We start from the raw sequence: 57,671 nt of genomic DNA, 5'->3' as shown, positions 1-57,671 counted from the left end.
TCTGCATGACGGCTACCGGCTGCTTCTCCTGCAGCTACTCGACGCAACATCCTGCGAGCGCGCCCGCCCCGGTCGTCGTGCAACCGGCGCCGGCGCCAGTGATAGTGCAACCTCAGTAAGCGATTTGTTCGTCGCAATTCCGATGCGCTGAGATTTGCGGCTGACCAAATCGACGGCCTCGGTCTTTGCATCCTTGACTCGGTATTTGTAGCGTAGCGCTGCCATGAGCGCCGCTGCCAAACCGATTCCGGCCGCCGCCGCGCATGACGCCCACGACTTTTCCTCGACGCGCAAATGGATCATTGCGTTCTCGGTCATGCTGGGCACCGTGCTCGAGGTGCTCGATAGCTCGATCGTCAACGTATCGCTGCCGCACATGCAGGGCAGCTTCTCGGCGAGCGTCGATGAAATCGCGTGGGTCGTAACCTCGTACCTCGTCGCCGCCGGTATCATGATCCCGCTCACCGGATGGATCGCCGAGCGCTTCGGGCGCAAGCGCTATTTCATCTTCTCGATTGCGATGTTCGTAATCTCGTCCGCGCTATGCGGCGTCGCGCAGTCGCTCAATCAGATCGTTTTTTTTCGCCTGATGCAGGGGGCGGCGGGCGCTGCGATGATGCCGCTGTCGCAGGCGATCCTGATGGAGACCTTCCCGCCACGCGAGCAGGCGATGGCGATGGCGGTGTGGGGCATCGGCATGATGGTCGCGCCGATCATGGGCCCTACCATTGGCGGATGGATCACTGACGCATGGAGCTGGCGCTGGAACTTTTACATCAACGTGCCGATCGGCTCGCTCGCGATGTTCATGGTGTTCCGGTTCGTCGACGATCCCTCGTACATGCGCGAGCGCCGCAAGGGTAAGATCGATTTCATCGGTATCGCGTGCCTGTTCATCACGCTCGGCGTCGGCGAGATCGTGCTCGATCGCGGCGAGCGCGCGGACTGGTTCCACAGCTCCTGGGTCGTGTATTGCACGGCGATCGCGATCATCTCGCTGGTGGTGCTGATCTGGCATGAGTTGCGAATCGAGGATCCGGTCATCGACCTCAGCATCCTCGAAAAAGCCAGTTTTACCTTGCCGGTGACGCTCGTCATCTTTTTAACGTTCACGCTTTATGGCACCGCGATCCTGAACCCGATCTTCCTGCAGGAGGTGCTTGGCTACACGGCCTCGAAAGCTGGATTGGTCATGGCGCCACGCGGCTTCGGCACGATGTTCGCCATGATCATCTTGGGCATTCTCGCGCGCCATGGCCTCGACACGCGGCCCCTGGTCGGAATCGGTTTCATCCTCGTCGGATTCGCGATGTGGGAGATGGCGGGGCTCAACCTCGCCTCGGATTCGTTCAGGATTATCTGGCCGATGGTCATCCAGGGCGTGGGCACCGGCCTCGTGTTCCCGAGCCTCTCGGCCGCCGCGCTCGGCTCGATGGAAAAATACAAGATGCAGCGCGCGGCGTCGCTCTATTCCGTCACGCGCAACTTGGGCGCCGCGATCGGAACGTCATACCTGACGACGCTGCTGATCCATCGCCAGCAGGTGCAGCAGAGCTATCTAGTCGAGCACGTGTCGGTCTTTTCGCTGCCGCACATGAGGATGCCGGGCGCGGCGATGAGCCTGGCCCAGCAGTTCGCGATGGGCGAGCGGCACGGGATGGCGATGCTCTACGGCCTCGTCCAGCGCCAGGCGATGATGCTGTCATTCAACGACATCTACCGGATGCTGGCCGTCCTGATGGCGCTGATGGTGCCGACCTTTCTCTTCCTGAAGCGCGACATCCGCAACCTCCCCGTCGACGCGCACTGATGTTCCAGGGCGGTCCACAAGAACATCACCAAGCTCTCGGGATGACGGAACTCTTGCGCTCGGGATGACGGTCTTGTCTTTTTGACTGACTGAAAAAAACAGTGGGGTGGGCGTCCCTGCCCGCCACTGATTGCGCGGCTTCCGCGCCACCTTTCGTCAGTATCGACGCCGCCCCATCTCACGCACCGTCGGGCGGAAACATCATCTTGCCGGCGTGGAACTCGCGCGCGACGAAATCGATGAAGCCGTGACGCACGGGCCATTCGAGGCGGCTGTCGCGCCAGTGGATTTTGCCGTCCGGGCCTTCGAGCTCCGACGCAATGCTCGTCATGTGCGACATCTGCTCGCGCATCCGCTTGAGGTCGGCTTCGACCGCCGGGACCGCGCGCATCCGCTTCATCCACTTGAGCAGGCCGGGGAACTGCGCAAGATCGATCGCCATTGCACGCACGGTCGGCACGTGGCAGACCGCCGCGATATCCGCGATGCTGAGCGCGCCGCAGAAAAACTCGCGAGTGCCGAGCTCGTGCTCGAGCTGGCCCAGCAGGCTCTCGTATTCTTCCTTCGCGAGCGTGCGCATCTTCCATGATTCGGGAGCGTCGGCCCGCAGCGTCCCGATGAAGTAGCCGTAAGCGACCGCATCGAACGCGCGATCGCACAAGTCCTCGATCGAGCGCATCCGCGCCCGCTCGTAAGGATCGGAAGGATGAAGCGGCGGCTTCGGATGCGTCTCCTCGATGTACTCGCAGATGATCGTCGAATCGACGATGGTGCGGCCGTCGTCGAGGACCAGCACCGGGACCTCGGCGCGGATGCTCGCATCGCGCAGGTCCTCCTTGCGATCGAGCGAGTAGCATCGCTCGACTGGCTCATACGCGACGCCCTTGTAGTCGAGTGCGATCCGAACCTTGCGCGCGTAGGGACTGGTGGTGAAGGTGAACAGCTTCATCGGCATGCCCTCCGCCGCAGATAGTCGCGCAATCGCGCCGGTCTTACAAATCACGCGCAAATGTCGATAACCGTCGCGCTCCCCCGATGCAGTTCGACGCCGCGATGTCATAAGATAAGGACGAGGGCGCGGTCGCGCGCGATTCCGGGGAGGTCACGACGCGGTGAACAATCAGGCCACGATGCAGGTGAAACTAATCGACTTTGCGAGCGCGCCGCTCGAAAAGCTCTACGCCGCGTTCCGCACCTGCTATTCATCCGACACGCCAATCGAGATCTGGCAGAAGATCGAGAGCGAAAAAATCAGCCGCGAAAAAATCCGCGAATTCATCGGCGAGCGGCTCAAAACCGGCCACGCCTCGCCGCTCGAGCAGATCGTGTTCTGGTTCGCGATCGCCAACGTCTCGCGCTCGCTGTCGCATCAGTTCGTGCGTCATCGCATCGGGATCAGCTTCGAGCAGCAGAGCCAGCGCTACGTGAAATTCAAAGAGGACAAGCTCGCGTTCGTGCTTCCCAATTCGTGGACGCGCGCCGGTCTCGATAACGAATTCGACGAGCTGCTGTCACGCACGTCGGAGCTCTACGCGAAGGCGCTCAAGGCCGGCATCCCAGCGGAGGACGCGCGCTTCGTGCTGCCCAACGCCGCGCCGACGAACTTCCACGTAATGGTGAACTTTGCCGAGATGCTGCACATCTGCGATCTGCGTCTGTGTTTGCGCGCGCAATGGGAAATCCGGCGCATGGTCGCGTTGATGCGCACCGAGATCAGACGCAAGCTGCCCGAGATCGCTATCTTCCTGCAGCCCAAGTGCGGCGAAAATCGCATGGGCTACTGCGACGAGTCGCTCGACGACTGGCAGAAGTGCCCGCTCGGCAAGGCGCGCCCGCACAAGTCGAGCCTGTTCGAGCTCTACGAGCGCTACGGTTCGCGCAAGGCTCAGGCGCTCAGCGAAGCCGACTACCGCGCCGTCGAGGAAAAGGAAATTCTCTGAAAGCCGCGAGACAGAGCTTGGCGAACGAAGTCAAAACGCCCACGCTCGAAGATGCGATCGCGAGTTTCAATCGCGGTGATTATTTCGGCGCGGCTGAGAGGTTCGAGGTTATCGGGCGCGATACCGAGCCTGAGCTGAAGACCATGATCGATGCGTTTAACCGGATCGCCGCGGCGCTCCATCTGCGCTTCGAGCGCGGCGGACGACAGGCCGCGATCAACTTGTTGTCACAAGCGATGCTCACGCTCGACGACCTGCGGCCCGAGCACGCCGGTCTCGATATCGAGCGGCTGTGGAACGAGCTGCAGGCCTACGCCGACGAAGTTCGCGCGACGCCGCGCACGGAGCACACCGGGCTCAAGCATCGCACGCGCCTCTTTCTCGAAAAGCGCCGCGCGCCGAAAATAAATCCGAAGACCAATCGCAAAGACTGACCTGCCGGAGGGGACCATGAACGTCCGGATCCGAAACGCCACAGACAAGGACATCCCCTTCATCGGATGGGCGCAATTTGCCGCGGCGCGCGGCCACGTAAAGCGAGGCGTGTGGGATGTTATGTGCGCGCGCGACGATCGCGACTGCCTCGCATGGTTGACGCGGATGGCCGCGACTGAAGAGCCGCTCTCGTGGACGCGATGGTCTAACTTCATCATCGCCGAAGTCGATGGACACGCGGCTGCGGCGCTTGAGGGCTACGATCCAAAAGTCGCCACCATGAAGTACCTTATCACCGCGATCGATCAGGCTTCGCGCGAAATGGGTTGGGGCGGCGAGATCGACGCGATCAACGCCCGCTTCATGCCGCTCGAGTCGTGCATGCATGATTACGAAGAGGGCGCGTGGATCGTCGAGAACGTCGCCTGCGATCCGAAGTTCCGCCGCAAGGGCCTGGTGAACATGCTGCTCGAAGAGATCTTCAAGCGTGGCCGCGAGCAGAAATTGCGCGTCGCTCAGCTCTCGGTGTTTATCGGCAATACGCCGGCGATCACCGCCTATCAGAAGCAGGGCTTTCGCATCGCGGATGAAAAGCGCAGCCCCGAATTCGAAAAAGCAATCGGCTGCCCCGGCCAATACAAGATGCTCCGCGAGCTCTGAGCGCTCTAAGTCGTGAACCGTCAACTAAATGTTACCGTCCCCTCCCTGACTCTGAAATCCCCTCTCTCTGACCAGGGAGAGGGATTCTTAAGCGCTATGAGTAGCTGATGGATGTAACCAGGGGATTTGTCGCCGAGGGCCTGACGCGCGCGCGCTACGTCACCAACGAGCGGGTCACGATGGCGATCTTTCTCGCGCTGGTGCTCGAAAAGCCGCTGCTCATCGAAGGGCCTGCGGGCGCGGGCAAAACTGAAATCGCCAAGGTGCTCGCCGGGACGCTCTCGACTGATCTCATCCGTCTGCAATGCTACGAAGGCCTCGACGAAGCGCGCGCGCTCTACGAATGGAACTATCAGAAACAGCTTTTGCGCCTGCAAGCCGACGAGGACGAGGGCAAAAAGTGGGAGCAGGTGTCCGAGCACATTTTTTCGCGCGACTACCTCCTCGAGCGGCCGCTGCTCAAGGCGATTACCGCGCCGCGCACCGTCGTTCTGCTCATCGATGAAATCGACAAGGCCGACGAGGAGTTCGAGGCGTTTCTGCTCGAGCTGCTCTCGGACTTCCAGGTGAGCATCCCCGAGCTCGGCACGTTGAAGGCGCGCGAGCGTCCTGTAGTTGTGCTCACCTCGAATCGCGCGCGCGAGCTGTCGGAGGCGCTGCGCCGCCGATGCCTTCATCTGTTCATCGACTTTCCGGGGATTGAGCAGGAGCGCCGCATCATCGAGCTCAAGGTGCCGGATCTCGACGCGCGCCTGGCGGCGGAAGCGGCGCGATTCGTCGGCGCGATCCGCAAGCTTGGTCTGCATAAGCCGCCGTCGATCGCGGAGACACTCGACTGGGCGCGAGCGCTCGCCAAACTCGGCGTCAACGAGCTCGATGCGGAAGCTATTCGCAGCGCGCTGAGCGTCCTGCTCAAGCATGAAGACGATCGCGCCAAGGTCGAATCGAAAGCGTCGTCGCTCGCCACGCGATCGCGATGACAACGCTGCGTGACCGCCTCATCACGTTTATCGACGAACTGCGGCGCGCCGATATCCGGATTTCCGTCGCTGAGTCGATCGATGCCATGAACGCGGTGGTTGCCGCGGGGCTCGAACGTATCGCGATGCGCGAGGCGCTCGCCGCATCGCTTATAAAGGATGAGGCCGACCGCGCGACGTTCGATTCGGCCTTCGACAACTACTTCGGCGCGCCGCCTCGTGAACGCGGGACACATCCCGACCAGAGCGGCCAAACGGTATCCGCGGCAAGTGGCCGCGGCCGCCCCGGCGAGAATCCCGTGTCAGTCGAGCCGCAGGCAAAGCCTCGTCCCGAAGACGGAAAATCGCGCGGGAAACACGAGGCAGAATCCAAACCAGGCAGCGACGAAGCAGCGCGCGAGGAGGGCGCGGGCGAAGGCGAGACGTCGCAGCAGAACGAGCACGCAGAGCAGGGCGTCGAGGCCCGCGAGGATCGTCACGAGGATTCGGGAATCGAGGCGGATCGCGCAGCACAGATGCGCGCACTCGAGCGGATGCCGTTCGAGCGCTACACCGTTGTCGAATACGAGGCCGCGCGCGAAGCGCTCGCGCCGCTGGTGCGCCGTTTCAGGATTCGCCTTGGACGCCGCTTGCGCACCGCGCGCGGCGGACGCATTGATCTGCGCCGCACGATTCGCGCGGCAACCCAGCGCGGCGGCCTTCTCATCGATCTGAAGCATCGCGCGCGCCGCCCGCGCCACGTCGATCTGGTGATCCTCGCCGACGTCTCGGGTTCGGTCCGCTATGCCGCCGAGCTGCTGCTCGAGCTGACAGCTGGAGCGCGTGGATGCTTTCATCGCGTGCGGAGTTTCGTGTTTGTCGATCATCTGTGCGAAGCGACGTTCGAGTCGGGACATCTGCTGATGGAGCCCGCACCCGATCTCTATGCGCGCTCCGATTTCGGCCGCGTGCTGGTCGAGCTCTGGGATCGCCGCGCAGGATTGCTGACGCGTTCGACACTGGTCGTGATCATGGGCGATGCACGCAACAACCGCCGCCCCGCGCGCGCCGACGTGCTCGCCGAAATCGCCCGCAGCTGCCGCGGCGTAGTGTGGCTGAATCCCGAAGACCTCGCCCGCTGGGGCACCGGCGACAGCGCCATCAATCAATACGCGCGCGCAGTGGACAAGCTGATCCCAGTCCGCAACCTCCGCGAACTCCAGAAAGCGCTGCTCCGCGTCGCATAACCAATAGTCACTTACACTCACTCTGAAAGTTACGCGCCTGGTTCCCCTTCCCGTGCGGGAAGGGGTTAGGTCGATTTCTGAATCTCGATCTGAAGTCTCATCAGGATCACGTGCATCCCGATTAGTGGTGCGAGCGGCTGTTGACGAAGAGCATCGGTCGAGCGCGGGGCGAGAGTTATCTCGCCCCGCGGGTTCATCAGACAGGCTGCTTAGAACAAGGTAATGGAAACCGGAAACGTCTCAGACGCTTGCTGGCCGCAAGCATTGACCGTTGCCGTGATGAGAGCATTCTGGTTCAGATGCTGCGGCGTGAAAGTGAAGCCGTCACTCTTATCCGTGTGGTCGAAATCAGGGTACCAGCAGGTCATGACGCCACCCCGATCGAACGGGTTGGTGCAAGTGGCGTCGCCGTCGCCGTTGCTTACGTAGGTAAAGTCATAGGAGCTATAGGTCAGGGTGATCGTTCCAGTGCTGCACGGAGTCGGCTGCAGCGCGGTCACGGTGAGCACCGCATTCTTGCCCAACCTGAGTGACGTCACCGGACGATTTGTCGAGTTGTTCCATCCCCATCCGCCGGAACCGTCAAGTCCGTTAGGACCCTGGGGCGGTGCATCGATGCACAGGCTTCCGCTGCAAGAGCTCCAGCTTTCCAGTGGACCCCCGAGAATTGAAAGAACCTGAGCGGAAGCTCTGCCGGAGCTGAATCCCAGCACGGCGATCACTAATCCGGTGGCCACGATGTTGCGTAATTTGGCGTAGGTCTTCAACTGTCTCCTCCTCAGTCAGTTTTGCGCGTTGATTCGCAGTAATGGTCTTATTGGCACATCATAAATCTCAATCGCAAATATTAACGTAGCGTTGATAGTTCTAGCGGAAGGATAGCCAATGTCAAGTTTCGCCTCGATATCTGGCGATAACTAAAACGTCTCTATAATAAACAAAGCTTATTTAGATTATCTTAAGAGGCAATGTTTAAGGCGGGAGCGAGTGCGACACTTCAGGACGTTTGAAGACCCCAAAGAAGCATTGAAGTTAGCGACGCATGTCTTAAGACCAACAGAAAGATGAACAAAGTGCAGTGGAGAAGAAGGTGAGGCAACGCTGCATCCGCACCGCTTAGCGGTCTCTGCCAGCGTGTGGCTTCCGCTCCGAGGCGTCAGACGCGGCCGAGGCTATTTCAATCGGCGCCGAAGAATAAAAAACTAGAAGTCGAAGATTTCGCGCATCTTGTTCATTAGCCAGCGGCGCGCGCCGCCGCCACCGTTCTCGCCGCTGGCAGCCGCCATCGCTTCGAGGCGCTGCGTCATGCGGGTCGCGATGATTTCGCTCATCTGCTCGGCGGCTTCGGGATGCGCTTTGAACAGGCGCGTGAAGCCTTCGCGATCGATCTCGATCACCTCGACGTCGGTCTTGGCGCGATTGGTCGCGTTGCGCGGCTGGCCGGTCATGAGCGCCGCTTCGCCCACGAACGAGGGCGGACCAAGAGTGTTGACGAGGCGCATCGAGGCGTCATCAGCACGCACCAGCACTTCGACCACGCCGCGGCGAATGATGTAGAACGAATCGCCTTCATCGCCTTGGCGGACGATCGTTTCGCCTGCGCCAAACTCGCGCACCTGCACGGTCGGCAACAGCACCTTGATTTCATCCTCGGTGAGATCGCGCAGGAAATCGACCCGGCGGAGCTCCGCGATCAGGCGCGCATCGTCACGCGTAATCTTGGCCGATTGATGCTCACGCATTTCGATCGTGCGCATCGGAAAGGGAATTTCAATTGAATGGCGGCGCAGAGCGTACCACAGGCTGGACACGACGTGGTCGCGCACAGTCTCCTGCGGCCCATAGTCGTCGAGCCAATACTTGATGCGATAAATGATCGCCGACTCGCCAAACTCCCACGCCAGCACCTCGGGCGGCGGATCCCTCAGGATATGCGGCGAGTTGTGCAGAAGGCGCGCCGTCACTTCGCGTACGCGATTCGGCGCGACATCGTAGCTGATGCCGATCGAGACTTCGTCGCTGATTGCTCCCTCGCCGTAACTGACGAGCACGTCTTTTCCGATGACGGAGTTCGGAACTTCGAGGCGCTGGTTGCCGCGCGTGATAATCGTCGTCGCGCGCCATCCGATTCCGCGCACGCGGCCGAGATAATTGCCGGTGCGAACCCAGTCGCCCGGCTCAAACGGGCGCTGCACTTGCAGCGTGAGGCCGCTGAAAATGTTGCTCATCGTCTCCTGCAGCGCGAGACCGATAACCGCGGCGAAGACCGTTGTGGCGGTGAAAATCTGCGTCGGCTTTACACCGAAGTCGGTGTACGCGACGACCATCAGCACCGTGCCCCACAGCACGAGCATGATCAGGTCGCGGAAGATGGTCGAGAAATGCGCCTTGCGCCGGCGCATCAGGGCGTCGATTCCTTCGAGCCCGAGCCTGATGAGACCGAAGGCGAGCGTGGCAACCGACGCGGTGCCGACTTTCTGCGCGGTGGTCGGATTCACTATCAGGTGCGTGGCGATACTCAGCGAGAAGCTGCCTGCCAGCAGCATGAACGTCATCGTGCTCAGCGAGCGGCGCCGGCTGCGAACCGCAACCGCGCACGCCGTCAGCAGCAAAACAAAAACAATTTCGATTCCGATCGAGACGCGGAGCGGCAAGTCTCCGAAACCGAGAAATTTCTCCAGCGCTGAAGGCACGATGCTTTATCCGATAGTGTCCGCGATTTGGCTAAGCAATTTTTGCGCGTCGAAATATTCAGCGGCGATTTCGCGTGCGGCGCGCGCATGGCGCGCATAGTCCGAGTTGATTTTCTTGATGGCTTCGACCGCCTCGGTGGAATCGTCAAAGCCGAGCAGACCTGCGCCTTCGGGCACGAATTTCTCGAAGCCCGTGCGCTGCGTTACGACGGGGCGTCCCGCCGCGAGATAGCAAACCGTGCGATCGCTGAACCATCCCGTGCGCGGCCGCACATAAATGTCCTTGGCGACCGTGAACTCGCCGCGCGACGAGCTGATGAAGTTGCGATAGGTATCGATATCGAGCGACATCGGCACGACCGGCGAGAAGCTGAAGCCGCCGGCCAGCGCCGTTTCATAGTCGGGACCCGAGTTGAGATCGGTTGCGAGCTCGATCGGCTGGCCGGCGCGTTTGGCAACGTCGAGCATCTTGCAGAAGTTCACGTGCTTGGACCAGTAGTAGGTCTGTCCCGCGATTTCCATATCGCTGCCGTTGTTGCGCCAGGTACCGACGGTGGTGAACTTAGCGGGCTCCGCCGGACCAATGCCCGGATGCCATTCATCGAGCAGCACCGGCGGCCGCGTGCCATGCCAATCGATTCCCGCGGCCGGCAGCACGCAATCGGCCGCGCCGATATTCTGCGCGTACGTGAAGAAGAGCTGGTGCTGGCGCGCGAACTGGATCGCGGTCGGAATTTTGCGCTTGAGCTCGAGCTGGAACACCCCGGGATCGCTCTCGAGATAAACCAGGCAGCGGCTCTTCTCGTGCTCCTCGCGCGGCTCGGTCGCGCCGCACAGGTTGATGACGGCGTCGGCCTCGCGCAGAAGCTCGAAGCACTTCTCGCGCGGCATCCCGACGTACTCTTCACGATATGAATTCAGGAACGACCATCGACCGGCGAAGCCATAGCGGCTTAGCACCGCGTCGAGCCGGCGGAGATTGTTAGTCGGATCGTTGACCAGCGACATCGCGTCGGGATCGTAAACGTGACCGCGATGGTCCTCGACGTAGTAAACGTCGAAGCCGAGCTGACGGAAGCCAATTAAATGATGCAGCAGTTGCCACACGACGCCCGCGAACGGGTAGCGTGCAGCGAGATGGAGAACAACTAATTTTCCCTTTGCCGTTCCTTTCACCGTGGGAGAAATATTACTTGGCCGATTTGCAAAATAATATGCGCCGTCACGGCGTTGTGGCTATCCGTTCGAGGTCGGGGCGCAGGCGCAAAAGCGACTCGCGGCGCTGGCTGATATGCGCCTCGTCGGCCTCACCGAGCTGGCCCAGGAACAGATTGCGATCGGGCAGGAACAGCACGGCGCGGTAGGGGAAGCCGGGCCGAATCACCGGCCAGGCGCGCGCGGCGATCACGCCTTCGATCGCGGCCTCGGCGATCGATTCGCGCACGATTCCATCGAATTCGTACTTGACGACCGCGGCGGCGCGGAGCCGCGCCGTACGCTGCGCGGCGGGAACGCCCTGCATCCGGCGCATCACTTCGGCGACCAGCTCGTCGTCGGTGTTCTCGCGATCGCCGCCGAGCCATCGATGCGACTTCACGCCGGGCTCGCCGCCCAGTGCGTCGATTTCGAGGCCGCCGTCGTCGGCAATCGTCGGCATCTTCGCGCGCTCGAAATAGAATCGCACTTTAATGAGCGCGTTCTCCTCGAAGGTCGCGCCAGTTTCTTCTGGTGATTCGGAGATTCCGCGCGTCCGCAGCGAAATCACGTCGAGGCCGAACTCGCCGAGCAGCAAGCGATATTCCGCGAGCTTCGCGGGATTGGTGGTAGCGACGAGAATCTGCTTCATCACTTGCGCCGATGATAGGTGACGCTGAGCGCGGCGCGTTCGCCGTGCTCTTCGATCGCAAGCTCGATCAGCCGATCGATAAGCTTCGGCAGCGGCAGGCCCGAAACCTCCCACAGCTTGGGATACATGCTGATCGAAGTGAAGCCGGGGATCGTGTTGACCTCGTTGATGTAGATTTTCTTGAGATCGCGAGTGGCGAGAAAGTCGACGCGCGCCATCCCGCGCAGGTCGAGCGCCTTGAACGCGGCGATCGCGATCGTCTGGAACTTCTTAACCGCGGCTTTTGGCAAGTCGGCGGGGATGATCGTCGCCGAGCCGTGCTCGTCGACATACTTCGATTCGTAGCTGTAAAAGTCGTGGCTGCCCTTGATGATGATCTCGCCGGGCAGCGAGGCCTCGGGATGATCGTTGCCGAGAACTGACAGCTCGATCTCGCGTCCTACGCATGATTCTTCGATGAGCGCCTTGCGATCGTATTTGAAAGCATCGTCGAGCGCGGCCTGGAGCTCGCTCTGCTGCTTCACTTTGCTGACGCCAACGCTCGATCCAAGTGAGTTGGGCTTCACGAAAACGGGATAGCCGAGATCGCGCGCATACTTGGCCGCGAGTGACGGCTTGTCGGCGTACTCAGCGCGAGTGATCGCGTGATAGCGAACGACGGGAACGCCGGCGTCGCGCAGCAGTCGCTTCTGCGCGTCCTTGTCGATTCCGATCGCGGAGCCGAGCACGCCCGCGCCGACATAAGCGACGCCCGCGAGCTCGAGCAATCCCTGCACGGTGCCATCTTCACCATACGTGCCGTGCAGAACGGGAAATACGACATCGAGCGCGCGGCCGAGCCCCGGCTGAGGGCGGCCGACCTCGAGCGATTTCTCATTCGTGTGCGCGGGGACGAGCTCTCGGCTGTGCGGCAGCAGCGTGACCTGCGTGCCCTCGGAATCGAGCGCGCCGAGATGCTCGGTCTTCTCGGCCAGCACCTTCAGCGCGTCCCGCTCGAGAAACCATTTGCCCGCGCGATCGATTCCGATCGGAACGAGCTCGTACTTTTCAGGATCCATCGCCGACATCACCGTCAGCGCGGAGCGAAGTGAGATTTCATGCTCGCTGGAGCGCCCGCCGAACAGGACGCCAACGCGAAGCCGCTTCTGATGCGCCATAGTCGAGAGCCGCGCCGCCTCCATCGTCATCCACCATCACGCGGCGCCGACGATTGTCGCATTTCAAGCGCGGATGTTCGAGCACCCGGTGCTACTGGCGATAGTTCGGCGCCTCTTTGGTGATGAACACGTCGTGGACGTGGCTCTCGCGCATCCCGGCGTCGCTCACGCGGACGAATTTCGCGCGGCGGCGCAGCTCGGGCAGACTCGGCGCGCCGATATAGCCCATGCCCGACTGCAGGCCGCCGACGAGCTGCTCGATGTTGCTCGCGATCGACCCGCGATGCGGGACGCGGCCCTCGATTCCCTCGGGCACGTACTTGCCGTCGGTCACTTCCTGCTGGCCGTAGCGATCGCGCGTGCGCTCGCTCATCGCGCCGAGCGAGCCCATCCCGCGGTAAAGCTTGTAGGTGCGGCCCTGGTAAAGAATCGTTTCGCCCGGGCTTTCTTCGGTACCCGCGAACAGCGATCCGATCATTACCGTATTTGCGCCCGCAGCGAGCGCCTTGGTGATATCGCCGGAGAAACGGATTCCGCCGTCGGCGATCACGGGGATGCCGCGCGGCTCAGCGATCGCGACGACATCCATGATCGCGGTGACCTGCGGCACGCCGACGCCGGACACGACGCGCGTCGTGCAGATCGATCCGGGACCCATCCCGACGCGCAGACCGTCCGCGCCCGCATCGGCCAGCGCCTTGGCGCCTTCGGAGGTCGCGATATTGCCGGCGATCACGTCCATGTCGGGGCATTCCTGCTTGGTCGCCTTGATCGCCTCGAGCACATTGCGCGTATGACCGTGCGCGGTATCGACGATGAGCACATCGACACCCGCGCGCCTGAGCGCCGCGACGCGCTCGGCACGATCGGCGCCGACTCCTACCGCGGCGCCCACGCGCAAGCGGCCCATGCTGTCCTTGCTCGCGTAAGGATGACGGATGGCCTTGTCCATGTCCTTGACGGTGATCAGTCCGCGCAGCCGATTTTGATCATCGACCAGCGGCAGCTTCTCGATCCGATGCGCCTGCAACATCTCCTTGGCTTCTTCGAGCGAGATACCCGGCCGGGCCGTGATGAGCTTGGTCGTCATGACCTCGCGCACCTGCTTGTCGAGGCGCTTCTCGAACCGCAGGTCGCGATTAGTGAGAATCCCGACCAGGCGGCCGTTCGATACGACCGGCAATCCCGAAATTCGGTAACGCTCCATGATCGCGAACACGTCGCCGATTCGCTGCTCGGGATCGACGGTGATCGGATCGACGATCATACCGCTTTCGTACTTCTTGACGGTCTCGACTTCGGCGGCCTGCTGCTCGACGGAAAGGTTGCGATGGATAAAGCCCATCCCGCCCATCTGCGCGATCGCAATCGCGGTGCGCGATTCGGTGACGGTGTCCATCGGGCTCGAGACGAGCGGAATATTGAGGCGGACGTTGCGGGTCAGGTTGGTCGAGACATCGCACTGCGAGGGCAGGATGTCGGATGCCTGGGGCAGCAAGAGCACGTCATCGAAGGTAAGTGCTTCACGAAGCTCCTGATGCGGCATGATGGGACCTCCTTGGGTAAAAAAAAGCCCGCGGTCATCCCGCGGGCACAATTCGCCAACTCAGATTTTACGCGCGTTCCAATTTCTCAGGTGCGCCATGCTTGAGAGTATCGGTAGGCAGACAGGGAATCAATATGTCATGGCGAATGTCATCGCGGAGGTTCCAACCATGGATGTCATTGCGGCGGAAAGAAAGGCTTGTTTAGCTCTGCCGCCCTTTCCATAGTTCCAACCACAGGTTCTAGATAATCGATCAACATCCGCACAGCCTTTGCGCGCTCACGCCAAGGCAAATCGATCAGAACGGACAGTGCCTGATACCTCGCCGCGAGGACCAGCTTCTCGGAAGCGCGCTTTGGTTGAGGCCATTTTCTTGCTGACGGCTGGAGTGTTCGCATCGTTTTATCCTAATTCGTGGTTGCAATCTGTTTCGAGGCCTCTTTCACAACATCGTCCAACACACGAGTCGATAACGGGAACGCCGTGAGCAGCAACTCAATTTGGCGGTCTCCCGCAGGAACCGATGCGCGATGGAAGAGTCTGCCGGTTTCTCGCAGCGACTCCCACGTGTCTTCGCGACACGGATAGGCCAGACAGACAACGACTCGCCGTGTACGTGCGATCGTTGAGTAGGCTAGGACTTGGAGCAGATCATCACGATGACGTTCGCGCAGTTCTTCGTCGAGGTTCGTCCAGCGCCGATCCTGCATCTCTTCCCAATGGTCCTTGTACTTCGCGTCCACAATCACGGTGAGGTCCTCGCGCTCAAGTGTTACGTCGGGGATGAGCGATTTCTGGGAGCCGAGATAAGGCGGACTCCAACCGAGTGCGCGACGCGAGCCATGATTGTTTCGACCCAAGCCTCGAAAAAGGACTCCATCGACATTACCCAAGGCAATCCCTGGAGGTCGCTTAGGCCGGCAAGGCCGCGCTCGTCGACGGTCCACTCAATTGCTTCCACGCCGCGCCTGAAAATCTCAGTTCGCAAACTGCCGCGCATCCACGTCGCGACAGTCGCCGCGCGCGGCGGCATCGCTGGCGAATCTCGAACTCGGTTCAGCAACTGCTGGCAAAGCACGATCAGATCGAGCACGAACGCGCCCGCGGTGCGTTGACCCTCAAGACTTCCGAGTTGTCTTTCGAGCGTAAAGCGAATCGCGCCCTTCAGCTCGCGGTCCTCGCGCAGGTCTGGGAAACGACAGGGGACTTCCAGCAGCCGCGCACAAGACATTTTGCGGCGCGCGTATTCTTCCCATGCCACTGAGCCTCGTGGCGCGCGGCGTTCACCCGAGGTCATCTCGAATTTGCGATCAAGGTTCTGCACCAGCGCTCGCATTCGGAAGATCACGATTGCGGCCAATACCCACGGTGGTATTTTGCGTTCTGACCGCGGAAGCGACGGAGTGCCTAATGGGGAAGGCGCGACTCTCCATCCGCTCGCCCCGAGGATCGGCCCGATGCCCGGCCATCCAAATCGTGGTTTGATAACTAATCCATACTCGCTGCGTCCGGTCGTTGGCGAAACGAGCGAGACCGCGCCGATTTCTGAATGCGTGGTTACTTGCAGGTGAACTGAGGTTCCGTCGTAGGTGGTCTGTAGCTCGGCATTGAGCAACCTCAGGCGGGCGCGATTCTGTGTGGCAAATTGCTGCGCCAATCGAGCCAACTGAGAATTGGGATCGCGCGGCTGCTGTCCGGAGGCCAGAAAGCCGCTCGGTATTTGAGCGCTGGTCGAATCGAGTGTCTCGATGATCCCGCTCTGCGCCTTATATGCCCTACGGGGAATAGGCAATCGCAACTGGACTTTTTTGGCAGCGGCCATTTATGCGCACGCGGTTGCGAGCCATTGAAGGTATGATCGAATCTCTTCCGAGAACGGCGCAACATAGCCCTGCGCCAAATAATCTTCGAGCAGCGGAACCAAAGTCGTACGCAGACGGCGCTTTGCGCGCTCTTCGTCCGCTTCGAGAAAATAAGAATGGCCCGGAACAAGAGAAAGCGATTCGTCGGTGGCGTGTTCGACGAAGATTCCGAGCAGCATCCGAAACGCCTGGCGCGTCAGATCGCATCCGAGCTTCTCGACTATCTCCATTTGCGGCCAGAGTTTCGCGAACGCGAATCGACGCCTGATGGCTACATCGATAACCGCAAGACTGCGATCGGCAGTGTTCATTGTACCGATGATATGAAGATTTTCGGGGAGCTTGAATTGTTTTCCGATCCCTTCAAAGTCAAATGGTAAGTTCAACGTCCGCGGTTCCTTCTCGTCCGCTTCAAGTAGATAGATTGCTTCGCCCAAAACCTTTGCCATATCGGCACGATTTATCTCGTCGATATGCAATAGGTATTTAGCGCCTCCACTGAGTTTGGACGCTTTCTCAGCCGCTTCCATTAAATAGCCCGCTTTGGGTTTGAAGCTGAGTCCAAGGTCTCTGTTAGACGACTCCGGCGCGAGACCACCAATGAAGTTCTCGTAAGTAGTATTGGCGTGAAACTGTATTGTGGTGCCCTCGCCTTTGTATCGAGACGAAATCAAATCTCGCGCGAGTTTGGTCTTTCCTGTACCAGGCGGCCCTTCGATTAGCACGTAACGCCGCTCCTTCAGCAGTTGAGTGATACTCACTTCGTTTTCGCGTGGCATGAGGTATCGGAACCACTGCGTCTGAATCTGCTCCGCTTCAGATAAGTGCGGCCCTAGTGGTGTGATGCCTCGCTCATCGAACATCAAATCCAGAAAAGCAGTGAGCCCATCGAGGGTCGAGCGGCGGTCGTCGAATGCCGCGAACATTCCGTAAATGAAAGATCCATATTTCTCCAGAGTCTGATTGTATTTCGGAAAATCGCCACGCACCTCCTTCGGCAATTGTTGTTCAGTCCGCGTTGGATCATATTTCGCCCAAGCGACGCGCTTGCCCTTTCCGAATTCAGCATTTAGCCAGTCGCAGATAGCCCTGACCTTCCGCGAATGCCCTGGGCGACCGAGAATCACCTCGTCTGGCGCGAGCCCGTTAGTGCCAACAACGAACGTAATTAGCGCGGAGCGATCGACACCGGGAAAGATCGCGACGGACATCCCGCCATACGCCCCCGATTTCGGGTTTTGCGGATTTATAAAGGCAACAAAGGGAGCGAAATCCGAATTTTCCGGCGCTCTTGGATTCCTGATTTGAAACTTGCTTTCTTTAGTGTTGGCTGGGTAGCGGCCATTCGGCGAACCAAACAGCGCGTTCCAACCTTGCTCGGCTTTTTCAGGCCAGTCCTTGGAGTAGTTCTGCTCGAAAATAAGATCGAGTAATTTATCCCCCCACATTCTCAATTCTCACTTTCCGGTCCAGGAGGGCTGGCGTTTTTCTAAAAAGGCGCAGATGCCTTCCTGGGCGTCCGAGGCCATCGCGTTCAGGCTCATTACTTCCTTGGTGTAGTCGTAGGCTTTTTGCTGGTCGAGGTCGATTTGGGCGTAGAAGGCTTGTTTGCCGATGCCGATTGTCAGAGCGCTGGCGTCGGCGATTTGTTGGGCGAGTTTCCGCGTTTCGGATCTCAGGTCGGCGTCTTTTACTACTCGATTGACGAGGCCCCACTCCGATGCGGTGTGGGCGTCGATTGGGATGCCGGTCAGCAGCATCTCTATGGCGCGTTTGCGGCCGATTGCGCGGGAGAGCGCGACCATCGGGGTCGAGCAGAAGAGGCCGATTTTCACGCCGGGCGTGGCGAATCTCGCGCTCTCGCTGGCGACGACGAGATCGCAGGTTGCGGCGAGCTGGCATCCCGCCGCGGTGGCGATTGCGTGGACTTGCGCGATGACTGGTTGTGGAATCGCCTGCACCGTCTGCATCAGTTGCGCGCAGAGATCGAATTCGTGGCGATAGAATGCGAGATCGCGGGCGTGCAGCTCCGAGAGATCGTGACCGGCGCACCATGCGGGGCCGTTCGCTGCAATTATCAGGGCGCGCGCGTCTTTGCGCGCACCGATCGCTTTCAGCTCCGCCATCAGCTCGGACATCATCGCGACCGAGAGTGCGTTGCGCTTCTCGGGCCGGTTCATCGTGATCGTGACGATGCCCGATTCTTCGTCGATGATGAGGTTGCGCTCGCTCATGGTGATGGCCTCCGGCTTTGAATTTAGTTTTGTGTTGATGTGAGGAGCAATCGCGATAAGTGATGGATGATGCGCTCTGGTTCTATAAGGATCGCGCTTCGCGCGCTTACGGGAGTGGCGGGGCCGATGGCAGGCATCCCAATTCGAATGAGCTAGCGCTCTTTCCATTCTTCGGGGAAGAGCAGCAGGAGATCCTGGCCGAGGGCGCGGACGAGGAAGCGCTGCATCTCGTTGATTGCGCGCTCCAGCGCGCGGCCCCCGATTAACCAGTGCCCGCGTCCCGGGATCTTTACCAGCTTCGCCCCGAGGTTCTCCGCCATCGCCGTCACGCGATCGAAGGGGGCGAACGGATCCGATTCGCCTGCGATTATCAGCCTTGGTGCGGCGCGCGATGGCTCTGGGAGCTCTACTGCGCCGTGTGCGACGTCGAGCGCGGCGGCGCCAGCGTCGGGGATCATTGCGGAGATCATCACGTCGCGCTGGAATGCTTCGGCGTCGGCTACGAAATCGAAAAGCGTGCGGCCGGACGGCGCCGGGAGTGCGCGCCCGCGCCATAGTGCGAGGCGGTTTGCGATGCCGGTGACGAATGGCGAGCGGAATCCGGGGAGCATCGGCGCTAGTGCGACTCCTGCTTTGATTCGCGGGCGGCCGGCGAGGCACATCGAGAGGAGGCCGCCGATTCCGTGGCCGGCGACGATCACTTCGCGATCGATTGCGTCGATCGCTTCACCGGCGAGCGCTAGCAGATCGTCAAAATGCATCGTGCCGAGCGGTGCGCCAGCGGATCGCAAGTCGGGCGCGTAAACTTCCCATCCGATTGTCGCGAGGTAGCCGAGCATCACCGCGAGATGCCGCGAGGTCGTAAACAGCTCAGGCAGCAGCACGATCGGCGACGCGAACTTGATCGGTTCGGGCCGCTCGATTTGCGCCGCGAAGCGGCCGAGCTGCGTGTCCATGCTTCAGGCGTCGCGCCGCTGCGCCCCCATCACGCGCGCGAAGCGGAAGCTCGGGAAGATCTTGCGCCCCGACGCCATCTGGCCGAAGCGAATCAGCTCGTCGGCCGCCCATTGCGCGGTATTGGCCGCGCGATGCGCATAAAGCGTCGCCTTGTCGAGCGCGAGTTCCCGCGACACGCGCACGCTGGCGTTGTAATACGGCATGAGCGCGGCGTCGCGCTCGCGAGTGAAAGTGGACATCGCGTCGGCACTGATCGCACTGCCACGCGATGCTGAGAACCATTCGGGTGCAAGGGTTTGCATGATATCGGCGCTCATCAGTGCGAGCGAATGCCCTTGGCCGAAGAGTGGATCGACATGGAGACCGGAATCGCCGAGCAGCAGCGCGCCGTTGACGACGGGATCGCGATAGGTGTTGAGAAGAAATCCTGCGGAGAGCACCTTGCTCGCGATCGTCGCGCCTTCGAGCACTTTGCCGACGAGGAGCGACTTGCCGAGATGCGCATTGAAGTTGCCGGTGAGATCGGTGCGGAAGTTCCGCATCTCCTCGGTGTCGAAAGCGACCGCAGCGACGGCGCGGCCATCTTCGCATCGACAGATTAAGCTCGCTTCGCCAGGCGCCGACTCGAACTCAGTGAGCAACTCGTCACGGAGGCGTTGGTGATCGACGCCCTGGTAGTAGGCGTAGTAATAAGCGCGGCGGCAAGGGACATCGACGCGCTTGAACGCGCCGAGGCGTTCCTCACCGAGCTGCGCGATTGTCGAGCGGAAGCCGTCGGCGCCGATCGTGAGCGGGGCGTGGAACTCGTGGGAGCCAGTCGAATCCTCGCCGCGGATGCCGACGATCGCGCCGTCCTCGATGATCAAATCGGTGACGCGAAAGCGCTCGCGCATCATCACGGATTCGATACCGCGCGCCGCATCGATCATGGCCGCGTCCATCTTGAGGCGGCCGAGGCAGAGGCCGCGAATATCTTCGCCGTTCTGGATCAGGCTGCTGGTGTAGTCGAAGCCGGGGCCCGTGGCGCGCATCGCATCGAAGCGCACGCCGCCGAGCTGCTCGAGCATCGGCAGCACGCCCATCTTCGCGAGCACCCTCGTGCCGCCGGCGAGCACGATATGCGTCGAGATCGTGTCGGAAGGAAACGCAGCTTTATCGACGACGAGCACGCGACGGCCTTGCCGCGCGAGCATGATCGCGGCGGCGGTGCCGGCGACACGTGCGCCAACGATTATCGCGTCGAACTCATGAGGGGTCGATGCCATCCGGGCCTCCGGCGAGCACAGTGCCGTCCATGATTTAGGAGAGCGGCGGGCGACGAGGCAAGCGCGCGTCCACAAAAAGAGAGAGCCCCCGATGTCGGGGGCTCTCGGTTATACGAGGCTCAAAAAGCCTCGGCCTTATTCCAGCAGCTATCCAGCCTTAGCCAGCCTTCGGGTTTTGCCCGAAGGGAAACTTGTTAGTGGTTACTTCTTTTTGGTGGTCTTCTTAGCCGGCTTCTTCTTTGCTGGCATGGCCTTCTTACGCATCGGTTTGGATTTTGCGGTCCGCTTGGGAGCGGCTTTCTTCTTAACTGGCATAGGTCCTCCTCTCGAGTCGGGATGCTGCTGGAAAAGCACCCATTCTAATAGGGGAGACGATTCTCCCTCGATACGGTGCCGATTATAGAAACGTGTTATTCGTAACGCAAGAGCTGTAGAGAAGAATTTAGAAAGAAATTTTAAAGTCGAAAGACTCTAGGACCTGCCGCGATTTTCATGATTTTAGAATATCGTTCATCCATTAGCGCTCTTGAATTGCGAAGGCCCAATGCTTTACCATCGGCAGGATGTCGCGGTTGAGCTTCCATCTTAGGCGCCAGTGGCCGAGCCTGGCCCTGGGAGGGGTCCTGCTAATACTGGTGGTTAACGGTATTTGGGGGCCTTTGGGGCCGCGCGACCTGTTGACCCTCCGTCAACATCGGGTGGCGCTCGAGGCCCAGCGCCAGGCCCTGCTCGATCGCAACGCAACGCTCAGAACAAGCGTTCAGAAGCTGCGTTCCGACGATAGATACCTCGAACACCTTATCCGGCGCGAGCTTGGCTACACCCGCTCCGGCGAGCTCGTGTACAAGTTCGCCGACGAGCCCCCCGCGCCGCCGCATTAAAAGATCGACTTGCCGATCAACTTGTAGTCACGCGCCTGCTGCTCGAGCTCTTCGCGGAAGTCCGGATGTGCGATCGAGATCAGCGCGCGCGCCCGCTCCGGCACCGACTTGCCTTTCAAGTTGACCATCCCGAATTCGGTCACCACGTACATCACGTCGGTGCGCGGCGTCGTCACGATGTTGCACTCGTCGATTCGCGCGACGATGCGGCTCGCGCGATGGCCGTGGCGCTCGTACGTCGATGCAAGGCACATGAACGATTTGCCGCCGCGCGAGGCATACGCGCCGCGCACGAACTGGAGCTGCCCGCCGGTGCCGCTGATCTGCCGCACCCCCGCAGTTTCGGAGCAGGCCTGGCCCGTGAGATCGAGCTGCGCGCAGTTGCAGATCGAGATCACCTTGTCGTTCTGCATGATGTTGGCCGGGAGATTCGTGTAATCGACCGGCCCCGCGAAGCAGGCCGCGTTGCGATCGAGAAAGCGATACATCCGCTCCGATCCCGCGGCGAAGGTGTAGGTCATCTGGTAGAGATTGTTTTTCTTGTGCGCGCCGGTGACCTTGCCCGCTTCGTAAAGCGAAACGATCGAATCCACGAACATCTCGGTATGCACGCCCAGGTCGGTGACATTTGAGGTGGCGAGCAACTCGCACACCGCGTTGGGCATCGCGCCGATTCCGATCTGCACGCAGGCCCCGTTTTCGACTTCAGGCGCGATCAGTTGCGCGACTTTCTGATCGACCTCGCTCGCCGGCGGATTGATGAGCTCGGGCAGCTTGTGCCCTCCGCCATCGACGACGAAATCAACGTCGCGAATATGCACGCCCGTCTCGACGCCGAACACATAAGGAATGTTCGCGTCGGTCTCGACGATCACCGTCTTCGCTTTCTCAGTGATCGCCTTCTCGTACGTTATCGACGGGCCGAAATTGAAGAAGCCCTGCTCATCCATCGGCGCGGTTTTGATCACGGCGACGTCGACGTCGATGAAGCGGCGGTAGTAATCGGGCGCCTCGCCGAAGTTCATCGGCGTATGGATGCACAATCCGCGATCGTGCATCTTGCGTTCGAGGCCGGAGAAGTACCACGAGATGTAATTGACGTGATCGCCGTCGGGATCGGCCTCGACGATCGCGCGCGGCTTGAGCGCGAGGCATCCGCGCAGCTTGACGCGTTCGAGCTTGCCGATTCGCGCCGCCAGCGCGGCATCGATAACGTCGGGCTGGCCGAGGCCGAAGCCGTAGTCGAGCCAGTCGCCCGACTTCACTTTCGAGGCGGCCTCATCGGCGCTTACGGTTTTGCGTTTGAGTTCGTCGCGATACGAAATCGACATAGCAAATCCCCACTCGCGCGCGGGTTTACGCTTGACTGCATCTTCGGCGTAGGGTTTGTTCAACCGCGCGCGTCCGATCAATGCCAAGTAACGAACCACTCAAGCAAGCACCCGCGCCCGCCGAGTCGCGCGGCGCCTCGCAGCTAATTCTCTTTCTGACGGTCTTTATCGATCTACTCGGCTTCGGAATCGTCATTCCTTTTCTGCCGATGTTCGCGCAGAAGATGGGCGTGGGCGCCGCCGGCGTGGGCCTCGTGCTCTCGATCTACTCGCTGATGCAACTGATCGTCGCGCCGATTCTCGGCCGGGTCTCGGATCGCATCGGGCGCCGGCCGGTGATCATGCTCGGCCTGCTCGGCTCGTCGATCGGATACGTCATTTACGGCTTCGCCGGATCATTTGTATGGCTGCTCGTTTCGCGCGCGGTTCACGGCGCATGCGCCGGGACGGTTTCGACCGCGCAGGCGTACGTCGCGGATACGACGACGGTGGAAAATCGTGCGCGCGGCATGGGACTCATCGGCGCGGCGTTCGGACTGGGCTTCGTGCTGGGTCCGGCCCTCGGCGGAATCCTGGGCCACGCGAGTTTGCGCACTCCGGTTTTTTTCGCCGCGGCGCTCACCTTCGGCAATCTGATCTTCGCCGCGACGCGATTGCCGGAGTCGCATCCGCCGGAGCCCGGCGCGCGACTCGAGTTCTCGCATCTGTCGGCGCCGATCCTCCAACTGCCGCGGCAACTCGCGCAGCACAACCTCGCGCGGATGTTCCTGATCGCATTCTTGATGACATTCGCCTTTGCGGCTCTGGAAGCCACTTTCGCGATGATGGTGCCGCACGTCTATGGCTACGGCGCGGCCGGAGTGGGCGGACTCTTCGCATTCGCCGGACTCATCCAGGCGCTCGCGCAAGGCTACCTTGTCGGCAAGATCGTCGAGCATACCGGAGAGGCACGGCTCCTGAAGATCGGCCTCGTGCTGATGGTCGCGGGACTCGCGCCGCTCGGCAGCGTGACCGAGCGCGGCGCCTTGTTTGCGATGCTCGCGGCGCTGTCGATCGGCTACGGCTTCGCCAGTCCTTCGGTCGCGAGTCTGATCTCACGTTCGACCCAGCATGGTCTGCAGGGCGAGGTGCTGGGCGTCAGTCAGTCGGCGCAGTCGCTGGCGCGAATTCTCGGACCGATCGCAGGCGGTATCATCTACGAGTTAGCGGGACCGGCCGCGCCTTACCTGGCCGGAGCTGTGATCGCGGCGATTGCGCTTACGATCACGGGCGGAATCGAAATTTCGCGAGACTGATAAGGGGTTAGCGATGCTCGCAGTTGTGATTGCACTTCATGTCTTCGGCGTCATCACCTGGGTGGGCGGCCTGCTCACGCTCGCATCGCTGCTGGCGCGCGTGCCCGAGGAAGTTGGCGTAGCGAAAGAGCGGATCATCGTTGTGACGCGGCGGCTCGGCCTCGGCGTTCACCTCGGCGCCGCAATCACGATCGTGCTCGGCATCGCGTTGATCTTCATGGAACCGGGCGTGATCAAGCAGGGCTGGCTGCACCTGAAGCTGACGTTGGTGGTGATCCTGCTCTACTTCCACTACCGCTTCTTCAGCCGCGCGGCCCAGCTCGAGAACGATCCGTCGCGCGCCACGCGTGGCGAGTTCATGATGATCCACGGCATCGTGAGCCTGCTGCTCGTCGGCATCCTGCTGCTGGTGATGCTGAAGCCCTTCTCGGGGTAAGTCGGCTCGACATTTAGAAACAGAACTCGCCACGAAGAGCACGAAGGCACCAAGATCTTCTAGTAGTGATCCTTCATCTCGCGGGCTTTGGCGAAGATCGCGATTGGATCGCTGCCGATCGATGGATCCGCGTTCTTGATGCTGGCGCGGAGCTCGGCGCTGTCGGTGCGTAGAAACGGATTGGTTTTTTTCTCGTCGGCGATCGTCGAGGGCACCGTCCACTTGCCTTCGGCCCGCGCCTTCACCGCCCAGTCGTGCTTGGCCTTGAGCGCGGCGTTGCCCGGCTCGAGCGTGAGCGCGAAGCGGAGATTTTTTTCCGTGTATTCGTGACCGCAGTAAACTTGCGTCGCGTCCGGCAGCGCCGCGAGCTTGGCGAGCGACGATACCATCGTGTCGGCTTTGCCCTCGAACACGCGGCCGCATCCTGCGACGAACATCGTATCGCCCGTGAACACCGCGTTGAGCTTCGGAAAAAAGTACGCGACGTGGCCGTTGGTGTGCGCGGGGATTCCGATTACGCGGCCTTCGAGCGCGCCGATCTTCACCGTGTCGCCATCGCCGACAGGATTCGTCAGCGCCGGGATACGGCCGTTCTCGGCCTTGGCGCCATAAATCGCGATGCCCGGGATCTTCGCCGCGATGTCCGCGTTGCCGCCCGAATGATCGCCGTGCCAATGCGTCGTCAGCACCGCGACGAGTTTCACGCCATGCTGTTTCGCCGCCGCGATTACCTTGTCCGCTTCGGCACAATCGACAACGCCGCATTCCTTGCTCGCGTCGTCAACAATCAGGTACGCGAAATTATCCGAGAGTTGAGGAACAATGAATATTGCCATCGTGACTCTCCTGTCGCCGCGCGGGCGCGAGTTTAGAAGCCGACGATATTGTATCCCACGTCGACGTAGATCGTCTGGCCCGTGACGCCGCTCGAAAGTTCGCTCAAAAGCGCCGCCGCCATCGAGCCGACTTCCGCCGGGCGCATCGCGCGCCTGAGCGGCGAGCGCTCTTCGACATCATGCGCCATCGTATGAAAGCCGCTGATAGCCGACGACGAGAGCGTGCGCGCCGGTCCCGCGCTAAGCGCGTTGACGCGGATATTCTTGCCACCAAGATCCGTCGAGAGGTACCGCACGCAGGCCTCCAGAGCCGCCTTGGCGACCCCCATCACATTGTAGTTCGGAATCGCGCGCACCGCGCCGAGGTAGCTGAGCGTGACGATCGAGCCTCCCCCGCGCGCTTCCATCAGCGGCTCCGCAGCTCGCGCGAGCGCGACCAGCGAGTACGCGCTGATCTCCATCGAGCGCGCGAAATTCTGCCGGCTCACGTTGAGAAACCGATCGCGCAGATCCTCGCGCTCGGCAAATGCGACCGCATGCACGAGCAGATCGAGCCCACCCCATTTCTCGCCCAGCGCCTTGAACACCTTCTCGATACCGGCGTCGTCGGTCACGTCGAGCTCGCCGATCACATCGGCTTCGATCTGCGCGGCGAGTGGCCGCACGCGCTTTTCGAGCACCTCGCCCTGGTATGTCAGCGCGATCTCGGCGCCTTCGCTGTGGAGCGCCTGCGCGATCGACCAGGCGAGGCTCTTATCATTGGCGACGCCCACGATTAGCCCGCGCTTGCCTTGAAGAATTGCCATCGCGATTTTTCCTTGCCGCCAGTTTGGCGCGACGCGCTGCTAGAGCCCGATCTTCATCCCGTCATAAGCGATCTCGAGGCTTCCGTCGCCCGGATCGATTTCCTTATGACTCAGAACTTCGCGCCCGAGATGCGTCAGCACCATGCGGCCGACCTCGAACTTATCACGATTGGCCGCAAGTTCAGGGTAGTTGAGATGAAAGGTGAGATGCTTGCTTTCGAAGTAGGTGCACTCGCACAGAAACAGATCCGCGCCGCGCACGAATTCCGGCAGCGCGTCGTTCCATCCACTGTCGCCCGAGAAGACGATCGTCTTGCCGTTGATCCCGATCCGCAGCGAGAGCGAAATATCCGGCTTGGTATGGGGACTCCGAATCGCGCCGATCGTGACGTTCCTCGCGCGCACTCTCTTGCCCGGCTCGAGCACGAAAAACTTCAGCTTCTTCGCGAGCTCGCTCCCGGTCGCCTTCTTGCCGGGCTTCGACAGATCGGCGTTGGGATACAGAAGTCGGACGAGGCCGTTGACGCGCTCCTCGAGGTGGCGCGGACCGATAACCGTCAGCGGACGCTTGGGGGGACTTTCCCACATGTATTCGAGCATCAGGAACGGCAGCCCGGCGATATGATCGCCGTGCAGATGACTGATGATCAGGAGATCGATACTGTCGGGAGGAATATTCGCTGCTTTGAGCAGACGCAGGACATCGGGACCGGCCTCGAGCAGGATGCGAACGCCGCCTGCATCTATTATATATGCCGACTGAGCGCGCCCTCCGCTGGCGAATGCGTCCCCGGAGCCGAGTATCGTAACGTTGACGGAGGTGTCGCGAGCCGGAATCGCATTCATGAAGAGAGCGCTATGCTAGTATGATGTCCGTTAGCGCGCAATTGATGGAGTTTGTTCGATGAAGCAGGTCAAGGTTGGCGTTGGCTTCGGCCTCTGGCGCCTCGGGATGCCATCGGCGGACGAACTCGTCCGCGTCGCCGCGCGCGCCGAGGACTGGGGTCTCGATTCGTTCTGGCTCTCCGATCATCTTCTCGCGCCCTCACCCGAATTAGACGTAGTCGCGACGCTTTCCATGCTCGCCGCACATACGTCGCGCATGAAACTCGGCCCGAGCGTCCTGCTGCTCAACCTCAGGCATCCGCTGATGGTCGCCAAGGCATTCGCCTCGCTTGATTACCTCTCGGGGGGCCGGATGGTGATGGCGGTCGGCACCGGCGCGAACGTCGCCGACTATGCGCTCTGCGGCGTGCCGGCGGAATCGCGGGGCAAGCGGCTCGACGAAGGAATCGAGGTGCTGCGCGCGGTCTGGAAGAATCGCAAGGCGAGCTATCACGGAAAATTCTTCAACTTCGATGACGTCACGATCGAGCCGCGCCCCACGCCGCGTACTAACAACGAATCGGGCACGATGGACATCTGGGTCGGCGGCAAATCCGACGGCGCGCTCAAGCGCACCGCCCGCCTGGCCGACGGCTTTTTCGCTTCGTTCCAGACGCCCGACGAATACGCGACCAGTATCAATAAGATTCGCGAGTATGCTGCCGGTTACGGCCGCGCCAACGCGCGTATCGAGGCGGGCCTCATCCTACTCTGCCGCATTGCGGGCTCGCGCGAGAAGGCGCTCGATGAAATGAAGCCGATGCTCGCTGCGATGGGCCGCGGCGCCGAGCAGTTCCTCGAGCGCTCGGTGTTCGGCTCGCCCGAGGATGTCATCGGCCGCCTCAGCGAGTACACGCAGCACGGCCTCGACAAGTTCGTGCTGTGGCCGATCGCGGAGCCCTCGGCATGGCCGCGGCAGATCGAGCTCATCGGACGAGAGATTGCCTCGCACTACGCACGTGCATCGTAAGCGCCGGCTCCTCACCGCAATCGCGATCGGATTGGCGCTCGCGCTCGGCGCAGGATGCAAATCATCGCCGCCGTCGCCGGCGCCCGTGCATCGTAACCTCTACGCAAGCGCCGAGGATGTCGAGCTGCAATTTCGTGGCAAGACCTTCGTTCTCGGCGATAACAACGAGGTTGCCGAGGTCCGTCCCGTCGGATGGCCCAAGGATCAGTTCATGCGCCTGCCGTTCTGGTTCGGCATCAACGTGCTCGTGCCTGGAGTCACGCAGCCGAAGGAAGGCGACTACTACGTCATCAGCGAGGCGATGCTCGGCAAGCCACTCGCGACCGACGAATGGATGATCGAAGCGGGCAGCACTCTGGTTAAGCAGGAAGCGGTTTTCGATACAACGCGCACGCACTATGTCGGCACGGGAAAAATCCTGCCGACGATCGTGCAATACATGGGGCTGCGGCAGTTCACGACGCCGGAAGGCAAGACCGTGCAGATTCCGATCCTGCGCGAGGTCTCGCTGCCGATGAAGTGGACGCTCGAGGGCGGCATCCCTGCGAGCTACGCCCGCTACCACAAGGAATGATCGCGCGCCGCATCATATTCGCCGCGCTCGCGCTTGCGATCGTGCCGTTCGTCTCCGCGTGTCCGAACAAGGCGCTCGATTTCGGCCCGACCGGCGAAATCACTACGCCGCCCGACGACCAGCTGAGCCGCGACATCATCCGCGACTTCGCGGGCCACGATTTCGTCCTCGGCAACAACGATCGCCAGGCTGAGGTAACGCTCTACGGCCAGAAGCCGCCGCATAAGCTGCTGATCCCGTTCTGGCTCGGCGTGAATCCGCTCTACCCCGGATTCCTGCGCCCCACAGTCGGCCATATCTATGTAATCAGCGCGTCAACGGCAGTGCTCCCGCTCGGCAACGACGAATACCTGATCCGCGCCGGCTCAAAGCTCTTCAAAAGCGACACGCTCTTCGAAACCACCCACACCCGCTACACCGAAATGGGCCCGATGCTCCCCACGATCGTGCGCTTCACAGGCACCCGCGTGATCACAGTCCCAAAGGACGCCCCCGCCACCGGCACGATCACCGAGAAGGTCCCAGTCCTACGCGAAGTATCACTCCCAATGCATCTCGACGAGCCAGACCCAGGCTACGCAAAATTTGAAGTGAGAAATCCGGTCTCGTCGGCATCGTCTCAACCGCACTAGGTTCGCTGGAGCAAAACGCGCGGACCAGCGTATGACAATCAGTTAGCACGAAGCCTTCCTATCCCTCTCCTGGGATAAGGAGAGGGGCCAAACGGTCAGGAAAAGCTGTGATGACATCGTGTTAGCGAAGTTCCGTCAATCCACCTCCCGTTATTTCACGGGAGAGGGCGCCTGGCGCGCGATCGAGCGCCTTTGGCAGGTGAGGGTTCTGAGTATTTGAGACGCAGCGAATATTTCACTGCGAATTAGATCAGTTGTCCTCGGACTCCTGCAGCGTCGCCGTGGGGAGCAAATCGGGCGGGACATCTTCCAGGAATCTTGAGGCGCGGCCCATTACGTGACCGAAAGTGCGGTCGAACATGTAGATGGGGTACGAGAGGTAGAGTTCGTCGCGGGCTCTGGTTGAGGCCACGTACATCAGGCGACGTTCTTCTTCGATTTCTTCGGGGCCTACGCTCATTGGACCGGGGAAGCGGCCGTCTGCGGCCCAAATCAGAAAGACCACTTTCCATTCGAGACCTTTGGCGGAATGGATCGTGCTGAGGGTGACGTAGCCTTCTTCGGGTTCCGTTGATAACACGCCGTCGAGCGAATCGGTTGGCGGCTCGAGCGCCATGTCGGCGAGCATCGATTCGAGCGAACGATAGCGCTCCGTCAGATTCTGGAAATGCTCGAGGTCGCGCTCGCGCTTCGGATGGTCGTCGGGATAGGCCTCGCGCATCAGCGGCAAGTAGTATTCGAGCGTCGATGCGATCTGTTCCGCGGGTCGCTGGCCCTCGCCGCGCAGCACCTGGAACAATCCTGCGAGGCGCTTCAGACCGCTCTCAGAGCCAGCGCGCGTGCCGCCCATCTTCGCCAGCGCATCTTCAGGCCGCTCCGCACTGACGATCGCGTCGACCGAACGCTCCGCCGTGCGATGGCCTATCCCCTTCACCAGCATCAGTATGCGCAGCCACGACACGGCGTCCGTCGGATTCGCGACAACGCGCAGATGCGCGAGCACGTCTTTGATGTGCGCGGTCTCGATAAACTTGAAGCCGCCGCGCTTGATAAACGGGATGTCCCGCCGCTGCATCTCGAGTTCGAGGTCGAACGAATGAAAGCTCGAGCGGAACAGCACCGCGATTTCGTTGAGCTCGACGCCTTCCTCGCGCAATTCGAGGATGCGCTGCGCGACGAAACGTGACTGCATGTGTTCGTCCTGTGCGCGCACCAGCAGCGGGCGGAACTCGCCGCGCCGCCCGGTGAATAGCGCCTTGGTGTATTTCTCACCGGCGCGCGAAATCAGGTCGTTGGCGACGTCGAGAATTCCCTGCAGCGAGCGATAATTCTCCTCGAGCTTGACCAGCTTGGCGCCGGGAAAGAGCGCCGGGAAATCCATGATGTTGCGGAAGTTCGCGCCGCGAAACGAATAAATTGACTGCGCGTCATCGCCGACCGCCATCACATTGTGATGATCCATCGCGAGCAGCCGCACCAGCTCGGCCTGGATCAGGTTGGTGTCCTGGTACTCGTCGATCATGATGAAGCGGTAGCTCTCCGCGATACGCTTGCGGATATTCGGATACTGCTGGAGCAGCTCGGCGAGCCGATAGAGCAGATCATCGTAGTCGAGCAGGCCGCGCTCGCGCTTGTATTCTTCGTACTTCGCGGCGAGTTGCAGGATTTCCGTCTTGTGCTCGATCAGGTGCGGAAAATCGGTCTCGATTTCTTCGTCCAGCTCGCGCCGCTTGTTGCGCGCCATGCTGATCACTTCGGCGATCGTGCTCTTCTTCGGAAAGCGCCGCTCGCGCGAGCCGAGGCCGAGGCGAGTGCGGAGCAGGTTGACGACGTCCTCCATGTCGGCGCGATCGAGGATGGTGAAATTCGGCTTGAGGCCCATCGCGTTGCCATGGCGGCGCAGCACGGTATTGGCGAACGAATGAAAAGTGCCGCCTGCAACTGCGCCCGCGCGATCGCCGACGAGCTGCTCCGCGCGCCGGAGCATCTCCTGCGATGCGCGCCGCGTGAACGTCAGCAACAGGATCGCGCCGGGCGGCACGCCGCTCTCGATAAGCCGCGCGACCCGATAGATGAGCGTGCGTGTCTTGCCGGAGCCCGCGCCGGCGATCACGAGCAGCGGACCCTCGCGATGACGCACCGCTTCAAGCTGCGCCGAGTTCAACAGCTCCGCGTATTTGATCTTGAAATTGCGCTCGTCGGTAGGCGGCGCCTTCGGCTCGCGCAGATATATGACCTTGTCGGCCACGGCGCGCATATCGTATCACGCCGCGGGCCTGCGATGCGGCTAGGGCACGAACAGATTCGGCGCGATCGTCGGAATCGGCGTCGGAAAGCGCGCGATCGGCGTCCGCGCGCTGAAGATACTCGTTGGCGGCGACGGCGTGGCGAACGGGCTGAACGTCATATAATCAGGCGGCGGCTCGGGCTGCTCCTTGCGCACGTGAGAATCAACGACGATCCGATTATCGACGGTGATTTCCTGGGTGCCGAGGTAGGCGCGCGCGCGCTGCTCGGCGTGGTAGCGACCCTGGTCCGTCGCGACGAAGCCGTAGAGAATCACCTGGCGGCTGCCGTCGTCGCCGTCGAGCACCTGCGCCCCGACCATCGGCAGCCGATGCTTGTGCAGATGCTTCGTGAGCGCCTGGCTCGAGGCGTCGTCGCGGGTGTAATGCTCGGCGAGCGCGGTCCCCGCAAGGACGATCATCACGATGGCGGCCACCCGCAATATCCTGCAACCCACTCGCGCGCCTCAGGCCGGATCATAACCCCCGACGCGTACGCTGTGCATCAAAAAAATCGGCGTGGACACGTTAAGCATCCACGCCGATCTCACCGGGCTATGCTACTTTGCTACTGAATCTGGATCATGCCGATCTGCGCCTGCTCCTTCTGCACCACCGCCGCAGGCAGCGGAGCGTACTTCAGGGGTGCCGCATATTGCTGACCCGTCGTGAGCGCCCAGCCCAGGAACTTCTTGATCGCGTCGCCCACGTCCTTGTTCTTCTGCTGCTGATAGACCAGCAGATAAGTGAACGAGGAGATCGGATAGGCCTGCGGTCCGGGCGCATCCGTGATCGACACGCGGAAGTCGGCCGGGATCTGATCCGCCATCGAGGCTGCCGCCGCCGTTACGCCGTCGAGGCTCGGCACAATCCAGTTGCCCGCCTTGTTCTGCAGCGTCGCGTACGGGATGTTGTTGTGGAGCGCGTAGATCAACTCGACGTAGCCAACACCCCCGGGAGTCTGCTGGACCAGCGCGGTCACGCCCTCGTTGCCTTTGCCGCCGAGGCCCGACGGCCACTTCACCGACGTGCCCTTGCCCACATCGGTCTTCCAGGAGTCGCTCACCTTCGACAGATAGTCGGTGAAGATGTACGAGGTGCCGCTGCCGTCGGAACGATGGCAGGTCACGATGTCGGTGGAAGGAATCGTCGCGCCGGGATTGACGGCCTTTATCTTGTCATCGTCCCACTTCGTAATTGCGCCGGAAAATATATCGGCAACGATCGGACCGGTGAGCTTCAACGTTCCGGTAAAACCGGGCAAGTTATACGCGATAACGACCGCGCCCATCACCGAGGGGAAATGCAGGATCTTGCCGGGCGCCGCAGAGAGCTGCTCGTCGGTTAGCGGCGCATCGCTCGCGCCGACATCGACGGTGCGATTCGACAGCATCCGGATGCCGCCGCCGGAGCCGATTGACTGGTAGTTGAACCGCACGCCGGGATTTTCCTTGGCGTACACGTCGAACCATTTCGAGTAAATTGGATACGGGAAGGTTGCGCCCGCGCCGTTGATCAAAAGATCGGCGTGAGCCGCCGCAAAAATTCCGCCGAGGGCCAGGAAAGTAGCAGCAAGCAGCAGCAGTCTTGGTTTTCGCATCGAGTTCTATGATCCTCTGGTTAGAGTTATCCCCCGCCGCGAGCCAGCCCGCGGCGCGGAGAACCTACGGACCGCAGGTTAACGGCGAATGAACCGGTCATTTCACTGCCTTGAATTTCCCACTCATGTGCACAAATGACTGGTTTGTTTTCGCACATCTCATTGTGGTTAGTTTTGGCTCCAAGGCCGCCAGCCTCAGCGATCGATAGTGATTAAGTGATGAAAACCGCACTCGCAGGAACGTCGGTACTGGAATTCGATTCCCATCTCGGCGCCGCTTACGCCGCGATGCTGCTCGCCGAGCAGGGCGCGCGCGTGCTGCGCGTCGAGCGCCCGGAAGGCTCGAGCTTTGGCGGCACGCCGCACTATCACGTGCTCAATCGTTCCAAGGACTCGATCGTGCTCGACTTCGCATCGAGCGCCTCGCGCGGCCGTATCGCCGAGTTCGTCCGCGCCGCCGACATTATTGTTACTGGCTCCGTTCCGGCGCGGCTCGCCGAGCTCGGTCTCGACTACGAATCGATCAGCAAGTTGAACCCGCGCGCGATCGTGCTGAGCATCTCGCCGCTCGGCGGCAAGGGTCCCGACGCCAACGTCGATGCCGACGAAGACCTGGTCGCGGCGCGCGGCGGAATCTCGGGCTCGCAATGGGCGCGCAGCGGAAATCCCGTGCCGCTGGTCTTTCCCGCGGCGAGTTATTCCGCTGGCGTGATGGGCGCGACGGGAGCTGCGGCGGCGCTCATCGCGCGCGGACGCGACGGCCGCGGCCAGCTCGTCGAAGCGTCTCTACTGGCGGGCGCATTCTCGCTCCAGACCGGCAGCATCCTGCGCCACGATAAAATGACCACGCTCTATCACGGCCCGCAGGATCCACTCGGACCGATTCCAGTCTATCGATTGTTCGAGGCGTCCGACGGCAAGTTCATCTTCGCCGCGTGCGGCAACGCGACCTTCTGGGGCAAGTTCGCAATCGCGATCGATCGCCCCGACCTGGTCGGCGACGAGCGCTTCGAAAACGCGCCGTGGGGTGTTCCCGGCGAACACTGGCAGGCGCTCAAGGACATTATCGAGCCGATCATCAAGACCAGGCCGCGCCACGAATGGCTCCGCATCCTGCGCGAGGCCGACGTGCCCAACGCGCCCGTGATGACGCGGCAGGAGTTCATCGACGATCCGCAGACGCGCGCGCTCGGGATGCGCCAGGAGCTCGACGATCCCGCGCTGGGCGCCACGGTGCAGATGGGCCAGCCGGTATTTCTGAACGACACGCCGAGCTCGATCAAAAATCCCGCGCGCGAGCCGCGCAACGATCGCGCCGCCGCCGAATGGCTTCGCGAGGCGGCAAAGGATCACGCGCCAACGCGATCGGCAGACACGAAAGCGCCGCTCGATGGCGTCGTGGTGCTGGATTTCGCGAGCTACATTGCGGGCTCATACGGTCCGATGATCCTCGCCCAACTCGGCGCGACGGTGATCAAGATCGAAAGCCTCGAGGGCGATTCGTTTCGCCATTTCGGTTTCGGCTTTCTCGGATGGAACCAGGGCAAGCGCGGCCTCTCGCTCGATCTCACGTCGCGCGAAGGCCTCGAGATCGTACACGAGCTCGCGCGGCGCGCCGATGTCGTCGTCGAGAATCTGCGGCCCGGCCGCATGAAGCGCTTCGGCCTCGACTACGAAAGCCTCGCCGCGATCAACCCGCGCATCATCGTGATGTCGGTCAACGCGTTCGGCAATCGCGGCCCGGAGCATAATCAGCCGGGGTTCGATCCGCTGCTCCAGGCGCGCTCGGGCGTGATGACGGCGCAGGGCGGACCGCATTCGCATCCGGTGTATCTGACCTGCGCGATCTGCGACTACGGCGCCGCGATGCTGTCGGCATACGGATGCGTGCTGGCGTTGAAAGCGCGCGAGGCGACGGGCCGCGGACAGTTCTGCGAGACCTCGCTGTTGCAATCGTCGATGGCGTTCCAGGCGGGCGAGTTCATCTTTTATAAGGGCCGCCCCGACATGGAGAACGGCAATCCCGAACGCCGTGGCGACTCCGCGATCGTGCGCGCCTACAAGTGCCGCGACGACGGATGGCTGTTCATTTCGATAAAGCACCCGTCAGAGTGGGAAGCACTGCGCAAAACAATCGCCGATCTCCCGGCGATGCCGTTCGAGTCGGCCGCGAACGAGCAGGCCCACGCCGCCGAAGAAAATCTCGCCACGCACCTCGCAGCCGCGTTCTCAATGATGGATCGTGCCGCGGCGCTCGACCTGCTGAAGCGTGCCGGCATTCCCGCGACAGCGATTCAATACGCACGCGATCTCTTTAACGATCCTCAGGTGCTCGCCAACGAGCTGATCGCCGAGCTGCCGCATTCGCAATGGGGCCGCATCTGGCAAACCGGCGCCCTTATCAAGTTCAGCGCAACGCCACCGCCAATCGATCGCGCCGCCCCGCTGCTCGGCGAGCACACGAGCGAAATCCTGCGCGATTTCCTTGGCTACGATGACGCGAAGTTAACATCATTGCGCGAGCGCCGAATCATCAAATAGATTTCTGCGCAGTGAAGAACCTGCCGTAGCGGAATCGAGCGATCCGTGGTGGCACTGAAGGTGCCGCTGCCAGTTAGCGCCCGCGGCGCTTTCATTTTGTCGATCAGGATTTCGCGCGCGGACGGCGGACGTCGCCGACACGCAGCGTCACGCCGGCGTGATCGAAATAATCCAGCAGCGCGATCGAGAACTTGCGCGATGCGCCCAGCAAATCGCGAAAGGTCGCCGCGGTAATTTCCGGATGGGTGCGGAAATGCTCGTCGAGCTTTGTTCGCGCGGCGTCGAGCGCCGAGCGCGCGAAGTACAAATCGGTGGCAATCCGGGCGACGCGTCCCTCGCGTTCCATCGCGGCGATCACCGAGCGCAGGCGCGGTACCTCAGAGGGCGGGAGCTTCAATGATTCCGCGAGCTGCTTCAGCTCGGGAGGTTGGAACGCCGCCTGCGCGAGCGCTTCTTCGACTTTGGCCCCCAGCTCGCCCGCCTGACCTCCGAGCTGCACGCGATGCGATTTGAGCCGCAGCACGTTCTCCTCGCGTACGAGATCGCACTCGCGGACCAGGCGATCGATCACCGGACGAAACGCGCGCGCCGCAACCTGGAAAGGTAATCGCGCGCGCAGCGCTTCCATCTCGAGCCCGGGCGCCAGCGGCTCCGCCTTATGATGCTCCGCGATCGCGGTCTGCGCGCTGCGTTTCAATTCCTCCCACTTGCTGCGGGTGGTGAAGCCTTCTTCGTCGCCCATCGAAAATCTGATGAAGCGCGGATCCTTGAACGCCTCGTCAGCCTCGCGCGGCGGGCGATTCATTAGCACCGCGGCGCGGGCCGGCGAGAGCGCGAACGTCTCCTGCAAATTGAGGAGGGCTTCGAACGCGTCGGCGCCGCCGGCCTCGCGAAGTATCGTGAGGTTGGCGCGATACTCGTCGAGCGGCTTGCGCGATCGGCGCCCGAGCGGATTCAGCACGACACCGCCGCCCAAGGTCCGCGAGTTGGTTTCATCGCGGATAACGAAGCGATCGCCGCCCAGCGCAACCACCTCGCCGTCGCATACGAGCTGCACGAGTCCCGATGATTTGGGCTCAATCGTCGCGTTGTCGCCGAGCATGATTGCCCGCGCGATCGTCTCAGCGGTCGCGATAAACAAGCGCACGCGCTGATTGTTCTTGAGCGCGCGCTTCGCCGCAGGCCGAATCTCCAGCCACGCGTCGAAGCGCGCGGTCGTGAAATCGAGCCGCTCGTCGGCGAGTACGTCACCGCGTCCGAGATCGATCTTCTCCGTGCCCGAGAGATTCAGCGCAACGCGCTGGCATAGTCCCGCGCGATCGACCGACTCCGAATGAACCTGGATCGATCGCACGCGCATCTCTTCGCCGCCCGGCAAAGCGCGGAGCTTCTGCCCGACCTGCACATCAGCGCCCATCGCCGTACCGGTGACTACCGTGCCGTGGCCCTTGATCGTGAACGCGCGATCGAGCGGCAACCTGAACACGCCCGTGGCGCGCCGTGCCTCGAAGCCATCGAGCGCGCGCACGATCTCGCCGCGGAGCGCATCTATTCCCGCGCCACTGATCGACGAGACCTCGAGAATCGGCGACCCCGCAAGGCTCGTGCCGTCAGCCAGTAGCTCGATCTCTTCGCGGACTTCGCGAAGCCGCGCCGCATTGACAAGGTCCGCCTTGGTGATCACGAATATTCCGCGATGCGTGCCAAGCAGGTGCAGGATGTCCAGATGCTCCTCGCTCTGCGGCATCACGCCGTCGTCGGCCGCGATCGTGAAGAGCACGAGATCGATACCGTGCGCGCCCGCGAGCATGTTGCGGATGAAACGCTCGTGACCGGGGACATCGACGATCCCCGCGCGAGTGCCGTCGGGCAGCGTGAAATACGCGAAACCGAGATCGATCGAGATCCCGCGCTCCTTCTCTTCCTTGAGCCGGTCGGTTTCCTGTCCCGTGAGCGCCTTGATGAGCGCGGTCTTGCCGTGATCGATATGACCGGCGGTGCCGATGATGGCGTGGGTGACTGGCGATGCCATCGCATCGCCGAGCTTACACGCCGAGATACGCCGGCGACAGGATCGCTTTCACGCAGTTTGGGATGTGATGAAACGGGAAAGCCGTCTCTCGCAAGGTGCTTGCGAGAGACGGCGTCGATCGGTGGTCAGTCGTTACTGCTGAGGAGTAGTGGGCGTGGTCGGGGTGTCGCCGTTGGTGCCCTGGGTCTGCGGGTCGCTGTTCTGGAAAATCTGCTTCATCAGGGCTTTACGGCTCTGCTGAATGCTGGTGAGCTGAGTCAGCGCCGACTGGACGTTAGCGCGGTTGGCGCTCGACAGTCCGTCGAACAAGCCGACAACCACATTCATCTTATCCTGCTCGAGTTTGTTCTTGTCGGTCACGAGAGTGTTGGCCGCCTGGGTGCAATCCGAGCTCGTGGCGAAGCAGTTTAGCAGAGCGGTGCGGTCGCCCTTGACCTTTTCAAAATCGGCCTTCAGGCCGGAATTCTGAAAGGCGGTCCGCATCTGGTCATGGGTGATTCCGCCCGCGCGAGCCAGCAGGAATATCTCGCCGCCGCCATGACGATGGCCGTGTCTGCCGAAGCTCGCCGACGCTACTCCATAAGCACCCGCGCAAATCGAAAGCGCCGCAATCGCCGCTATCGCAATCCTTTTCTTGGTCATTTCCGTAAGATTCCTTCCTTATTTTGCGCCGGCTCCCTGCCGCGCAATGGCTATCAAAGTGTTCACATAGAATGACGCTCGGAAGGCTTTTCAAGTTTCAGCGGCAAATACTGCCATTATTGAGCGGAAGCGAAAACGGCTGCGAGGCGATGCCTGCAGCCGCTTTCGATACCGATGCAGTCCGCCGGGTCAGGCCATCTGCTTGGTGAACATTGCCATGTCGAAATAGTCGCGCCAGGCGCATAGCTTGCCGCCCTTTACCTCGAACACGCCAGTGACCGGGAGTTCGATATGCTTGCCGTCTTTCTGATCGAAAATATCGACGCGTTCATTGAACACAACGTTTCCGGCCGCGGCGGTGTGAAGGATCTTGAACTGGATACTTTTGGCCCCCGGCAGAAAGCTGTTGATCGTAGCCCGGATCGCGTCCTTACCCTTGGCTGCCGGGAGCGGGATGTTGTGATAGACAGCATCGTCGGTGAAGAAGCCCATCAACTCTTCGATGTTGCCGCGGGTCCATGCAGTGCAGAAATCGCTAACGATTTTCTCAGCTTCGGTCGCCATCTGAAATGCCTCCTTGGCGCTGAGCGCCTTATTCCTGATCGAGGTAGAACCGGTCTTCGTCCTTGTTATAGCCGAAAAGCTCGGCAAATCGACCCCAATTGACGATGGTCTGGTACTGGCGCTCGGGCTTTTCGTTGGGCAGCAGCATCGCCAGATGCTCGAGCACGATTTCCTTGGTCAGCGAGCGATCCTCCTGTCCGCGCAAGAGACGAATGATGTACTGGATCAGGCCCAACTGTTTCAGTTGCTCCTTGACGATAAGCTTGCGCGCGTTGACGTCGGATTCGAGGAACTGTTTGCCGAACGGCTCCAGCACGACGTCGCCGGCCGGCGTCGAAACGAAGCCTAGGATTTCGCCGGCTTTCATCACGCGCAGCAGATCGTCGAACTTGAAGTTGAGCTCGCGGGCGATTTTGTAGCCGTCTTCGCGGCCGCCGCGATCGTCGAGAAACTCAAGCAGGCCGAACAGCCACGTGAGTCCGCAATCGGGAAGGGGGTTGATTCCGGAAGGCATCAGCCGCGCTCCTCGATTAGCGAGAACACCTTGTCGGTCCAGTGATTGAAGGCTTCGCTGCGCCGATCGCGCGGCCGCGGCAAGTCGACTCTCAGATCGCCGACGACTCGTCCCGGGCTCGACGCCAGCACGATGATTCGGTCGGCCAGCTCGACCGCCTCCTCGATAATGTGCGTGACGATAATCAGGTTGCGCACGTGCATGTCGGGCGATTGCCAGATGTCGAGCAACTCCTCGCGCAGCGTGATCGCCGTCAACGCATCGAGCGCCGAGAACGGCTCATCGAGCATCAGCACCTTGGGCTCGACCGCGAGCGCGCGCGCAAAACCGACGCGCTGCTTCATGCCGCCCGACAGCTCGCGCGGGTAGGCTTCCTCGAAGCCGTCGAGTCCGACCTTGTCGATATAAAAGCTCGCGCGCTTCTCGCGCTCTTCGAGCGGCATGCCGCGCGCCTCAAGTCCGAGCTCGACGTTCGATTTCACACTGAGCCACGGCAGCAGCGCGAAAGATTGGAACACCAGCGCGCATTCGAGGTTGATGCCGTCAACCTGGCGGCCCTGGTAAAGGACCTGACCGGCAGTCATCGGCATGATCCCGTTGATGATTCGCAAGAGCGTGGACTTGCCGCATCCCGAGGGTCCGACCAGCGCGACGAACTCGCCCTCCTCGATGTTGAAATTAATGTCTTGAAGTACGTTAAGCGTACCCTTGGAATGAGCGAAACTTTTAGAGATGTGTTTGAGCTCGAGCAGGGCCATGGGTCAGTTGGATCCGAGTCGCACATGATTGAGTTGCGTCAGTAGTCGAGCCTGAACCGCTCGGTCGCCATATCGTACAGGCGGCGCCACATCAGCCGGTTCAACATTATCACCACCAGCACCATAGAGAGCAGACTAACCAGGATCATCACGCTGTTGCCCGTGCGATAGGTCGCCTCGTCGAGCAGCGCGCCGAGTCCGGTCACCGAATAAGTATGGCCCTGGTAAATGAAGTATTCCGAGAGGATGAGCGCGTTCCATCCTCCGCCCCAGGCCGTGATACTGCCGGTGATAAGCGACGGCATGATGGCGGGAATGACGAGCTTGCGCCACGTCGCAACCCGCGAGAGGCCAAAGGCGCGCGCCGCCTCCTTGAGATCGGCGGGCACCTGGTTGATTCCGGCGAGCAGGTTGAAAAGCAGGTACCATTGCATCCCGGTGAGGAGCAGCAGGATCGATGCGAGGTTCATCCCGCCGGTCACGCGGATAACCAGCAGCACGATTATCGGGAACAGCGCGGTGGCCGGAATCGAGCCGACGATCTCCGCGATGGGCGTGATCGCGCGGTTGAAGCGCGCGCTCTCGCTCGCCCATAGCGCGACCGGCACCGTCCACGCCAGCGAGATAAAATAGCCGATCGTCATACGGAGCGTTGAATAAACCGCGGCCAGCGGAATCTCCTTGACCTCCGACGGCCACGGCTTGAGCAGCGCGCGCGCCAGCGCGATCACTCCCGAGCCGACGACCCAGATCGCGAAGATCGCCGCGGCGATGCCGAGAGTGATCTTCAAGGCCCGCGAGAAACGCTGCGATTGCTCGGCGGCGAGAACCTGTGCGCGCGGCATGGCCTGTATCGCTCTGCCAAGCGCGCGCATCGGCGGCAGCAGGATCGAGCGCAGGGTTCGCACGATCGTCGGACCGATTCCTCCGATCAGCCCCACCATTCCGGGCGCACGCTCTGGCCCCGACGATGCGGCAAATTCGTATTTGAATTTGTCCGCCCACGCGCTGAGCGGCTGCCAGATGATCAGATCCATCACAATGATGATCGCGACCAGCATCAGCAGTCCCATCGTCAGGTCGACCGTGTCGCCCTTGTCCGTCGACTCCATCAGGAAGCTGCCGAGGCCCGGCAGCCGGTAATTCGCGGGACCGACGGTGATAATTTCGCAGGCGATGAGGAAGTACCATCCCGCCAGCCACGACAGGATCGAATTGTAAACCAGCTTCGGGATACTCGCGGGCAGCAGCAGGCGCTTGAATCGCAGCCATCCCGTCGCGCCGAACGCGCCGAGCGCTTCCTGCGAGTCGTTCGGGATGGTCTTCACCGCTTCGTACACCCCGAGCGCCATGTTCCACGCCTGGCTGGTGAAGATGAGGAACACCGCCGCCATCTCCACGCCGAAGCGGCTCCCATGCGCGAGCGCGACGAAGAAATAAATCGCGGCCGGGAAGAATCCAACCACCGGCACCGACTGCGCGATGTCGATAGCGGGGATCAGGACGCGTTCCCATCTGGGACTGCGCGCCGCCGCCATCCCGTATACGATCGAGAAGACGAGCGCGAGAATATACGCCGCGAGCATCCGATTGAACGAGCAGAAGGCATAGTAGGGCAGATGCTTCAACGCGACCGGCACCGTAGGCAGCGCAACTTGCTGGGCGTGCTCGCGATAAGCAAAGAAGAGCGCGATGATCGCGGCGAGCGTGAGAAATGAGATCAGGCCGCCGACCAATCTGCGTGGAGTTAGTTCAAACGGAAACATCGCGCCTCAATCGAAGGTCACCAGCATAGCTGCGCAAGGATTTTGCTCAAGACTTCACACTTGATTCCAGAGAGATTCGACAGCTCGGATTCGTTGACATTGGATTGTGGGCCAAATAGCCGTTGACGGCGCGATGGCTGACGAACCACAGCACCGGATCGGCGATTGGAGCCTCGGCGGCGAGCCGCCGCAGGTCATTCCACCCACAGAGCGGCCGCCCAGCGCCACGCCGCCGACACAGCCGATGCCCGAGCCGCTCGGCCGGCTCGATCGGCAGCTCTTCGCCGTCACCGTCGAGCACGTGGGATGGGCTCTAGTCGCGGTCTACACAATCCTGAGCCGCCTCGTCGCACTCGGCGCGCGACCGCTCGGCGCCGACGAAGCGCGCCGCGCGCTCCTCGAGCTCGCGTCGGTGCAGGCTGCGATACCGCCCGATACCGCTCTGGCGGTGCATCCGAGTTGGATCGAGATCGCCCAGCGCTGGATCTTTTCGATTTGCGGCGCCGACGACCTATCGGCGCGTATCGTCGTCGCGGCCTCCGGGATCATCCTGGTTGGCGCGGCGTGGCTGATGCGGCGGTATATCGGACGCGCAGGCGCGCTCGCGCTGGCCGCGATGCTTGCGTTCTCGCCCACCGCGACTTACCTCGCGCGCGGGGGAGCCGGCGTCGTACCGGCTGCGGCCTTCATGCTGATCGCGATCGCACTGGCGCTGAGCCTCGGGCGCGCGCCTTCCGTCCCGCTGGCCGCAGTGATCGGCCTCGCGATCGCGCCTTGGCTGACAGCCTCGCCCGCCGGGCCGATACTCGCGCTGACAATTCTCGTTGCGCTGATCCCGGTCGGCCTGTGGACGTTGATCGTTACCGACCATCGCGGGCTGCGTTTTCGCGTATGGTGGCAGCGCCGCCGCAGTGTCGTGCTGATCGCGACGATCGCGGCGATCTTCGCAACCTATTACCTCGCGACTGCGATGCTCTCGCGCCCATTGCGCGATACGCTCAGCGATCTCCTGGACGAGCTGCAGGTGCTCGGCTCATGGAGCGCCTGGCCGGGGCTGCATTTCTATCTGCCCGCGCTTGGCTTCTATGAATTCCTGATCGTTCTGCTGGCGCTCGTTGGTGTGATTGTTTCGATCGTCGCGGCGCGCAGCCGCCTCGCCGCGTTCGCGATCTTGTGGGCGCTCATCAATACCGCCGTCTTCCTTCTGCTGCCGGCGCCTCAGATGGAATACCTGCTCGCGATCCTCGTCCCGCTCGCGCTGCTCGCGGCGATCGGAATCAACGCACTTGCGATGAGCTCGGCGTGGACCGGCGTGCGTATCGCGATCGCCGCGCTCGGATTGCTGACCCTCTACGTCGCAACCCTCGTCAACTTCGTTTTCTCCGCGCCCAACACGGGTCAGGCCGCATGGCGAAGGCATCTGCTGCTCTACTGGGTCGAGCCGAGCACGACGATTCAGACTCGCCACGAGTGTATGCGAATTTTGTCCGCGCCACAGAACGCGGACGCGTCGTTCTGGGCGCCGCCCTATGCCCCGCAGGTGAGCTGGTATCTGAACTCGATGCGAGCGGCGCCAGATCGGCCCGCGGCACAAATCTCGATCGCTTCGCCGTCTTTTTCCACGTCGGGTCCGAGGGAATTCTCCCTCGACGAATCATGGGATCCGGATCCCACCAAGCTGACTCTGCGCTCGGCGATTCTTTACTTCGCCCTGATGCGCCCGTGGACGGATGCGATCACATACAACGATCTGCGGGTCACCGAGCAGACGCCTGCGGCGACGCCGAGCGCCGCGCCGTCACCATCTCCATCAGCCGCCGCTTCGCCATCCGCGACGCCGTCCCAAACTCCATCCGCACCGGCAGAAACGACGCCGACACCGCGTGCGACGAGCACTCCGGCTGCTACGCCTTCCGCGGCGCCCGAAGCATCGTCATCGGCGAGCCCGCGTCCGTCGTCAACCGCAACCTCGGCCAACCTCTAGCGCAGCGCCAAATCAAGAATTGCGTGCCGACTCGCGCTTTGCGATAAAAGTCGGGAACCAAAAGCTGCGGTATTGTAAGGAGCGTCGATGGACCAGGTCCGGCACATCATCCAGGGAATGCAAATTCATCCGGTCGTGGACCATTTCACGATCGCGCTGTTGTTCGTCGGCGTCCTCACGGATCTCGTCGGCAGCATGGCCCCGACGCGCTTGTGGATCCGCAACATGGCGCTCAGCCTGATGATCCTGGGCGCGATCGCCGCGGGCAGCTCGTACCTGACCGGCGACCTGGAGGCCGACAGGATCTGGAAGGCGCTCGGCCCCGACGCCCAGGCGATCCTGCACCGCCACGGGCAGATGGGCACCTATCTCGCGATCACGTTCGGCGTGCTCGCGCTGTGGCGAATTTTTATCGCGGCGTTCGGCTTCATGGCGGGCTCGCGCCCCATTTATCTGATCGTCGCGGTTCTCGCGGCTGTCACCCTTGGATACGCTGGCCACCTCGGGGGCAAGCTCGTTTATGACTACGGCGCAGGCACGGCGCTGATGGCCGAGCAGGGCGTCGCGCCGAGCGCGTTCCCTTCGCCCGAAGCATCGCCGGCCGCACCTAGCGTGATACCCACGGTCAGCGTCCCAACCGCGATGCCAACTCCGACTCCGGTTGCGACAATGGCTCCGCCGGCTGCGGCTACCGAAAAAGCGCCGGCCTCGCCCGCCGCATCGCCCGCGGCCTCGGGCTCGCCGGGCAGCGCCAATATGTGATTGCATTCGATTAGTATGAGGATTGGATATGCCAACCACTGCTGAGCAGTCTCTGGACGTCGCCGAGCGCCTTTTCAAATCGATCGAGCGTGGCGATATCGAAGGCGTGCACGCCGTTTACGCGCCCGACGCGAAAATCTGGCACAACAACGACGGCCTTATTCAGACGCCCGAGGAAAATCTGCGTGTGCTCAAGTGGGTGATCGAAAATATCGACGAGCGCGCCTACACCGAGGCGCGCCGCCAGGCGACTCCGACCGGATTCGTGCAGCAGCACGTGATGCGCGGGCGGCTCAAGTCCTCGGGCAAGCAGTTCGCGTTGCCGGCTTGTATCGTATGCATCGTCGACCGCGGTAAGATCACGCGCCTCGACGAATATCTCGATTCAGCGCACGTCGCGGCGCTCAGTTAGGAGATCAAAATGAATCAGCGTCTGCGCTTCGGCGTGTTCCTCGCACCACATCATCCGCTCGGCGAGCATCCGACCCTTCAGTACCAGCGCGACCTCGAGCTCGCGCAGTTCCTCGACGATTACCAGTACGATGAGTTCTGGGTCGGCGAGCATCATTCGGCGGGATGGGAAACGATCGGCTCGCCCGAGATGTTCCTCGTCGCCGCCGCCGAGCGCACCAAGCGTATCAAGCTCGGCACCGGCGTGGTCTCGATTCCGTATCACCATCCGTTCAACGTCGCGCAGCGCATCGTGATGCTCGATCATCTGAGCCATGGCCGTGCGATTCTGGGCGTCGGTCCGGGCGCGCTACCGTCGGACGCGGTCACGCTCGGCATTGATCCGATGACGCAGCGCGACAAGATGGACGAAGGGCTCGGCGTGATCATCCGCCTGCTCAACGGCGAGGAGCCGTTTAGCTACAAGGGCTCGTGGTTCGAGCTAAACGATGCGGCGCTGCAGATCCGCCCGCTCCAGGAGCGGATTCCGGTCGCGGTAGCCTCGACGCTCTCGCCCTCCGGAATGAACACCGCGGGTAAGTACGGCGTCGGCGTCCTGTCGGTCGCGTCGTATTCCGAGGAAGGATTGCAGGCGCTGCCGACCCAGTGGCATTTCGGCGAAGTCTCGGCCAAGGAGAACAATCAGAAGATCGATCGCTCCGACTGGCGCGTCGTGATGCAGTTCCATCTCTCAGACTCCAAGGAACTGGCGATGCGCGAGGTCGCCGACGGCCTCAAGCGCTGGCAGAACGAGTACATCACCGGGATTCTCGGCGTGCCGATGCGCAAGCCGTTCGAGGATGGCTACGAAGCGGCGAAGAAGATGAGCGACTACGGCGGCGCGATCTTTGGCACGCCCGACGACGCGATCGAAGGTATCGCCAAGATGCAAAAGCTGGCGGGCGGCTTCGGCACGGTGCTGTGCTTCGCGCACGATTGGGTGCCGCGCGAAAAACAGCTCAAGAGCTACGAGCTGCTCGCGCGCTACGTGATGCCGCGATTCCAGGGGCTCATCAAGCCGATCCAGGACTCGGCGGATCGCGTGCGCGAAAATCGCGACGAGCTGATGCAGAAATCCAGCGGCGCGATCATGAAGGCGATTCACGACTACAACGCGACGCATCCGCGCGATCGCTGAGGCACGAAATGGAACGCCGGCAGATCGGAACCGTCCAGGACCTCGCGCGCTATCCGGTCAAGTCGATGCTTGGTGAGCATCCCGCGGCGCTCGATTTCACCGAGCGCGGCGCCGTCGGCGATCGCTTGTACGCACTGCGCGAGGTCGCGACGCATCAGATCGCGAGCGCCAAGAAGTTCGCGCACCTGCTCGAATTCCGCGCAACATTCGAGCAGCCGCCCGGCCCCGAGCATCTGACTCCCGTCCGCATCGCGATGCCCGACGGCAAATCGATTCACGCCGAAGATGCCGACGCGGCAGAGATCATCTCCGCAGAACTCGGTCGCAAGATGCAGTTCGAGCGTTCCGAGAATGCGCAACGCGAACGCGCGGGCATCGATCCCAAGACAATCTTCGCCGACGTTCCAGTCGAAAAAGCGATCCCTGGTCTGACCGCCGAGACGTTGCCAGATAACTACGGCCTCGCGCCCGCCACGTTTTTCGATTCAGCCGTGATGCACGTGATCGCAACCGGCACGCTGCGTCATCTGGCAAACCTCGCGCCCGGCTCGATCTTCGACTCACGCCGCTTCCGACCGTCGATAGTCGTCGACACCGGCGTCCGCGACGACACATTCCTCGAAGACGAATGGCTCGGCGGCACGCTCGTAATCGGCACCCTGCGCATCGTGAAGATGCAACCCGCGCTGCGCTGCGTTATGACCACGCATCCGCAGGAAGACCTTCAGCGCGACTATAAAATCCTTCGCACCGCCGCCTCGCACCACCAGGTAAACGTCGGCGTCTTCGCCTCCATTGAAAAAGGCGGCCGCGTGAACGTCGGCGATCCGGTGTTTTTGGAAAAGTAATTCCAGCCTGCTCTTGCCGCACGTTCGTGATCGTCATTGCGGGCCGAAGCGAGAAACCACAAACAGCTTTTTTGCATCTTGTTGAAATTGGTCTCACGGCCACTTGAGCGAACCCGATTCGGCGGCGACTATCTCATGCCATGCCACAATCGACTCTCACCCAACCCGACGCATGGGCATGCGGTCGAATTCCGACGCTGAACGAGCGCGGCTTCACGACCGAGCATCCCGATCCCTTGTCACAAGCGTTCATCGAGCTGGCCGCGACCATCGACAGCGAGGTTCTGGACATCGGATGCGCATATGGCGTGATGGTCAAACGAGTTCTGAGCGCCGGCGGACGCGCATGCGCCTGCGACATGGATCAACGGCATCTGGAAATTCTCGTCGCGTCGGTGACACCCGTGGACAAGACGCGCCTCAGATGTGTTGCCGGAAGTCTGCCGGACATCGAATTTGAACCATGTTCGTTCGGCGCGATTCTGTGCAGCCGCGTTCTGCACTTCCTCGACGGCCGCGACGTCGAGCTCAGCATATCGAAAATGCACCGATGGCTCCGGCCGGGAGGCAAGCTCTTTCTTGCCGTTGACTCTCCCTATTCCGGCATGACCGGCGTCCGCACCGGTCCTGAATATGAAAGGAAGAAAGCCTCAGGAGATCCCTGGCCGGGATTTGTCCCCGACTATAACAGCTACCTTCCGGCTGATAGTCGCGTGCGATTCGCCACGTCGTTCATCCACTTGATGGATCCCGATACCCTGGGCCGCGTATGCGAACATGCCGGTTTCGCAATCGAGACCAAGGGCTTCATGGCACGTGTCGCCAATCTATCTCGCGCCGATCCTCAAGGACGCGACCACGCAGTCGCGGTGGCAGTGAAGGCGCCGTAAACAACCCGCTGTTGAAACTGCGCGGAGGACCCCCTTGAACAAAGACGGTGCGGCGACGACGATCAGTTATCGCGTCGATGTCCGACCGTATCCAGATTTTTTCCTCGCCCGCCGTTCATGAGCGGCTCGATACTGCGCGCGAATGGCTGGCCGAGCTTCCGCAATCGAGCGAGGCGATAGTAGTCACGGCCAACGCCGAGGCGGGCAACGACCTCGTGCGATCGATCGCGGCCGCGCGCGGCGCGATCGCCGGACTTCATCGCCTCACCCTGAATCGCCTGATTCGTCTGCTCGCCGCCGATCGGATGGCGGCCGAGGGCCTCGAAGTCGCTGCCGGTCTTGGCGCGCAGGCGATCGCAACGCGCACCGTTTTCCGGCTCTCGCCGAGCGGCGCGCTCAAGCACTTCGATCCAATCAAGGACCTGCCGGGATTTTCTCGCGCGCTGGCACGCACGCTCGCCGAGCTGCGCGCCAATTCGATCACCGAGTCGCAGCTTCGCGAACTCGGCCCTGCTGGCGAGGCGCTGGCCGCCCTGCTCGCGCAGTTCGAACGTGAGCTTGCCGAAGCGTGCCTGGTCGATCGCGCGGGCATGACGCGCTTTGCGCTCGAAGCACTCGCCGCCAAGCCCTTGCCGCGCTTCGCCGGAATTCCCGTTTTGCTCGTCGATGTCGCCCTCGAGGGCACGCTCGATGCGGATTTTGTCACGGCAGTCGCGGCCCACGCGCCGCGCGTGATGGCGACGACGCCCGCCGGCGACATGCGCGCGGAACGGCTTCTGGAGCGTGCGCTGGACGTTCCGCTCACGATCACACCGCTACGCACGCCGGAAAATTCGCTCGCCTGCCTGCGCACGCATCTGTTCGGCGCGAGCGCTCCGGCGGAATGCCAACTCGATGAAACGGTGACGATGCATTCGGCGCCGGGCGAGATGCACGAGTGCGTCGAGATCGCGCGCCGCATCCAGGCCGAGGCGCGGCGCGGCGTCCGCTTTGATCAAATCGCGGTGCTGCTTCACGATCCCGAGCGCTACCAACCATACTTGCAGGAGGCATTCGCGCGCGCCGGAATTCCCGCGCACTACGCACGGGGCACGCGGCGTCCCGAGCCTGGCGGCCGCGCTCTGCTCGCACTTCTGGCCTGTGCGGCCGAGGATCTCTCGGCCAGCCGCTTCGCTGAATATCTCTCGCTCGCGCAGGTGCCCGAGCGAAACACAAACAGTGAAGAGCGGCGGCCCGCGGTCGATCCGGAATTCAGCGCGCGCCCGCTTTCCGCCGATCTCGAGACCGCGCCCGCGCCCGAACGCGACGGCAAGGACGCTCTTGGCCGCGACGATGACGGCGCGGCGCGCGCGCCGTGGCGCTGGGAAAAGCTCATCGTCGATGCGGCCGTGATCGGCAGCGCCGAGCGCTGGCAGCGGCGGCTTGCCGGACTCGGCAACGAGCTGCGCCGCCAGCGCGATCACGTCGCGCCCGAAAACGAGGCCTATGCGGCCGCGCTCGATCGCCAGCTCCGCGATCTCAAGCATCTCGGCGAAGTCGCGACGCCGATCGTCAATGCCCTCGGCGCGCTGCCGCGTGAAGCGTCGTGGGGTGAATGGCTTGATACGCTGCGCGCGCTTACCGCACTCGCGCTGCGCGACAGCGATCGCGTGCTCGCCGCGCTCGACGAGTTGGCGCCGCTGACTCCCGTCGGCCCGGTGCGGCTCGATGAAGTTCGAATCGTGCTCGAAGCGCGCCTCGGCCGTCTCGAGAATCCCGCGCGCGAGCGCCGCTACGGCAGGGTCTTCGTCTCGTCGCCGGCCCGCGCGCGCGGGATGGCGTTCGAGGTCGTGATCGCACCCGGTCTCGCGGAGCGAATCTTCCCGCGCAAGCATACCGAGGATCCGCTGCTGCCCGATGCCGCGCGCGAGAAGCTGAGTCCCTTTCTCGTCCGGCAGTCCGATCGAATCGCGGAGGAACGCTTCGCGCTGCGCACGATCGCGGGCGCGGCGAGCGAACGCGTGATGCTCTCCTATCCGCGCGTCGATCTCGACCAGGGCCGCCCGCGCGTTCCTTCGTTCTACGCGCTGGAAGTCATGCGCGCGGCCGAGGGGCGTCTGCCGGGCTTCGATGAGCTCGCCAAACGCGCCGCGGGTGAGCATGGCATTCGTCTCGGATGGCCCGCGCCGAAAGATCCCAACGATGCGATCGACGACGCCGAGTTCGATCTCGCAATTCTCGACAAGCTGATTGACCGCAACCCCGAGGAGACCACCGGCGCGGCGCATTACCTGCTCGGCGCCAATGAGTATCTCGCGCGCGCATTGCGAGCCCGCGCTCGTCGATGGCTTCGGCGCTGGACGCCGTCGGACGGCCTCGTCGATCCCGATCCGGGTGCGATCGCCGCGCTCGGCAAGCATCAGCTCGCCGCGCGTCCTTATTCGCCCACCGCGCTGCAGTACTTCGCCGCGTGTCCGTACCGATTTTTCCTGCAGGCGATTCATCGCCTCGAGCCGCGCGACGAGATCGAGGCAATCGAGGTCATCGATCCGCTGACCCGCGGCTCGATCTTCGCCGAAACGCAGTACGAGATCCTGAGCGCGCTGCGCGAGCGCGGGATGCTGCCGATTACCGACGACAATCTTGCCGAGGTCCAGAAGCTGCTCGACGAGCTGCTCGAAGGTGTCGCCGGACGTTTTCGCGAGGACCTGGCGCCCGCGATCGAGCGCGTGTGGAAAGACGGAATCGAAGAAATCCAGGCCGACCTGCGCGAATGGATGCGGCGCGCCGCCGCCGACCCGGCGAAATGGCGCCCGGAGCATTTCGAGTTCGCCTTCGGACTGCGCGATCGGTCGCAGGCCGATCCAATGAGCTCGCCCGACCCGGTCAAAATTGCGGGAATCACGCTGCGCGGCTCGATCGATCTCATCGAACGCAATCCCGAGGGTCAACTTCGCGTCACCGATCATAAGACTGGCCGTGTGCGCGCCGAGCGTGGCTTTATTATCGGCGGCGGCAAGATCCTGCAGCCGGTTGGCTACGCGCTGGCTGTGGAAAAGATCCTGCAAGAAAAAGTCGGCACGGGACGGCTTTATTACTGCACCGCGAGCGGCGGCTACGAAGAGCGCGTGGTCGAGATCGACGAGCATGCGCGCGAATCGCTCGCCGCCCTTTCGACGACGATCGACGGCGCGTTGAAAGAGGCGTTCCTGCCCGCGGCGCCCGATGCCGGCGAATGCGAATGGTGCGACTACCGCAGAATCTGCGGCCCCTACGAGGAGCGCCGCGCCGCGATCAAACCGGCCAAGCGAGTCCAGGCGCTCAAGGAGCTGCGCGCGCGGCCATGACCTCGAAACTTCCAGCCGATCAGCGCGTACGCGATCGGATTCGCGACGAACTCGACACTACGCTCGTGATCGAAGCGGCGGCCGGTACCGGCAAGACGACCGCGCTCGTCAATCGAATCATCTCGGTCATCGGCGCGGGCCGTGGCCAGCTGTCGCAAATCGCCGCGGTGACATTCACTGAGAAAGCCGCTGGCGAACTGAAGCTCCGTCTGCGCGGCGAGATCGAGCACGCGCGCCACGATGCCAAGCGCACCAGGACCGAGCGCGACCGCTTCACCGCCGCGCTCGAACAGCTCGAAGAGGCGCGCATCGGCACGATCCACGCCTTCTGCGCCGACTTGCTGCGCGAGCGCCCCGTCGAGGCGCGCGTCGATCCGATGTTCCAAGTCGCGGCCGAAGACGACGCGCAGGCGATGTTCGACAGCGCCTTCGATCGATGGTTCCAGGCGGTGCTGCAAAATCCCGGACCTGGGATGCGCCGGCTGCTGCGCCGCCGCGACGCTGCCGATCGCAACAACGGTCCGCGCGAAGTCGCACGCCATGCGGCATACGATCTGCTCAACTGGCGCGACTTCGACACGCCGTGGGGGCAACATCCGATTGAGCGCGAGCGCGAAATCGATTCGCTCATCAACGAGATCAAGCAGTTGGGCGAGCTCGCCGAGGACGCCGAACCTGACGACTGGCTGGGCAAGAGCCTCGCTACGCTGGCACGGCCGATTCGCGAAGTGACGCGGCTCGAGGCGGTGCGCGGGCGCGACTACGACAAGCTCGAAGCGGTGCTGCGCACGCTGAACACCGGGCGCCATTGGAACTGGCGCGGGATGGGCGGCGGTTTCGGGCCGCTCTCGCGCGAGGAGATCTTCGCGCGCCGCGTGGCGATCCGCGATCGGTTGATCGCGTTCCGCGAGGAAACCGGCGCGAACATGGCGCCGCTTCTGCGCGAAGAGATGTGGCCGATCATCGATTACTACGAGGAGTTGAAGCGCCGCGCGGGCAAGGTCGATTTCCTCGATCTTTTGCTCGTCGCGCGCAACCTCGTGCACGATAACGCCGCGGTGCGGCGCGATCTTCAACGGCGCTTCACTCATATTTTCGTCGATGAATTTCAGGATACCGATCCGTTGCAGGCCGAAATTCTAATCCTGCTCGCGGCTGCGGACCCTGACGAAAATAACTGGCTGTTAGCGCGTCCCGCGCCGGGCAAGCTGTTCGTGGTCGGCGATCCCAAGCAGTCGATCTACCGCTTCCGCCGCGCCGACGTGTCGCTTTACCAGGCGGTGAAGCAAAACCTGTTGCGCAACGGCGCCGCGCAGGAACATCTGACGGTCAGCTTCCGCAGCACGCCGTCGCTGCAGCATCTCGTCAACGCGGCGTTCGCTCCTCTGATGGCGAGCGAGTCGCGCTCGCAGCCGGCCTACGCGGTGCTTCAGCCGTATCGCGCGGAGACTGAGACGCAGCCGCCGATCGTCGCGCTGCCGGTGCCGATGCCATACGGCGATTTCGGCCGCATCACCGACTGGCGAATCGACGAATCGCTGCCAAAAGCGATCGCGGGCTTTGCGAAATGGCTCGTGGTCGAAAGCGGATGGACCGTGACCGAGCGCGAGGCGCCGGACGTTCGCGTGCCGATCCGGCCGCATCATATATGCGTTCTCTTTCGCCGCATGAATTCGTTCGGGCGCGATGTGACGCGCTCGTATCTGCGCGAGCTCGAAGCGCGGCATCTGCCGCACGTGCTCGTCAAAGGCGGATCGTTCAATCGGCGCGAAGAAGTCGAGGCAGTGCGCAACCTGCTCGGTGCGATCGAGCGGCCCGATGACGAGCTTCTGGTGTTCGCCTCGCTGCGCGGTCCGATTCTGGCGCTGTCGGATTCAGCGCTGTTCGAGTTTCGCAGCACCGTCGGCGCGTTGCATCCGTTCCGGCCGCGGCGAGACGATTTGCCGGAGCATCTCAAGGAAGTCGCGCGCGCGCTCGACCTCTTGCGCGATCTTCATCGCGGGCGCAATCGGCGGCCGATCGCGGAGACGCTCGCGCTCGTGCTCGAACGCACGCGCGCTCATGCGGGAATCGCGATCTGGCCGACTGGCGAGCAGGCGCTCGCGAATATCATGCGCCTGATGGACCAGGCGCGGCGCTACGAAGCGCGCACGGGCGCAACTTCGTTTCGAGGCTTTATCGACCAGCTCGAAGAGCGCGCCGAGCGTGACGAGGCGAGCGAGGTGCCGCTGGTCGAAGAAGGCACCGAGGGCATTCGCATCATGACGGTGCATCGCGCGAAGGGTCTCGAGTTTCCGGTCGTGATTCTCGCCGATCTCACCTGCAACGAGACCCGCGCCGATGCCTCGCGATATATCGAGCCGGGAAGCCGCCTCGCCGCGATGACGCTCGCCGGATGCGCGCCGCGCGAGCTGCGCGAGCATGGTGCGGAGGAGCATCGCCGCGACGAGGACGAAGCGATTCGCCTCCTGTATGTCGCCGCGACGCGCGCGCGCGATCTGCTCGTCGTTCCTGCGGTGGGCGACAGCCAATATGACGGATGGTTGGCGCGGCTCAATCCTGTTGTTTACCCATTCGAGACGGAACGGCGCGCGCCGCTGACCAATCATCCCGCGGGATGTCCCGAGTTTGGCGATGACAGCGTGCTGGAGCGGCCGCCCAAGGCGCCAGGCAAGCTGAAATCGGTGGCACCGGGACTCCATCGGCCGCGCGAGGGGCAGCATCGCGTGGTCTGGTGGGATCCGTCGCGGCTCGTCACCGAAGTCGATGAAGCGATGGGGCTGCGTCAGAATTACCTGCTGCAAGCAGACGAGAAAAAGGAGATCTCGACGCGCGGTATCGAGGAGAATCGTAAGTGGCATGAACGGCGCGCGAGCGCTCTGGAAGCGGGTGCGATGCCGACGCTCAAAGTCGCGACGGCAACCGAGCTCGCGATCGGCACAACTGCGACCGGGCTCGCATTCGCCGGTGAGATTCGGGTGGAAAGCGTCGCGCGCGATCCGAACCGCCCGCGCGGTAAGCAATTCGGCACGCTGGTACACGCGACGATGACTCGGGTCGCATTCGATGCGGACCGACCGGCGATCGAGCATGCCGCCGCGAGCGAGGGCCGTATCATGGGCGCCGCGGCAGTTGAGATCGCGGCGGCCATCGAGGCGGTCGCGCGTGCGCTCGCGTCGCCCTTGATCGCCGAGGCCAAAGCCGCGGCACGCGCAATGCGCGAGTACCCGATCCTGGTCGGCCTCGACGACGGCACGATGGTCGAGGGAATCGCCGATCTGGTTTTCCAGCCGCAAGCCGATGGCGAATGGATCATCGTCGATTTCAAAACCGATTTCGATCTGACGCCGCGGCTTGCAGAGTATCGCTCGCAAATCGGCCTCTATCTAAAAGGCCTCCGCGAAGTGACCCGCAGAACTGCATCGGGCGTCATATTGTCGATTTGAGCGTGGTCTCTTTTCTGAAAAAAATCCTGTGGGACGCCCACCCTACTACTTTCAGAAATGGGTCCCGACACGATTCCTCCTCTGCTAGACTCGGGCTGTGGGCGTTAACGATACGCTGCTGGTTGTTGGCTATGGATCGCTGCTTTCCGGCTATGGCTTGATCGGGCCGCGGCGCAAGGAGATCAGCCGGCTCTTCGCCCGCGACGCCGCGCCGGTTGTATTGCGTAACGCGCGGCGCGGGCTGGCCAAGTGGTCGAGCCACGGCAGCTACTTCGCGATGGACCTGGAACCTATCGATCGCGGAACTCCGATCAGCGCCGCGCTGGATGCGCGCGAGGGCGGACCCGGTGCGATCCTGCTTACATTCGATCGCTCCGAGGCACGCAAGATCGCGCGGCGCGAGGAGTACGGTCCCGACCTGCTCGACAAGCTGATCGCAAGCGCCGACGAAGAAGGCATTCCAGTCGGCGAGTACCTGCTGCGCGCGGCCGACGACACCCGTCACGATTTGCTCGCCTATCGAATCGAGCTACGCCGGCGCGTCGGCGCGACTTCGCCGGGTTATGTATTTCATCCGGTGCCGCTCGATGACGGCCGCGTTGCGATCGTCGCAATCGGCTCGGGATACGAAGGCAGCGGCGATCCGCTCGTGCGATCGTGGCGGCGTCATTACGGGATCGAGCGCGTGATGCCGATTCGCGAGGCGCTCGCGCGCAAGGAGTTCGATATCGATCGCGCGGGCCAGCTCGAATACGTCGCCGAGTGCCTGCTGGGAGGATTTCACGGCCTCGATGTCGGCGACCTGGTCGAGTCGCTCGACCCTGAAACTGAGCTCACGCGCGATCTTGCGAACCGGATCGCGCGCGCCGCTGAGCGCGAGCATGAGCTCTTCGCGCAGGCGACTTCACTTGACGCCGATCGTTATCGCGCGCGATTCACATCACCGCGTCATCGCGGCGTCGAGGCGCTTCTCAAGCTCGGCGCTATCGGCTAAGGAAACCTCGATGCCCGAGCGTTTTTCAATCAACGTGGCGAAGGAGAATCTGAAATTCTCCGCCGCGCATTTCATCGCATATCCGGGGTTCCGCGAGCCGCTGCACGGGCATAACTACCAGGTGGGCGTGCGCGTCGAGGGCAAGCTGACAAGCACCGGCTACGTGCTCGACTTCGGGTTAATCAAGAAGATCGCCAAGGAGATCGTCGACCGTCTCGACGAGCGCACGATCATTCCGGCGCGCAGCGACTGCCTCAAGATCGAAGGCCCGAGCGGCGGCAAGGTGCGGGTGCGCTACGAGCAGGACGAATTCATTCTGCCCGCGAGCGACGTGGCGATGCTGCCGATCGTGCATAGCTCGGCGGAGGAGCTTGCGCGATATATCTGGAGCGAGATGACCGCCGCGCTTGCCGCGCGCGGTGCGCTGGCCGAGGTGATCGCGCTCGACGTTTCGGTGGCGGAAGGGCCGGGGCAGACGGCAACGTTCAGTGATACGATTCGGCACGACTAGCAATCGCGCTACGCGGCTTCGTTTCTCCTCGAATCAAATTTCATTTTTTGTTGGGCCACGGCGGCCCACGCCGAGCATTGGCGGTTCGATTGATGGCGCGTTGGTTCGCGAGCCGATCGCTACTTGTTCGGCGCCGGGCCAAAGTGAGAAGATCGCGCCGCCGAGATTGTATTAATCTTCAAAGAATCGGAGCGTTATAGTCGGAGCGTCATAAAGGGGTGGCGTCTCATTTAACAGCGATTGGGGTCGGTGGCGGCGCGTTCACGTTTGAGCGTGCGCTAATCGGCGAACATCCGACGATCGTCAAGCTGCGCGCGCTTGCGGAGCGGGTCGCGTCGTCGGAGGTCACCGTGTTGATCACCGGCGAGAGCGGCACTGGCAAGGAGGTCGTCGCCAAGGGCATCCATGCGATCTCGCCGCGAGTAGAGCGGCCGTTCGTGCCGGTCAACTGTGCGGCAATTCCGCGCGATCTGCTCGAATCCGAGATGTTCGGGCATGAGCGCGGCGCCTTCACCGGTGCGGCGGGCGCGCGGCACGGGCTTTTCACGATCGCCGATGGCGGCACGATCTTTCTCGATGAAATCGGCGAGATGCCGCTCGACCTCCAGGCCAAGCTGCTGCGCGTGCTCGAAGACGGGATGGTGCGGGCGGTAGGTTCCGATCGTGCGACGCGGGTCAACGTCCGCGTGATTGCCGCGACCAATAACGACCTTGCGCGGGCGGTGAAGAAGGCGCTCTTTCGCGAGGATCTCTTCTATCGGCTGCAGGTCGTGCCGCTTCTGATTCCGCCACTGCGCGAGCGCCGCTCCGATATCCCGATCCTGATCGATTACTTCCTGGACCGCATCCGCTCCCGTACCCCGGGGCGCCAACTTTCTGTCACTCGCGACGCGATGGTCCATCTTTGGTCATACGATTGGCCGGGCAACGTTCGCGAGCTGGAGAACATGGTCGAGCGGCTCGCGATCCTGGCCGACGGTTCCGAAATAACCACAGGAATTTTGCCGCAGACTCTGCTCGATAGCGCGCGTCCGCAGCAGGCAATGATTCCTGCGACGCTGGGCGAAGGCGGGGTCGATCTCAACAAGCTGGTACGGGAATTGGAAGGTAGATTGATCAACGAAGCGCTCAAGCAAACCGGCGGCAACAAGCAGGCTGCGGCGCGATTGCTGGGGCTTAAGAGGACGACGTTCGCCGCCAAGCTGCGGCGATGCGGTGTGATAACTCCGCTTTCCTCAGACGAGGGCGAGGAAGAATAGCGGCGCAGGGATTGTTATGGATGAGCTTACCAGGCCGCCCCAGATATTAGTGGTGGACGACGATCAGGACACTGTCGCAATTCTGGCGCGGCATTTACAGCGTG

51 protein-coding genes (1 of these 51 only partly in view) are annotated in these 57,671 nt (G+C 62.2%); 25 read left to right on the top strand and 26 right to left on the bottom strand.

The window, feature by feature from the left end; translation table 11 throughout:
- The first annotated feature begins 223 nt into the window (after positions 1-223).
- On the top strand, positions 224-1,810 hold the full coding sequence (locus tag VMA09_18475) for a DHA2 family efflux MFS transporter permease subunit (protein ID HUA35602.1): 1,587 nt from the start codon (positions 224-226) through the stop codon (positions 1,808-1,810).
- A 178-nt stretch (positions 1,811-1,988) separates the two neighbouring features.
- On the opposite strand, the gene VMA09_18470 is transcribed toward VMA09_18475, so the two are convergent.
- Positions 1,989-2,759, bottom strand: coding sequence for a glutathione S-transferase family protein (locus VMA09_18470; protein ID HUA35601.1), 771 nt, complete (start codon positions 2,757-2,759; stop codon positions 1,989-1,991).
- Positions 2,760-2,922: 163 nt separating this feature from the next.
- Between VMA09_18470 and thyX the strand changes: the two genes are divergently transcribed.
- The 5 genes from thyX to VMA09_18445 all read left to right on the top strand — a co-directional run bounded on the left by thyX (position 2,923) and on the right by VMA09_18445 (position 7,051).
- On the top strand, positions 2,923-3,750 hold the full coding sequence (gene thyX, locus VMA09_18465; GenBank protein ID HUA35600.1) for an FAD-dependent thymidylate synthase: 828 nt from the start codon (positions 2,923-2,925) through the stop codon (positions 3,748-3,750).
- A gap of 17 nt (positions 3,751-3,767) precedes the next feature.
- Positions 3,768-4,184: a hypothetical protein gene (locus VMA09_18460; GenBank protein ID HUA35599.1), complete on the top strand. Its 417-nt coding sequence runs from the start codon at positions 3,768-3,770 to the stop codon at positions 4,182-4,184.
- A gap of 16 nt (positions 4,185-4,200) precedes the next feature.
- The gene (locus VMA09_18455) at positions 4,201-4,845 is read left to right on the top strand and encodes a GNAT family N-acetyltransferase (protein HUA35598.1); all 645 of its coding nucleotides are present in this window, start codon (positions 4,201-4,203) and stop codon (positions 4,843-4,845) included.
- A gap of 107 nt (positions 4,846-4,952) precedes the next feature.
- Positions 4,953-5,825, top strand: coding sequence for a MoxR family ATPase (locus VMA09_18450; protein ID HUA35597.1), 873 nt, complete (start codon positions 4,953-4,955; stop codon positions 5,823-5,825).
- Positions 5,822-7,051 carry a VWA domain-containing protein gene (locus VMA09_18445; GenBank protein ID HUA35596.1) on the top strand — a complete coding sequence of 410 codons (1,230 nt, stop codon included), beginning with the start codon at positions 5,822-5,824 and terminating at the stop codon, positions 7,049-7,051. Before VMA09_18450 ends, VMA09_18445 begins: the two co-directional genes overlap by 4 nt.
- A 65-nt stretch (positions 7,052-7,116) precedes the next feature.
- On the opposite strand, the gene VMA09_18440 is transcribed toward VMA09_18445, so the two are convergent.
- From VMA09_18440 to VMA09_18385, 12 genes are all read right to left on the bottom strand, one after another.
- Positions 7,117-7,248 carry a hypothetical protein gene (locus tag VMA09_18440; GenBank protein HUA35595.1) on the bottom strand — a complete coding sequence of 44 codons (132 nt, stop codon included), beginning with the start codon at positions 7,246-7,248 and terminating at the stop codon, positions 7,117-7,119.
- A gap of 12 nt (positions 7,249-7,260) precedes the next feature.
- Complete coding sequence (locus VMA09_18435; GenBank protein ID HUA35594.1) at positions 7,261-7,818, bottom strand: hypothetical protein; 558 nt, start codon at positions 7,816-7,818, stop codon at positions 7,261-7,263.
- 435 nt (positions 7,819-8,253) lie between these two features.
- On the bottom strand, positions 8,254-9,744 hold the full coding sequence (locus VMA09_18430) for a mechanosensitive ion channel family protein (protein ID HUA35593.1): 1,491 nt from the start codon (positions 9,742-9,744) through the stop codon (positions 8,254-8,256).
- A 6-nt stretch (positions 9,745-9,750) separates the two neighbouring features.
- Positions 9,751-10,920: a glycosyltransferase gene (locus tag VMA09_18425; GenBank protein HUA35592.1), complete on the bottom strand. Its 1,170-nt coding sequence runs from the start codon at positions 10,918-10,920 to the stop codon at positions 9,751-9,753.
- A 46-nt stretch (positions 10,921-10,966) separates the two neighbouring features.
- Positions 10,967-11,590: a non-canonical purine NTP pyrophosphatase gene (locus VMA09_18420; protein ID HUA35591.1), complete on the bottom strand. Its 624-nt coding sequence runs from the start codon at positions 11,588-11,590 to the stop codon at positions 10,967-10,969.
- A complete protein-coding gene (locus tag VMA09_18415) occupies positions 11,590-12,771 on the bottom strand; it encodes a D-alanine--D-alanine ligase family protein (protein ID HUA35590.1) in 1,182 nt (393 codons plus the stop codon). The genes VMA09_18420 and VMA09_18415 overlap by 1 nt, the downstream gene beginning before the upstream one ends.
- Before the next feature lie 67 nt (positions 12,772-12,838).
- Positions 12,839-14,293 carry an IMP dehydrogenase gene (gene guaB, locus VMA09_18410; GenBank protein ID HUA35589.1) on the bottom strand — a complete coding sequence of 485 codons (1,455 nt, stop codon included), beginning with the start codon at positions 14,291-14,293 and terminating at the stop codon, positions 12,839-12,841.
- A gap of 407 nt (positions 14,294-14,700) precedes the next feature.
- Positions 14,701-15,186 carry a hypothetical protein gene (locus VMA09_18405; protein HUA35588.1) on the bottom strand — a complete coding sequence of 162 codons (486 nt, stop codon included), beginning with the start codon at positions 15,184-15,186 and terminating at the stop codon, positions 14,701-14,703.
- A gap of 929 nt (positions 15,187-16,115) precedes the next feature.
- A complete protein-coding gene (locus VMA09_18400) occupies positions 16,116-17,603 on the bottom strand; it encodes an AAA family ATPase (GenBank protein HUA35587.1) in 1,488 nt (495 codons plus the stop codon).
- A gap of 9 nt (positions 17,604-17,612) precedes the next feature.
- Positions 17,613-18,389: an enoyl-CoA hydratase gene (locus tag VMA09_18395; protein ID HUA35586.1), complete on the bottom strand. Its 777-nt coding sequence runs from the start codon at positions 18,387-18,389 to the stop codon at positions 17,613-17,615.
- Between the two features lie 152 nt (positions 18,390-18,541).
- Positions 18,542-19,345 (bottom strand): alpha/beta fold hydrolase, encoded by an 804-nt coding sequence (locus tag VMA09_18390; GenBank protein ID HUA35585.1) that lies wholly within the window; start codon positions 19,343-19,345, stop codon positions 18,542-18,544.
- A 3-nt stretch (positions 19,346-19,348) separates the two neighbouring features.
- Positions 19,349-20,611, bottom strand: a complete 1,263-nt coding sequence (locus tag VMA09_18385; GenBank protein HUA35584.1) for an FAD-dependent monooxygenase — start codon at positions 20,609-20,611, stop codon at positions 19,349-19,351.
- 563 nt (positions 20,612-21,174) lie between these two features.
- Here VMA09_18385 and VMA09_18380 point away from each other — a divergent pair.
- Positions 21,175-21,492 carry a septum formation initiator family protein gene (locus tag VMA09_18380; GenBank protein HUA35583.1) on the top strand — a complete coding sequence of 106 codons (318 nt, stop codon included), beginning with the start codon at positions 21,175-21,177 and terminating at the stop codon, positions 21,490-21,492.
- Here the strand turns inward: VMA09_18380 and VMA09_18375 are convergent.
- The gene (locus tag VMA09_18375) at positions 21,489-22,823 is read right to left on the bottom strand and encodes an acetyl-CoA hydrolase/transferase C-terminal domain-containing protein (GenBank protein HUA35582.1); all 1,335 of its coding nucleotides are present in this window, start codon (positions 22,821-22,823) and stop codon (positions 21,489-21,491) included. The two genes, VMA09_18380 and VMA09_18375, sit on opposite strands and share 4 nt — an antisense overlap.
- An 80-nt stretch (positions 22,824-22,903) precedes the next feature.
- On the opposite strand from VMA09_18375, the gene VMA09_18370 reads away from it, so the two are divergent.
- Both VMA09_18370 and VMA09_18365 read left to right on the top strand, forming a co-directional pair.
- Positions 22,904-24,118 (top strand): MFS transporter, encoded by a 1,215-nt coding sequence (locus VMA09_18370; GenBank protein HUA35581.1) that lies wholly within the window; start codon positions 22,904-22,906, stop codon positions 24,116-24,118.
- Between the two features lie 13 nt (positions 24,119-24,131).
- The gene (locus VMA09_18365; GenBank protein HUA35580.1) at positions 24,132-24,554 is read left to right on the top strand and encodes a CopD family protein; all 423 of its coding nucleotides are present in this window, start codon (positions 24,132-24,134) and stop codon (positions 24,552-24,554) included.
- A 59-nt stretch (positions 24,555-24,613) separates the two neighbouring features.
- Here the strand turns inward: VMA09_18365 and gloB are convergent, their stop codons facing one another.
- The 3 genes from gloB to VMA09_18350 are packed head-to-tail and all read right to left on the bottom strand — an operon-like array spanning position 24,614 to position 27,042.
- On the bottom strand, positions 24,614-25,390 hold the full coding sequence (gene gloB / locus VMA09_18360; GenBank protein ID HUA35579.1) for a hydroxyacylglutathione hydrolase: 777 nt from the start codon (positions 25,388-25,390) through the stop codon (positions 24,614-24,616).
- 32 nt (positions 25,391-25,422) lie between these two features.
- A complete protein-coding gene (locus tag VMA09_18355; protein ID HUA35578.1) occupies positions 25,423-26,196 on the bottom strand; it encodes an enoyl-ACP reductase in 774 nt (257 codons plus the stop codon).
- Positions 26,197-26,235: 39 nt separating this feature from the next.
- Entirely contained in the window at positions 26,236-27,042 is an 807-nt protein-coding gene (locus tag VMA09_18350; protein ID HUA35577.1) for an MBL fold metallo-hydrolase, read from the bottom strand.
- A gap of 58 nt (positions 27,043-27,100) precedes the next feature.
- On the opposite strand from VMA09_18350, the gene VMA09_18345 reads away from it, so the two are divergent.
- Genes VMA09_18345 through VMA09_18335 form a run of 3 tightly spaced genes read left to right on the top strand, consistent with a single transcriptional unit; the run spans position 27,101 to position 29,257 of the window.
- A complete protein-coding gene (locus tag VMA09_18345) occupies positions 27,101-28,051 on the top strand; it encodes an LLM class flavin-dependent oxidoreductase (GenBank protein HUA35576.1) in 951 nt (316 codons plus the stop codon).
- The gene (locus VMA09_18340; protein HUA35575.1) at positions 28,041-28,625 is read left to right on the top strand and encodes a hypothetical protein; all 585 of its coding nucleotides are present in this window, start codon (positions 28,041-28,043) and stop codon (positions 28,623-28,625) included. Before VMA09_18345 ends, VMA09_18340 begins: the two co-directional genes overlap by 11 nt.
- A complete protein-coding gene (locus VMA09_18335) occupies positions 28,622-29,257 on the top strand; it encodes a hypothetical protein (GenBank protein HUA35574.1) in 636 nt (211 codons plus the stop codon). The genes VMA09_18340 and VMA09_18335 overlap by 4 nt, the downstream gene beginning before the upstream one ends.
- Positions 29,258-29,507: 250 nt before the next feature.
- Here VMA09_18335 and VMA09_18330 read toward each other — a convergent pair whose 3' ends face one another.
- The 3 genes from VMA09_18330 to pstS all read right to left on the bottom strand — a co-directional run bounded on the left by VMA09_18330 (position 29,508) and on the right by pstS (position 33,142).
- Entirely contained in the window at positions 29,508-31,505 is a 1,998-nt protein-coding gene (locus VMA09_18330) for an ATP-dependent helicase (GenBank protein ID HUA35573.1), read from the bottom strand.
- A 39-nt stretch (positions 31,506-31,544) separates the two neighbouring features.
- The gene (locus tag VMA09_18325) at positions 31,545-31,979 is read right to left on the bottom strand and encodes a hypothetical protein (protein ID HUA35572.1); all 435 of its coding nucleotides are present in this window, start codon (positions 31,977-31,979) and stop codon (positions 31,545-31,547) included.
- A gap of 131 nt (positions 31,980-32,110) precedes the next feature.
- Positions 32,111-33,142: a phosphate ABC transporter substrate-binding protein PstS gene (pstS, locus tag VMA09_18320; GenBank protein ID HUA35571.1), complete on the bottom strand. Its 1,032-nt coding sequence runs from the start codon at positions 33,140-33,142 to the stop codon at positions 32,111-32,113.
- Positions 33,143-33,361: 219 nt separating this feature from the next.
- Here pstS and VMA09_18315 point away from each other — a divergent pair, with 219 nt between their 5' ends.
- On the top strand, positions 33,362-35,683 hold the full coding sequence (locus VMA09_18315) for a CoA transferase (GenBank protein HUA35570.1): 2,322 nt from the start codon (positions 33,362-33,364) through the stop codon (positions 35,681-35,683).
- Positions 35,684-35,786: 103 nt separating this feature from the next.
- On the opposite strand, the gene selB is transcribed toward VMA09_18315, so the two are convergent.
- The 6 genes from selB to VMA09_18285 all read right to left on the bottom strand — a co-directional run bounded on the left by selB (position 35,787) and on the right by VMA09_18285 (position 41,959).
- Entirely contained in the window at positions 35,787-37,715 is a 1,929-nt protein-coding gene (gene selB / locus VMA09_18310) for a selenocysteine-specific translation elongation factor (GenBank protein HUA35569.1), read from the bottom strand.
- A 132-nt stretch (positions 37,716-37,847) separates the two neighbouring features.
- The gene (locus VMA09_18305) at positions 37,848-38,357 is read right to left on the bottom strand and encodes a hypothetical protein (protein ID HUA35568.1); all 510 of its coding nucleotides are present in this window, start codon (positions 38,355-38,357) and stop codon (positions 37,848-37,850) included.
- A 189-nt stretch (positions 38,358-38,546) separates the two neighbouring features.
- Positions 38,547-38,921 carry a limonene-1,2-epoxide hydrolase family protein gene (locus VMA09_18300; GenBank protein ID HUA35567.1) on the bottom strand — a complete coding sequence of 125 codons (375 nt, stop codon included), beginning with the start codon at positions 38,919-38,921 and terminating at the stop codon, positions 38,547-38,549.
- Between the two features lie 28 nt (positions 38,922-38,949).
- Positions 38,950-39,435: an AAA-associated domain-containing protein gene (locus tag VMA09_18295; GenBank protein ID HUA35566.1), complete on the bottom strand. Its 486-nt coding sequence runs from the start codon at positions 39,433-39,435 to the stop codon at positions 38,950-38,952.
- Entirely contained in the window at positions 39,435-40,193 is a 759-nt protein-coding gene (locus VMA09_18290; GenBank protein HUA35565.1) for an ABC transporter ATP-binding protein, read from the bottom strand. The genes VMA09_18295 and VMA09_18290 overlap by 1 nt, the downstream gene beginning before the upstream one ends.
- A gap of 38 nt (positions 40,194-40,231) precedes the next feature.
- On the bottom strand, positions 40,232-41,959 hold the full coding sequence (locus VMA09_18285; protein ID HUA35564.1) for an ABC transporter permease subunit: 1,728 nt from the start codon (positions 41,957-41,959) through the stop codon (positions 40,232-40,234).
- Positions 41,960-42,092: 133 nt separating this feature from the next.
- Between VMA09_18285 and VMA09_18280 the strand changes: the two genes are divergently transcribed.
- The 12 genes from VMA09_18280 to VMA09_18225 form a co-directional block, all read left to right on the top strand.
- Positions 42,093-43,943 (top strand): hypothetical protein, encoded by a 1,851-nt coding sequence (locus VMA09_18280; GenBank protein HUA35563.1) that lies wholly within the window; start codon positions 42,093-42,095, stop codon positions 43,941-43,943.
- Between the two features lie 87 nt (positions 43,944-44,030).
- Positions 44,031-44,705 carry a DUF2231 domain-containing protein gene (locus tag VMA09_18275; GenBank protein HUA35562.1) on the top strand — a complete coding sequence of 225 codons (675 nt, stop codon included), beginning with the start codon at positions 44,031-44,033 and terminating at the stop codon, positions 44,703-44,705.
- A 28-nt stretch (positions 44,706-44,733) separates the two neighbouring features.
- Entirely contained in the window at positions 44,734-45,117 is a 384-nt protein-coding gene (locus tag VMA09_18270) for a nuclear transport factor 2 family protein (GenBank protein HUA35561.1), read from the top strand.
- Positions 45,118-45,126: 9 nt separating this feature from the next.
- Entirely contained in the window at positions 45,127-46,293 is a 1,167-nt protein-coding gene (locus tag VMA09_18265; GenBank protein HUA35560.1) for an LLM class flavin-dependent oxidoreductase, read from the top strand.
- 8 nt (positions 46,294-46,301) lie between these two features.
- Positions 46,302-47,141: an MOSC N-terminal beta barrel domain-containing protein gene (locus tag VMA09_18260; GenBank protein ID HUA35559.1), complete on the top strand. Its 840-nt coding sequence runs from the start codon at positions 46,302-46,304 to the stop codon at positions 47,139-47,141.
- A 140-nt stretch (positions 47,142-47,281) separates the two neighbouring features.
- Positions 47,282-48,031, top strand: a complete 750-nt coding sequence (locus VMA09_18255; protein HUA35558.1) for a methyltransferase domain-containing protein — start codon at positions 47,282-47,284, stop codon at positions 48,029-48,031.
- A 77-nt stretch (positions 48,032-48,108) separates the two neighbouring features.
- Positions 48,109-51,357 (top strand): PD-(D/E)XK nuclease family protein, encoded by a 3,249-nt coding sequence (locus VMA09_18250; GenBank protein HUA35557.1) that lies wholly within the window; start codon positions 48,109-48,111, stop codon positions 51,355-51,357.
- Positions 51,354-54,803 carry a UvrD-helicase domain-containing protein gene (locus tag VMA09_18245; protein ID HUA35556.1) on the top strand — a complete coding sequence of 1,150 codons (3,450 nt, stop codon included), beginning with the start codon at positions 51,354-51,356 and terminating at the stop codon, positions 54,801-54,803. The genes VMA09_18250 and VMA09_18245 overlap by 4 nt, the downstream gene beginning before the upstream one ends.
- Before the next feature lie 97 nt (positions 54,804-54,900).
- Positions 54,901-55,797, top strand: a complete 897-nt coding sequence (locus VMA09_18240) for a hypothetical protein (protein ID HUA35555.1) — start codon at positions 54,901-54,903, stop codon at positions 55,795-55,797.
- A 10-nt stretch (positions 55,798-55,807) separates the two neighbouring features.
- Positions 55,808-56,308 (top strand): 6-carboxytetrahydropterin synthase, encoded by a 501-nt coding sequence (locus VMA09_18235; GenBank protein ID HUA35554.1) that lies wholly within the window; start codon positions 55,808-55,810, stop codon positions 56,306-56,308.
- A gap of 218 nt (positions 56,309-56,526) precedes the next feature.
- The gene (locus VMA09_18230; GenBank protein ID HUA35553.1) at positions 56,527-57,567 is read left to right on the top strand and encodes a sigma-54 dependent transcriptional regulator; all 1,041 of its coding nucleotides are present in this window, start codon (positions 56,527-56,529) and stop codon (positions 57,565-57,567) included.
- Between the two features lie 16 nt (positions 57,568-57,583).
- Positions 57,584-57,671, top strand: the start of a protein-coding gene (locus VMA09_18225) for a response regulator (protein ID HUA35552.1). The gene runs 356 nt beyond the window's last position; 88 of the gene's 444 nt are visible here — the first part of the coding sequence; it begins with the start codon at positions 57,584-57,586; its stop codon lies beyond the right edge, outside the window.

It is taken from the genome of Candidatus Binataceae bacterium, from assembly GCA_035508495.1.
Taxonomy (GTDB): domain Bacteria; phylum Desulfobacterota; class Binatia; order Binatales; family Binataceae; genus JASHPB01.
This window is presented reverse-complemented; position numbering and strand designations above follow the sequence as displayed.

Coding starts and splice junctions, on each gene's coding strand:
- VMA09_18475 (HUA35602.1), top strand. CDS start 224: ATGAGCGCCGCTGCCAAACCGATTCCGGCCGCCGCCGCGCATGACGCC.
- VMA09_18470 (HUA35601.1), bottom strand. CDS start 2,759: ATGAAGCTGTTCACCTTCACCACCAGTCCCTACGCGCGCAAGGTTCGG.
- VMA09_18455 (HUA35598.1), top strand. CDS start 4,201: ATGAACGTCCGGATCCGAAACGCCACAGACAAGGACATCCCCTTCATC.
- VMA09_18450 (HUA35597.1), top strand. CDS start 4,953: ATGGATGTAACCAGGGGATTTGTCGCCGAGGGCCTGACGCGCGCGCGC.
- VMA09_18445 (HUA35596.1), top strand. CDS start 5,822: ATGACAACGCTGCGTGACCGCCTCATCACGTTTATCGACGAACTGCGG.
- VMA09_18440 (HUA35595.1), bottom strand. CDS start 7,248: ATGAACCCGCGGGGCGAGATAACTCTCGCCCCGCGCTCGACCGATGCT.
- VMA09_18420 (HUA35591.1), bottom strand. CDS start 11,590: ATGAAGCAGATTCTCGTCGCTACCACCAATCCCGCGAAGCTCGCGGAA.
- VMA09_18415 (HUA35590.1), bottom strand. CDS start 12,771: ATGGAGGCGGCGCGGCTCTCGACTATGGCGCATCAGAAGCGGCTTCGC.
- guaB (HUA35589.1), bottom strand. CDS start 14,293: ATGCCGCATCAGGAGCTTCGTGAAGCACTTACCTTCGATGACGTGCTC.
- VMA09_18400 (HUA35587.1), bottom strand. CDS start 17,603: ATGTGGGGGGATAAATTACTCGATCTTATTTTCGAGCAGAACTACTCC.
- VMA09_18395 (HUA35586.1), bottom strand. CDS start 18,389: ATGAGCGAGCGCAACCTCATCATCGACGAAGAATCGGGCATCGTCACG.
- VMA09_18390 (HUA35585.1), bottom strand. CDS start 19,345: ATGGACACGCAGCTCGGCCGCTTCGCGGCGCAAATCGAGCGGCCCGAA.
- VMA09_18385 (HUA35584.1), bottom strand. CDS start 20,611: ATGGCATCGACCCCTCATGAGTTCGACGCGATAATCGTTGGCGCACGT.
- VMA09_18380 (HUA35583.1), top strand. CDS start 21,175: ATGTCGCGGTTGAGCTTCCATCTTAGGCGCCAGTGGCCGAGCCTGGCC.
- VMA09_18375 (HUA35582.1), bottom strand. CDS start 22,823: ATGTCGATTTCGTATCGCGACGAACTCAAACGCAAAACCGTAAGCGCC.
- VMA09_18370 (HUA35581.1), top strand. CDS start 22,904: ATGCCAAGTAACGAACCACTCAAGCAAGCACCCGCGCCCGCCGAGTCG.
- VMA09_18365 (HUA35580.1), top strand. CDS start 24,132: ATGCTCGCAGTTGTGATTGCACTTCATGTCTTCGGCGTCATCACCTGG.
- gloB (HUA35579.1), bottom strand. CDS start 25,390: ATGGCAATATTCATTGTTCCTCAACTCTCGGATAATTTCGCGTACCTG.
- VMA09_18355 (HUA35578.1), bottom strand. CDS start 26,196: ATGGCAATTCTTCAAGGCAAGCGCGGGCTAATCGTGGGCGTCGCCAAT.
- VMA09_18350 (HUA35577.1), bottom strand. CDS start 27,042: ATGAATGCGATTCCGGCTCGCGACACCTCCGTCAACGTTACGATACTC.
- VMA09_18345 (HUA35576.1), top strand. CDS start 27,101: ATGAAGCAGGTCAAGGTTGGCGTTGGCTTCGGCCTCTGGCGCCTCGGG.
- VMA09_18335 (HUA35574.1), top strand. CDS start 28,622: ATGATCGCGCGCCGCATCATATTCGCCGCGCTCGCGCTTGCGATCGTG.
- pstS (HUA35571.1), bottom strand. CDS start 33,142: ATGCGAAAACCAAGACTGCTGCTGCTTGCTGCTACTTTCCTGGCCCTC.
- VMA09_18315 (HUA35570.1), top strand. CDS start 33,362: ATGAAAACCGCACTCGCAGGAACGTCGGTACTGGAATTCGATTCCCAT.
- selB (HUA35569.1), bottom strand. CDS start 37,715: ATGGCATCGCCAGTCACCCACGCCATCATCGGCACCGCCGGTCATATC.
- VMA09_18305 (HUA35568.1), bottom strand. CDS start 38,357: ATGACCAAGAAAAGGATTGCGATAGCGGCGATTGCGGCGCTTTCGATT.
- VMA09_18300 (HUA35567.1), bottom strand. CDS start 38,921: ATGGCGACCGAAGCTGAGAAAATCGTTAGCGATTTCTGCACTGCATGG.
- VMA09_18295 (HUA35566.1), bottom strand. CDS start 39,435: ATGCCTTCCGGAATCAACCCCCTTCCCGATTGCGGACTCACGTGGCTG.
- VMA09_18290 (HUA35565.1), bottom strand. CDS start 40,193: ATGGCCCTGCTCGAGCTCAAACACATCTCTAAAAGTTTCGCTCATTCC.
- VMA09_18285 (HUA35564.1), bottom strand. CDS start 41,959: ATGTTTCCGTTTGAACTAACTCCACGCAGATTGGTCGGCGGCCTGATC.
- VMA09_18280 (HUA35563.1), top strand. CDS start 42,093: ATGGCTGACGAACCACAGCACCGGATCGGCGATTGGAGCCTCGGCGGC.
- VMA09_18275 (HUA35562.1), top strand. CDS start 44,031: ATGGACCAGGTCCGGCACATCATCCAGGGAATGCAAATTCATCCGGTC.
- VMA09_18270 (HUA35561.1), top strand. CDS start 44,734: ATGCCAACCACTGCTGAGCAGTCTCTGGACGTCGCCGAGCGCCTTTTC.
- VMA09_18265 (HUA35560.1), top strand. CDS start 45,127: ATGAATCAGCGTCTGCGCTTCGGCGTGTTCCTCGCACCACATCATCCG.
- VMA09_18260 (HUA35559.1), top strand. CDS start 46,302: ATGGAACGCCGGCAGATCGGAACCGTCCAGGACCTCGCGCGCTATCCG.
- VMA09_18255 (HUA35558.1), top strand. CDS start 47,282: ATGCCACAATCGACTCTCACCCAACCCGACGCATGGGCATGCGGTCGA.
- VMA09_18250 (HUA35557.1), top strand. CDS start 48,109: ATGTCCGACCGTATCCAGATTTTTTCCTCGCCCGCCGTTCATGAGCGG.
- VMA09_18245 (HUA35556.1), top strand. CDS start 51,354: ATGACCTCGAAACTTCCAGCCGATCAGCGCGTACGCGATCGGATTCGC.
- VMA09_18235 (HUA35554.1), top strand. CDS start 55,808: ATGCCCGAGCGTTTTTCAATCAACGTGGCGAAGGAGAATCTGAAATTC.